The organism is Streptomyces scopuliridis (assembly GCF_042790125.1).
Classification (GTDB): Bacteria; Actinomycetota; Actinomycetes; order Streptomycetales; family Streptomycetaceae; genus Streptomyces; species Streptomyces scopuliridis_A.
The window spans coordinates 1-55,387 of sequence record NZ_JBHTZS010000016.1 but is presented as its reverse complement, the minus strand read 5'-3'; the positions used below and the strand labels follow the sequence as shown (position 1 = coordinate 55,387).

Genomic DNA, 55,387 nt, shown 5'->3' with positions numbered 1-55,387 from the left:
GCGGCTCAGTTCGGTGACCCGCTCGCCGAGCGCGGTCCCCCGGGCGCGATCAGGGCCCGGGTGAGCCCGGCGCGGGCGCCGGCCAGCACGCCCAGCGCGTAACAGCAGACCGCGAGGAAGAGCAGCCCGAGCACGGCGAACGCGTACGCCATGGGCCAGGTGGTGACCGTCCACACCTTGACGACCTTCACCTCCTCGCCCTCCCCCACGGTGGCCAGCAGGACCGGTGTGGCGGCCATGGCGAGCGGCAGCAGCAGACAGAGCGTGACGGCGATGGCGTCGAGCGGCCAGAGCACCAGCGCGAGGAGCGCCGCGTACCCCAGCTCCCGCCAGGTCGGCCGTTCCTGGAAGCGGGTCCGCAGCCAGGGCCAGAGCCCCGGTTCGGCCGGCGGCCGGTGCGGATCGGTGGCGGGCCGCTCATCGATCAGCCGCGTCCTCAGCCGCTCCAGCCGGGCCACCGGCAGCCCGCCGAGCGCCGCCAGGGCGAGGAGCGGCAGCCCTATCAGTACGAGGGAGAGCGCCCCTCCGACGGCGATGACGGCCACCGCCACCACCAGCACGGCGATGCCGGCCGGTACGCCGCTGAGCAGATACGCCGCCGCGCGCCACGGCCACGGCGAGAGCAGGAAGCCGGGCCGGGCCAGGGCCTGCCATACGGTGCGGGAGGGGGAGCGCATGGGAGGACCGTAGAAGGCGGACCGGACAACGGGCCATCCATCCAGACGGAGCGTCCCGGGTAGTGCCTGCCCTACCTCGGGACTATGTCCCGCACTGGTGTGCCGGGCGGCGCGCGACGGTGGACTGATCCCATGACCTACGACACACCTCGCGACGGCCTCGGCGACAGTCTCGGTGACGCACACAGCAACACTCACAGCGGCACGCACGGCGACGCGATTCAACTGCGCTCCGTGCGCAGGATCCACGGATCGGGAGACGGTGCCGTCGCCGCCCTCGACGATGTCTCCCTCTCCTTCCCCCGCGCCACCTTCACCGCCGTGATGGGCCCCTCCGGCTCCGGCAAGTCGACGCTGCTCCAGTGCGCGGCCGGTCTCGACCGGCCCACCTCGGGGTCCGTGTCCATCAGCGGGACCGAGCTGACGGCGCTCACCGAGAGAGGGCTGACCCTGCTGCGCCGCGCGCGTGTCGGCTTTGTCTTCCAGTCCTTCAATCTGCTGCCCGCGCTGACGGCCGAGCAGAATGTGGCGCTGCCACTGCGGCTCGCCGGGCGCAGGCCCTCACGGGCCCGGGTACGGGACGTACTGGACCGGGTCGGTCTGGCCGACCGGGCGAAGCACCGGCCCACCGAGCTGTCGGGCGGCCAGCAGCAGCGGGTCGCGCTCGCCCGCGCCCTGATCACCCGCCCCGAGGTGCTGTTCGCCGACGAGCCGACCGGAGCGCTGGACTCACGGACCGGCCGTGAGGTACTGGCCATGCTGCGCTCCCTGGCCGACCGGGACGGCTCCACCATCGTGATGGTCACCCATGACCCGGTCGCCGCCTCCTACGCCGACCGCGTCGTCTTCCTGGTCGACGGACGGGTCGGCGGCGAACTGCCGGCGCCGTCCGCCGAGCGGATCGCGGCCCGGATGACCGCGCTGGAGGACGTGCCGTGCTGAGCGTCGCCCTGCGTACGCTGCGCAGCCGCTGGACCACCTTCATGGGCAGCTTCCTCGCGCTCTCCCTGGGGGTCGGGCTGATCGCGACCATGGGGCTCGCCCTGGCCGCGAGTGTGGACGCGCCCGAGCGCCGCCCCGAGCGGTTCGCCGGTGCGCGGGCCGTGGTGAAGGGCGCGGACACGCTGCGCGTACCGACCCGGATCGGGGACCGGGTCGCGAAGCTGGACAGCCCCCGTCCCGTACCTCCGTCCCTGGCACGGGAGTTGGCCGCGCTGGGCCGTACGGTCGCGGACCGTACGTTCGCGGTACGGGCCGAGGGCGGCCCGGCCGGGCTGGTGGGGCACCCCTGGTCCACGGCCGCCTTCGCGCCGTACCGCCTCGACACCGGCCGGGCGCCGAGGGCGGCGGACGAGGCCGTGGCCACCGGCGACTGGACCGCGCCGGGCCGGCGGGTGCGTACCGATCGGGGGACGGTGACGATCGTCGGTACGGTCCGGGATCTCGGCTTCGAGCGGGCGCTCTTCTACACCGACGACCGCGCTGCCCAACTCTCCCCGCGGGTGCATCAGTTGGTGGTGGACGCCGATCCCGGGGCGGTACGGGAGAAGGTGGCGGGCTCGGCGGACGCGGCGGGCGTACGGGTGCTCACGGGGGCCGGCAGGAAGGACGCGGACGCCGATCCGGAGCGTGACAGCGAGGCGCTGGTCGCGGTGAACGCGATGCTCGGTACGGCGGCCGGGGTCACGGGTTTCGTCTCGGTCTTCGTGGTCGCGTCGACGTTCGCCTTCGCGGTCGCGCAGCGGCGCCGGGAGTTCGGGCTGCTGCGCACGGCGGGTGCCACCCCGGGCCAGATCCGGCGCATGGTCCTCGCGGAGGCGATGGTGGTGGGGGTGGTGGCCTCGGCGGCGGGCTGCGCGCTGGGCGCGCGCGGTGCGCCGCTGCTGGCGGCGTGGCTGGTGGACGGCGGGCTCGCACCGGACTGGTTCGCCATCGGTCCGCATACCTGGCCGTACCAACTGGCCTTCTGGACAGGACTGTTCGTGGCGCTCGCGGGTGCGGTGGCCGCGTCCCGGCGGGCGGGGAGGACGGGGCCCGTGGAGGCGCTGCGTGACGCGGCCGTGGACACCGGGACGATGACCCGCGGCCGGTGGTTCCTCGGCGCGGGGCTGCTGCTGGCGGGGATCGGGCTGCCGGTCCACGCGCTGCTGACCGAGCCGGGCGGGCTGCTGGGCCGTAAGTCGTACACGAGCGGGCCGATGCCGCTGATCGTCGCCTGCGCGCTGCTGGCGCCGGTGCTGGTGCCTCCGCTCGCCCGGCTGCTGGCCTGGCCGCCCGCCCGACTGCCGGGCGCGACCGGCCTGTTGGTACGGGAGAACGCGGCGGCCGGGGTACGGCGCACCGCGGCGGTCGCCGCGCCGGTGCTGGTGACGGTCGCGCTGACGGGCTCCCTGCTCGGGGCCACGGCGACGATCGACGAGGCGAAGGCGCACGAGATCCGGCAGCGGACCACGGCGGATTTCGTGATCTCCGGGCCGGGCGGGGAAGGCGCGGGCGTTGGGAACGGAAACGGACCGGGCGCGGGCCGGCCGGGCTTCGACGCCGCGACGGTGGAGCGGATACGGCGGGTCCCCGGCGCCGTGGTCTCCCCCACCGCCGCGAGCGCGGTCCACGTACTGGAGGACGGGGTCGCGCTCATCCGGTCCGACGCGCGCGCGGCCGATCCGGCGGCGCTCGCCGCGACGGCCCGACTGCCGCTCGCGGCGGGCCGGGTGACCGATCTGGACGACCGCTCGATCATCGTCACCGAGGAGTGGGAGCGGCATACGGTCGGCGAGTCCGTGGACATCTGGCGGGCGGACGGTACGCGCGTCCCGCTGCGGATCGCCGCCGTCATGCGCATCGGCACGGGCGGCAACGGGGTGTACGTGACGCCGCGCAACGCCCCGGGCGCGCCCGTCGACCGGATCGAGGTGAAGCTCGCGGCGGGCGCGGACGCGGGCGCCGTGGCGGCCGGTCTGCGCGCGGCGGCCGGACGCTCGGGCGGGCAGGTGTTCACCAAGGACGCGTGGCTGGCGGCCAGTTACCCCGAGGCCGACGGCAGGACGCGGACGGGGTTCCTGCTGGTCCTGGGCATCGCGCTGCTCTACACCGGGATCTCCCTGGCGAACACCCTGGTCATGGCGGGGTCGGACCGGGTGCGGGAGCTGGCCGCGCTCCGCCTCGCGGGCGCCACCGCGCTCCAGGTGCTACGGCTCGTCGCGGCGGAGGCGCTGCTGGTCGTGGCGGTCGGGGCGGTGCTCGGCACGCTGGTCGCGGGGATCGGTCTGGGCGGGCTGTGGGGCGCGCTGGGCGTCCTCCACGCGGGCTCCGCGCTCGTACTGCCATGGACCGCGCTCGGAGCGGCGGCGGGCGCGTGCGCGCTGCTCGCCGTCGTCTCGGCGGTGATCCCGGCCGCGCTCTCCCTGCGCCGGCGGCCGGTGGAGTTCGCGGGCGCGCGTGAGTGACTTTCGCGGGCGCGCGTGAGTGACACTCGTCGGCGCGCGTGAGTGACACGAACCCCGGGGAGCGCGGACCGCACGGCGGCGGACCGGGAAGAGCCGCGCTCCCCGAGGTCCCTACTGCGGAGACCTACCTCAGAACTGAACGTCGGAGCAGGCGTAGAACGCGTTCCCCGTGTCAGCGATGGTCCAGACGGCCAGGATCAGGTGCCGGCCCGACTTCGACGGCAGCGTGCCCGAGTGCGAGAGCGTCGCGGGCGGCTGCTGGTTGTTGTACGGCACCGTGAGGAACGGCTGGGAGTCGAGGGCCGCACGGGTGAGCGGCGCGTTCGAGTTCCATCCGTTCTTGGTGATGTAGTACTTGAAGTCGGTCGTGGCGTGCCGGGCGGTGAACTGCCAGCGGAAGTTGTAGCTCTGGCCGCCCGATACCTTCGTGGTGGGCCAGGCACCGCCGCGCGGGTCGTCGAGCTGCGCGAACTGGCCGAGACCGCCGGAGCAGATCTTGCCGTCGGCGGGGCCGGCGGCCGGGAAGCCCTTGGGCCCCTCGACGCTCTGCGGCTCCCACTGGATGTTGCCGCAGTTGGTCACCGTGCCGTTGGCACAGAGCTTCTGGCGGCTGATGGGTGAGTCGGTGTAGCCGTGGCTGCTGGCGCTGCCGGTGGCGAGCAGGGAGACGCCCGCGACCGCGAGGCCGACCACGGCCGCGCCAATCTTCTTTCGCATGCTTCGCTCCAGAGAACGTGGGGAGTTCGGTGAGCCGTGCTGCGCGCGTGCAGGATGAGCACTCTGCGGTCTAGACCAAGTCCTAGAGTATGGACAGAACTTGACCGTGTCCATAACAAGTACGAGCCAGGTCCAGACCAATTACAGCCAGCCGGTCACCATTTCTCCACGGATCCCTGGCGGCCCGTGTAGAACGCGACGGTGAGGTCCTTGACCAACGCCTTGCGCTCGTAGTCGTCCAGCTCCACCAGTCCCCGCGAGGTCAGCCGGTTCACGGTGTCGTGCACCGCGTCGACCACCGAGGTCAGCACGGTGTCCCGGTGCTTGGCGTCGATCGCCGCGATCCGGCTGCGCTGCATCGCCGCCGCGATCTCCGGCGCGTACTCGATCCGGGTCGGCTGCGCCGAGAAGACATCGACGCCGACCGGCCGGCACTCCGCCGACAGCATCCTGGTCAGAGCGTCGCCGACGGCCTCGGCGTCGCGCAGCGTGGGCGCCTCGTCGTGGAACGCGTCGGCCGGCAGCTGCGAGAGGACCCGCGCCATCGCCGCCTCCACCTGCTCCCGCAGATACTCCTCGTGGTCCGGGACGCCGAGCGCCGCGCGTACGGTGTCCCGCACCCGCCAGACCACCAGCACGACCACCCGCAGCGCGGTCCCGTTCGAGTCCACCGCCGGCATCGGCTCGCTGCGCCAGTGCCGCAGCCGTACGTCCACCCGGCGGCGCAGCAGCAGCGGGCTCACCCACAGCAGTCCCGTACGGCGCACGCTGCCCCGGTAGTCACCGAAGAGCGTCAGCACCCACGCCTGGCCCACCCGGCCCCGGCCGAGCCCGCCGAAGGCGAAGAGCATGACCGTCACCCCCACCATGAGCGCGGCCCACTGGACGAGTCCGATGCCGTGGTACGGGCGCCAGGGCAGCCCGACCACCTTGGACACCTGGTCCGGTACGGCACCGGTCGACCACACCACCGCCGCGCAGGCGATGAACGCCACCCACCCGACGAGGGCGGCGGCCCAGCCCGGCAGGACCGGCCCCGGCCGCTCGGCGAGCTTGGGGTCCGCGGGCGGCGCGCCGCGCGCCGGCGCGACGGGCATGGGCGCGGGCCCCGGCACCCGGCGGACCCGGGGCTGCTCCCCCGTCCCCCAACGGCGCCCGACGACCGTGGGTCTGACGGGGTGTCCGGCGCCGCGACCGGTGGCGTGTCCGGCGGTTTCGAGCGCGTCGGCCTCGTCGCGGAAGAGCAGATGGACGGGGATCTCCTGGGTGCTCTCGCCCACGATGAGCGGGCTCCACCGGGGGGTCCCGGCGGCACCGGCCGGGCGGCCCGCCGCACCGCCCAAGGTCCGTACGAACGGAGCGGCCCCCGCGGCGGGAGCCTGCGCGCCGAAAGCCGCGAGGACCGGGCGGCCGGCGGGTGTGTCCTCTCCACCGGGCCCAGCGGCGGGGCCGGTCGCGACGGGCGCGCTCAGAGGGTCGGCGTGAGGGGAATCAGCCTGCGAGGGACCATCCTTGCCGAAGAACACCGGCTCCGGACAGCGGGCGTGACCGCCTCCGCCGTCGCCTCCATCGCGGCCGCCCCCCTCATCGGGAGCCGGGGATGAGGGCGGAGGCTCCGGTACGAGTTCCGCCGTGTCCTCAAGCGTCGGCTCGACCGTCGTCGGCTCGGGCACCGGCTCGGGCACGTGCTGGGACATCCGCTCGGACTCGGACTCGGATCCGGGCCCAGGATCAGGTTGAGGCGCGGGCCGGGGCTCGGCCTCGGGTGCGTGTTCCACCGGCGGCGGTGTGCGCCGCAGCGTGAACACGCCCCTCAGCTCGTCCTCGTCGTCATTCGGCCGCCAGGTCGTCGTCATCCTTGCCTCCGTCATGCGAAGAGTCGCCGCCAGGTTTCCGGACCGGGGTAGCCGTTGGCCGCGCCGCCGCGCCAGCCCTGGGCGCGCTGGAACGCCTCGACGTTGCGCCGGTCGGCCTCGGTCCAGAGCCGGCCGGGACCCGAGGTGTAGTGCTTGCCGAAGCCCTTTCTCACCAGCTGCCTGCCGAGCCGCTCGACATGGACGCTGGACTGGCCCGGCCGGAAGAACCGGACGCCCGGGAACGCCGCCGCCTTCCCCGTACCGCTCCCGTTCCCGCCGCCGACGGAACCGCCACCGACGGAACCGCCACCGCCGACGGAACCGCCGGGGCGCCCGCCCGCGCCCACGGCCGGGATGTTCTTCCCCAGGCCCTTCACCAGCAGCCGCCAGGTCCCGGGCCCCGGCCGGCCGTCCGCCTCCGCGCCCCGCCAGCCCTGCGCGAGCTGGAACGCCCGGGTGGCCCGCCGGTCCGCCTCGCCCCACCGGGGTCCCGGGCCCTCGTTGTAGAAGCGCTTGCCACCCCGCTGGATCAGCAGCCGCCCGAGCCGGGTGACATACGCGTTGCGCGCGCCGGGCCCGAAGGAGCGCGCCCCCGGGTACACCGCCGACGTCCCGGCCCCGTTGCCCGTGGCCGAGTTCGGCCCCTTGCCTTCCGATACCTCGGTCAGTCCCTTGTAGCGGTAGGGCACATAGAGGTCGGCGTTGCTCCAGTACCCCACCGGCGTGGACTCCGTACGCGTATGGGGCTTGGTCTGCTCGTAGGCCACGTAGTAGGAGTGCGTGTAGTCGGTCCAGCCGCCGAAGAGCGTGACGTGCGACCCCTTGTTGGGGTCGGCCGGATTGTGGAAGAGCAGCATGTCCCCGGGCTCCAGCTCGTCCCGCGAGATCCGCACACCGAAGTCCGCCAGGCTGCCGGTCCATTCGTTGCCGGAGAGGTTCCAGGCCATCGACACATAGCCGGAGCAGTCCTGGCGGTACCCGTCCGACCAGTACTTCTCCATGCTGTACGGAACCTGCGCCTGCACCCACCGCTTGGCGCGGTTGATGATGTCGGCCCGGGTCGTCGCGCGCAGCTCGCCCGGCGGCTTGCTCGACCCGGGGCCGGGCAGTGGCCGCCCGTGCAGGGGGCCGCTGCCGCCTTGCGGGCTGCCGGGATTCGGATCGACGGAGGTTGCGGCCGCCGTACCGGACGGCGCGGCGGCCCATGCCGTGCCGGCGTCCGCGCCCGTCGCACCCGTGGCGCCCAGCGCGACACCCGCGGCGGTCACCATCACCAGCGCGCGCCGGGCTCCGTGCGCGGCCGGATGACCACCGGCCCGCACCGGCAGCCCTCTGGCCAGATCGCGCCGGTGCTCGGCGCATCCCGCACAAGGGCAGTCGGGAGCGGGCTGGTACTCCTCGAAGACCGGGACGGTCATGCGATCCCCTCCACACTCATCAAGATCTTTGGGCGCGGCCGCACGGACGACAGCGCGTCAACTGTCCGAAACCGTACGAACAAATCGCATTTTGACGGATCAAAGGGAAGAAAAGACAATCCGACAGGCCGCAACGCCCATCAAATGGTCGGGACCACCCAAGCCGATCGGGTAGAGTTGGCCAGGTCAGCAGGCGCCGCTAGCTCAGTTGGTTAGAGCAGCTGACTCTTAATCAGCGGGTCCGGGGTTCGAGTCCCTGGCGGCGCACGCACAGTCGAGGCCCCTTCACTTCAGGTGAGGGGGCCTCGCTCGTTTCCTCACTGTCATTCCAGGCGCGCGGGCCATGGCGCGCGTTCCTCATGGCGACGCCCGACCGATCCGGTCAACTCCACAGGGTCTTCACGTCGGGCACCACCGGACCGCCAACTGCCCCGGGCGCCGCACGAGCCCGTGAAGTGCCGTCGAAGTGCCGTCTGAGCTGGGAAGTTTCCCGAAACAATACGGCGACACCCCGCGTCACGCCGCTCACGATACGATTCCTCCGGGGCGGACGCCCCAGGGTTCTTCACATGATCAGACCGAGCTTGTGAACGCCAATGGGTCATGCGGTCCGAACAGTTGGCCGCGGTACGAGGGGATGTCCCAGCGGCGGGTCCGGCGGGGGCGGGGGCCCCGTCCGCACCGGTTGGCCGTGACCGGCGTCATGCAACCGGACGGCCACCGTTTCCTCTCTATGGGGAGGGTGACCGCAATTCACGCGTCCGGGGCGATGGTCGAGGGGGACCGTTCCGGATGAATCGATCGACCGAGCACGCGACAGGCGTGCGTGCGGGGGGATGGCTCATGACGTCGACGCCAGGTGGCGACCAGCGGAACGACGACGTTTCCCGGACCACCCAGCTCCGGATTCCCGCGCATCTCAGAAGGGGCGGGAGCCGGCAACGGCCGAAGAAGGACGTCCTGCCGAAGTACGACTACGAGCACTACAGCCGGCTCGCCGGGCCCCTCACCCGGCCCGACCCGGCCAAGCCGTACCGGGTCCAGTACCGTTCGCTGCTCTCGCAGGAGCCGCACCGTATCCGCGCCGCCCTGCTCCTCGGCGCGGCGCCGCTGCTCTCGCTCGGTCTCTTCGTCTGGCTGATGCAGCCGCAGCACTGGACGGAGCGCGACCCGAACCTCAAGAACGACCTGCTGCTCGTCCTCGACATCGTGATGCTCGTCTCGATCGGACTGATCGAGCTGTTCCGTACGATGAATGTCCTCTCGAACGCGCACGCGACGCTGGTGGCGCGCGACCCGATCCCCGTCATACCCGAGGCCAACACCCGCGTCGCCTTTCTCACCTCCTTCGTACCGGGCAAGGAGCCCCTGGAGATGGTGACGAAGACGCTGGAGGCCGCCGTGCGGATCCGGCACCGCGGGACGATGCACGTATGGCTGCTGGACGAGGGCGACGACCCCGCCGTCAAGGAGGTCTGTGCCCGCCTCGGCGTGTATCACTTCTCCCGCAAGGGCGTGGCGAAGTGGAACCAGGCCAAGGGCGCGCACCGCGCGAAGACCAAGCACGGCAACTACAACGCCTGGCTGGACGCGCACGGCGACGACTACGAGTTCTTCGCCTCCGTCGACACCGACCATGTGCCGATGCCCAACTACCTGGAGCGGATGCTCGGTTACTTCCGTGACCCGGATGTCGGCTTCGTCATCGGCCCGCAGGTCTACGGCAACTACGACACGTTCGTCACCAAGGCCGCCGAGTCGCAGCAGTTCCTCTTCCACGCGCTGATCCAGCGCGCGGGCAACCGCTACGGCGCCCCCATGTTCGTCGGGACGAGCAACGCCGTCCGGATCAGGGCGCTCAAGCAGATCGGCGGTCTGTACGACTCGATCACCGAGGACATGGCGACGGGCTTCGAGATGCACCGCGCCCGGAATCCGCGCACCGGCAAGAAGTGGCGCTCGGTCTACACCCCGGACGTACTGGCCGTGGGCGAGGGCCCGTCCGCCTGGACCGACTTCTTCACCCAGCAGCTGCGCTGGTCGCGGGGTACGTACGAGACGATCCTCAAGCAGTACTGGCGCGGGTACGGCACACTGCCGCCCGGCAAGCTCTTCAACTACACGATGATGATCATCTTCTACCCGATGTCGGCGCTCAACTGGATCCTGGCCGCGCTGAGTTGCGCGCTGTTCCTGGGCATGGGCGCCTCGGGTGTGCAGATCGACCCGGCGATCTGGATGATGCTGTACGGCAACGCCTCGGCCCTCCAGATCGGTCTCTACATCTGGAACCGGCGGCACAATGTCTCGCCGCACGAGCCCGAGGGTTCCGGCGGGCTGGCCGGTATGGCGATGTCCGCGATGTCCGCGCCGCTGTACGCCCGTTCCCTGATGGACGCGGTCCTGCGGCGCAAGAGCAGCTTCGTGGTGACGCCCAAGGGCGACTCGTCCAGCCCGGACACGCTCTTCGGCACGTTCCGGATCCATCTCTTCTTCATCCTGATCTTCGGCGGATCGCTGGTCTCCTCCTTCTTCTTCGGGCACGACCATCCGGCGATGATCACGTGGGCGACGCTGGCCATGCTGATCACGGCGGCGCCGATCTTCGCGTGGCGCTGGGGGATGCGCGAGGAGAAGAAGAAGCGGCGGGGACAGCGCGGGGCGCACCGCGGGGGCGGTGGCGGTCACGCGCGGCCGGGCGGCGGACCGGCGGGCGGCGAGGCGCCACCGACCGTACGACAGCCCGCGGTTCCCGGCCAGGCGCTTCCGCGGCAGCCGGCGGCCACCGACCAGACCGTACGTATTTCCCTTGGGGGACATAAGAAATGAGCGCGATTCCCGTCCGGCACAACCACCGCAAGAACCGCGCCCGTCGCATAGCGATAGGCGCCGCGGTGATCGTCGCGGTGGCAGGCTTCAACGGACCCGCGCTCTACCGGTTCAGCTCCGAGCAGTACCACGAGTACAAGATCAACCGCCCTGAGTACAAGGCGGAGAACGGCTACTGGGAATTCCTCGACGTACCGGCCGACTTCGAGATCAATTCGATCCACGCCTCCTTGCTGCACACCGGCAAGGTGCTGCTGATAGCCGGCTCCGGGAACAACCAGAAGAACTTCGACGCGGGCAAGTTCGAGTCGGTGCTCTGGGACCCGGAGACCAACAAGTACAAGAAGATCCCCACACCCAAGGACATGTTCTGCTCCGGGCACACCCAACTGCCCGACGGGAACCTGCTGGTGGCGGGCGGCACGAAGCGGTACGAGAAGCTCAAGGGCGATGTCACCAAGGCCGGCGGCCTGATGATCGTCCACAACGAGGACCCGGACAAGCCGATCACGCTGCCCGCCGGCACGGTCTTCACCGGCAAGGGGAACGGCAGGACGTTCGTCTCCAAGGACCCCGTCCTGGTCGAGAAGGCGACGAAGATCTTCGACAAGGAGACGGGTGCGTTCCTGCGGACCGAGCCGGGTCTGGGCCGTATCTACGTCGAGGCGCGCGAGTCCGGCAAGAAGTACGAGACCGGCACCGAGGACAACTACCGGGTGCACGGCATGAAGGGCTCCGACGCCCGCAATGTCTACGGCATCGCGCAGAAGCTCGCGCTCGACAAGAAGGACTTCCAGGGCATCAGGGAGGCGTTCGAGTTCGATCCGGTCGCGGAGAAGTACATCAAGGTCGACCCGATGAACGAGGCCCGCTGGTACCCGACGCTGACCACGCTCAAGGACGGCAAGGTCCTGGCGATGTCGGGGCTGGACGAGATCGGCCAGATCGTTCCGGGCAAGGACGAGATCTACGACCCGAAGACCAGGAGCTGGGAGTACACCGGGATCATCAGGAAGTTCCCCACCTACCCGGCGGTCTTCCTGATGGACAACGGCAAGCTGTTCTACAGCGGCTCCAACGCGGGTTACGGCCCGGCCGACGTCGGCCGCGACCCGGGGATCTGGGATCTGGAGACGAACACGTTCGACAAGATCCCGGGGCTGAGCGACCCGGACCAGATGGAGACCTCGGCGACGGTCATGCTGCCGCCCGCGCAGGACCAGAAGTTCATGGTCATCGGCGGCGGCGGGGTCGGGGAGTCCGAAAAGTCCAGTGACAAGTCCCGGCTGGTCGACCTGAAGGACCCCGACCCCCGCTTCAGGGACGGCCCGACGCTGGAGCAGGGCACCCGCTACCCGAGCGCCTCGCTGCTGCCCGACGACAGCGTGCTGGTCACCGGCGGCTCGGAGGACTACCGGGGGCGCGGCGGCTCGGACATCCTCCAGGCCCGGATGTACGACCCGAAGTCGTCCACGTACAAGCGGGTGGCCGACCCGGCGGTGGGCCGCAACTACCACTCGGGCTCGGTGCTGCTGCCCGACGGCCGCGTCATGATCTTCGGCTCGGACTCGCTCTTCGCCGACAAGGCCAACACCAAGCCGGGCGTCTTCGAGCAGCGGATCGAGATCTACACCCCGCCGTACCTCTTCCGCGACTCACGCCCGACGCTGTCGGACGGCCCCAAGAGCGTCGAGCGCGGCGGCACGGCGGCGTTCAGGACGAAGGACCCGGCATCGCTCAAGACGGCGAAACTGATGCGCCCGAGCGCGGTCACGCATGTCACCGACGTCGAACAGCGGTCGGTGGCACTGGACATGAAGAAGACGGCGGACGGCATCGAGGTCACGATCCCGAAGAACAGCGCGCTGGTCCCGCCGGGCTGGTACATGCTCTTCGTCACGGACGAGAAGGGAACGCCGTCGGAGGGCGTGTGGGTGGAGGTCCCGTAGGGGCGGGGGGCGAGCACCGGCCCGTCCCGGCTACTCCCCGGCGTCGCGCGCCAAGTCCAGGGCGTAGTCCGGGTACCAGTCCCCCGCCTTCGGGCCGCCCTTGCAGTCGCCGTCCGACTCTCCCGGGCGCTTGATCCAGAGGTATGCCTTGACCAGGGGGTCGCCGGTCTTCGTGGTCGGTTGTTCGCCCAGCGCCCGGCCCGGCGGGTTGCACCAGTTCTCGCTCGGGTCGCCCTTGGTGTACGGGCCGTTGCCGTTGCGGCTGGTGTCGATCACGAAGGGCTTGTCACCGACCTTCGCGGAGAGCCGCTTGCCGAAGTCCTTGCTCGCCGCCGTCGGGTAGAAGTTGGACACATTGACCGAGAAGCCGTCCGCCTCGGCGATGCCCGCCCGCTGGAGCGGTTCGAAGAGCGCGTCGGGGGTCTGCCAGCCGGCGTTGCCCGCGTCCAGATAGACCGAGGTCGCCGGCTGCTGCTTGAGCCGCTGGATGGCGCCCTTGAGCAGGTCGTACCGCTCCTCGTGGAACTGGCCGGGGGTACAGCCGTCCACCAGGTGCAGTACGGCGTCCGGCTCCAGGATCACGGTCGCCCGGCGGTCGCCGATGCCCTTCGCGACCTGGTCGACCCACGCGCGGTACGCGTCGCCGTCCGAGGCGCCGCCCTTGGAGAACTGGCCGCAGTCGCGGTGCGGGATGTTGTAGAGGACGAGCAGCGCGTCGCGGTCGGCCTTCGTCGCCGCTTCCGTGAAGCCCTTGGTCTGTGCCTCGGGGGCGTCGGGGCCGATCCACTCGGCGACGGGCTGTTCGGCGATCTTCCGGATCAGCGCGGCGTTCCCGGCGTCACCCGCGCTGTCGTACGCGGCGACCTGACGCGCCGCCCTGCCGTCGGGGTTGACCCAGTACGGTGCGTCCGCCTTGGGCCGCTGGCCGATCGGCGCCGGCTTCGTACCGCCGTCCCCGCCGTCGCCGTCACCGTCGGACGAACAGCCCGCCAGCAGCAGTACCGCCCCCGCCGCCGCCACACCGGCCCGTACGCGTCCGGCCCCCGCGCCGCGGCCGCGACCGGAATAACTGCCGTACATTCACTCCCCCTTGGTGCACCGTCACTGTGTCCGGGGTCCGGGACGGCGCTCCCCCGGCCGCCCCGGCCGAGCCGGCCCGGTCGTCACCAATCCTGGCATACCGGCCCCGGGCCGGGCGGTTTGCCCATCAGCTGTCGCGCGGCTCGGTCACACCCGTGAGATACGCCGAGACCACCACATTCGCCGTGTAGGCGCCTGCCTCGCGGTCGAAGTCGCCGCCACAGGTGATCAGTCGCAGCTCGGCGCGGGACTTCCTGTGCGGTCCATAGACCTTGTGCGCGTCGAAGCGGTCCTTGCCGAAGACCCGCACCTCGTCGATGGTGAACTCGGCGACCTTCCCGTCGGCCCTGGTCACCCGGATCTTCGCACCGGGCCGGGCGGCGCTCAGCCCGTGGAACACGGCCGGTTTCGTCTCGGTGTCGGCATGGCCGACGAAGAGCGCGGCGCCCTCCGCGCCCGGCTGGACCCCGCCGCCGTACCAGCCGACCGCGCGCGGTGTCGCGTAAGGCGGCGGGTCGACCGCCCCGGTGTCATCGAGTCCGCGCGCCACGACCGGCGCGTCGATCCCCATCGTCGGCACCTCCACCCGCCGCGGCTCCGCGGGCTCCAGTGGGGTACGGGCCGGCGGCAGTGCCACCCTCAGCGGGCGGCCGACCGCCGCCACATCGCCGGTGGTGAGAGCGGACCAGCCGCCCGGCCCTTCGCCGATGTCGCGGCCCCAGAGCCAGAGCCCCAGCAGCAGGACGGCCCAGGCCACTCCGGCCAGCGCTCTGCCGATGCCCGGGGGCGCGCTCCGGCCGGCCATGTCAGTCCGAGTCCCGCTCGGAGCGGCGCGACCGCCGGGCGCTCCTGAGGGCCACGGCGACCGCGGCGACGCCCGCCAGGACCAGGCCGATCACCGCGTGCGGCGTGCCGGGCCCGGTCGACTCCGCGTCCGCCCGCGTGTCCGTACGTACGTCACGCGCGTCATGTACGCCGCCCATGTCACCCACGTCATGTACGTCCCCCACTCCCGCGGCCAGGGGCGCCGCGCCACCGCCGCCCGCCCGGACCGGTGCGACGGGACTCGCGTGGTGCTCGGGCCGGCCGGGCCTGGCGTGGGCGACGACATCGAGGCTGCCCGCGCCCGCGTGACCACGGCCGTCACAGCGCACATCGATCCCGTATCTGCCCTCCTTGACGGAGGATCCGACAACGGACGATCCGGTCAGCGCACCGCCGGTGCCGCCCTTCAGCTCCGCCTCGGCGGCGAAGACCCGCGACACGGCGGCGCCCGAACCACTCCCGCAGCCCTCCGCCCTGATCTCGATCTCACCGCCCGGGGCGACGGCGTACGGAGAGACCGTGACCCGTACGGAGTCAACGGAGTCGTGGGCCCGCGCGGCGGCGGCACCGGTCGCGGGCGCGGCCACCAGTACGGCGACCGCCCCCGCGACGCGGAGAGCGAGCAACCCTGAACGCATCGTGAACCTCCTGGTACACGACAGACTCACGCGCGTCGCGGGATTTCGCATCCGCAGCGCGCGGTCACTCGCTCATACGCCGTACGGACCCACTCAGACGCGGTCGATCAGATCGGCGATCGAGTCGACGATCTTCGACGGACGGAACGGATAGCGGTCCACATCGCCGGGGGTCGTCACGCCGGTCAGCACCAGGAACGTCTCCATCCCGGCCTCCAGACCGGCCAGCACATCGGTGTCCATCCGGTCACCGATCATCGCGCTGGTCTCGGAGTGCGCGCCGATGGCGTTGAGCCCGGTCCGCATCATCAGGGGGTTGGGCTTGCCCGCGAAGTAGGGGGCCTTGCCGGTGGCCTTGGTGATCAGCGCGGCGACGGCGCCGGTCGCGGGCAGCGGGCCCTCGGTCGAGGGGCCGGTCTCGTCGGGGTTGGTGCAGATGAACCGCGCTCCGCCGTTGATCAGCCGGATCGCCCGGGTCAGCGCTTCGAAGCTGTACGTACGGGTCTCGCCGAGCACCACATAGTCCGGCTCGTGGTCGGTGAGGATATAGCCGATGTCGTGCAGGGCCGTCGTCATCCCCGCCTCGCCGATGACATACGCCGTACCGCCGGGCCGCTGGTCCTCCAGGAACTTGGCGGTGGCGAGCGCCGAGGTCCAGATGTTGTCCACGGGTACATCGAGGCCCATCCGGGCCAGCCGGGCCTGGAGATCGCGCGGGGTGTAGATGGAGTTGTTGGTGAGGACGAGGAACGGCCTGCCCGACTCCCGCAGTCGCTTGATGAATTCGGCGGCGCCGGGGATCGGGACCCCCTCATGGATGAGGACACCGTCCATGTCGGTGAGCCAGGACTCGATCGGCTTGCGCTCTGCCACTGGACTGTTCTCCGCTCTGCGGTGGCCAATAATGCACGGTCCGACACGCCCAGCCTAACCAGGGCGTGCGAGGGACAGCACAGGGTCCCGGCACGGAATCCCGTCCACCGCGCGAGCAACACGAGCAAGCCGGGCCCGGCCGGTCAGGGGCGCCCGGTCCGCAGCCGCCGTACACCGACGACCAGCACGACTCCGGCGGTGAGCAGGGCGACGGCGGCGGCGATACGGCCGACGAGGTCACCGCCCAGGTCGCCACCGGTTCCGGTGCCGGCGAGTTCGGGGTCGGGGTCGGGGCCGGGGGGTTCGTAGGGGCCGGGGGTGGCGGCGGGCGGGGGGTAGGGGGGCGGGGACGTGGGGGGCACTCCCACGCCGGAGTCCGGGGCCGAGTCCGATTCCGGGGCCTGGGTCGGGTGCGCGTTCGGGTCCCGGGGCCGGGTGGGGTCCGCGCCCGTCACCTTGTCCTTGTCCCCCTTGTCCCCCTTGTTCTCCCTGCTCTCCCTGTTCTCCTTCTCCTTGTTCTCCTTGTCTTTGTTCGCCCGGCCCCCGCTCACGGCGAAGTCGTAGGCGTTGGACTCCCCCACCCAGTCACCGTCACCACCCCGGCGCTGCACGGTCGCGGCGCTCATCACGACCCTGTTCGGGCGCGTGTCCGGCGCGAAGGCGAGCCGCGCGCTGACGGTCACGGTCCGGCCCCTGGGGACGACGAAGCCCGGGAACCCGTCGTCGAGGACGCCGACGATCTCGTCCTCGTCGGTCTTCTCCAGCGACAGCGTGCGCCACCGGTCTCCGTCGCCGGACGTCGCGGGCCTGATCTGGAGCGTGACCTGGGAGACGGCGAGTGTCCGGTCCCGGTCGGCGAGGACGATCACGGGATGGATGTGCCGGCAGTCCGCGTCCGTGGTGTTGGTCAGATCGAGATACCAGGCTCCGGGGCCGCCGCCCGGCCGGAAACCGGCGGGCCCGCCATGGATACGCGCCTCGATCGGGAAGTCACGATCGGAGACATCGCCACAACTCGGCTCACGCGCATCGGCCGAGGCCGCCTGGACAGCCGTCACCACAGCCGTCACCTGCGCCGCCCGCGCTTCCGCCGTGAGCGCGGGCAGCAGAGGCACGGCTGTCGGCGCGATCGCGGTGGCGGCGGTGACGCCGAAGGCGAGGGCGCGGCGGAGCGGAACGGCTCGGGCGAGGCGGTTGGATCGCATGGATCGCAAGGAAGTCGAGAGTCGCATGGGTCGCACGGCCTTTGCTGATCGCGTGACGGTCGGGGCAGCCGCCTGGCCGGCCGGTCGGCCACGAGGCCCGCATCCCTGACGCTGTCATGTGCCGGAGGCCCGGCCCGAGCGCTGTACCCCCAAATGACTGACTCATCGGACAAACAGACTCGATCGGCCCAGCTCCGCACTCAACCCGACTCCGCACTCAACCCAGCTCCGCACCGCGGCGATGCCGGAACACCGGCGCCAGGACCAGTTGCGCGGCGCCCTCCGCGACCGGGTGTGCTCCTCCCTCGGCCGCCGCTACGGGGATGCCCGCGCCCCGGGCGCGTTCGGCGACGACGGCGGCCACTCCCCGTACGAAACGCTCCTCATGCGCGGCGATCGTCCGGCCGCCGAGCAGCACGCGGTCGATATCGAGCAATCCCACCAGGTTCGCCGCCCCGGCGCCGAGCACCCGTGCGGCCTCCGCCAGATCGCCGCGCGCGACCGCCGCCAGACAGAGCGCCTCGATACAGCCGCGGTTTCCGCACTCGCACAGGGGCCCGTCGAGCTGGATGACCTGGTGGCCGAACTCGCCCGCGCCGGTGCGCGCGCCCCGGTGGAGCGTGCCGCCGAGGACGAGCCCGGCCCCCAGGCCCGTACCGAGATGGAGATACACGAACGAGTCGCCCGGCCCGCGCAGCGCGAGTCCGAGGGCGGCGGCGTTGGTGTCCTTGTCGAGGACGACGGGGAGTTGGAGACGGGCGGCGAGGGCGTCGCGCAGCGGGAAACCGTCCCACTGCGGAAAGCCGGTGACGCGCCGGGGTACGCCGGTGGCGTGGTCGAGCGGCCCTGGCATCGCGACCCCGACACCGAGCAGTTTCCCGACGCCACGTCCCGCATGTTGTACGGAATCCACGCGCTCGCACCCGACGCCCCCGGCGCGCCCCTCCTCGACCGGCGCCGCCTCGACCCGGCCCGCCTCGACCCGCCCCGCCTCCGCCCGTACCGCGTCCACCTGTACCGCCGCCGTCTCGATCACCCGCTCCGCCCCCGCCCCGAGGTCGAGCGGCACCCGCCGTACGGCCACCGGCGTACCGGCCAGGTCGACCAGGACCGCCGTCAGTTCGTCGCGGTCGAGGTGCAGGCCCACGGCGTGCGCGGCCGAGGGGACGAGTCGCAGTACGGTCCGGGGCTTGCCGCCCGTGGAGGCGCGGCGCCCGGCCTCCGCCGCCATGCCCTCCGTGCGCAGCCTGGCCGTGATCTTGCTGACCGCCTGGGGGGTGAGGCCGGTGCGCTCGGCGAGTTCCAGCCGGCTGATCCCGCCCTCGCCCGCCGTACGCAGCAGGTCGAGCACCAGCGCCGCGTTGTGTCCGCGCAGCACCGGGAGATTGGCTCCCGCGTTCCCTCTGTTCACATCCGTCACGTCTGCCATTGTCTCTCCTGCTTGCACTTTGGAAACACCGTTGCTTAAGTGGACGCATGACTGGTACCGGCACCCCTCTGCGCGTCGGACTCGTGGGCTACGGCCTCGCGGGCTCCGTCTTCCACGCCCCGCTGATCGCCGCCACCGACGGGCTCGCCCTCGATACGGTCGTCACCTCCAGCCCGGAGCGCAGGGAGCAGGCGCGCGCCGAGTTCCCCGGCGTACGGTTCGCGGCCTCGCCGGACGAGCTGTGGCAGCGGGCGGACAGCCTCGACCTCATCGTCATCGCCTCCCCCAACAAGACCCATGTCCCGATCGCGACGGCCGCGCTCAAGGCCGGTCTGCCGGTCGTCGTGGACAAGCCGGTCGCGGGCAGCGCGGCCGAGGCGCGCGAACTGGCCACGCTCGCCGAGGAGCGCGGGCTGCTGCTCTCCGTCTTCCAGAACCGCCGCTGGGACAACGACTTCCTCACGCTCAGCCGTCTCGTCGCGGCCGGCGAGCTGGGTGACGTACAGCGCTTCGAGTCCCGTTTCGAGCGGTGGCGCCCGCAGCTCAAGGGCGGCTGGCGCGAGTCGGGCGCGGCGGAGGAGATCGGAGGTCTGCTGTACGACCTGGGGAGTCATGTCGTCGACCAGGCGCTGGTGCTGTTCGGCCCGGCGGTACGGGTGTACGCGGAGACGGACGTACGCCGTCCCGGCGCCGAGGCCGACGACGACACCTTCATCGCGCTCACGCACGCGAACGGCGTGCGCTCCCACCTCTACGCCAGCGCCACCACCGCCCAACTGGGTCCGCGCTTCCGTGTACTGGGCTCGGCGGCCGGTTATGTGAAGCACGGACTCGACCCCCAGGAGGCGGATCTGCGCGCGGGCAGACGGCCGGGCAGGGGCCCCGCCTGGGGCGTGGAGCCCGAGTCGCTGTGGGGCCGGATCGGGGCCGGGGAGTCGCCGCTGACGGGCGGCGGCCATCCCGTGGAGACCGAGCCGGGCGACTATCCGGCGTACTACGCGGGGATCGCCACCGCGCTGCGCGAGGGCACCGCCCCGCCGGTGACGGCGCACGAGGCGGCGGCGGCGCTCGACGTACTGGAAGCGGCGCGGCGCTCGGCCCGCGAAGGCACCGCGGTCACGCTGGAGTTCCGGTCATGACCACTGACGCTTCCGCCGGACCCACCGCGCCCGCCACCTCCACCGCCTCCACCACTCCCACCATGGCCGAACTCGAAGCGCAGGAAGCCCGGCTGATCCTGCGTCACTTCACCTACGACGACGCGTGGGCGCTGGGCGGTCTGCTGGTCGAGCTGGCGCGGGAGCAGAACGCGCCGGTGGCGATCGACATCCGCCGGGGCGCGCAGCAGCTGTTCCACTGCGCCCTGCCAGGATCGACGGCGGACAACGACGCGTGGATCGACCGCAAGCGCCGGGTCGTGGAGCGGTACGGCGCCAGCTCGCTCCTCGTGGGCACGCGCTTCCGCGCCAAGGGCACCACCTTCGAGGACTCCTCCCGCCTCGACCCGGACCTGTACGCGGCGCACGGCGGCTCGTTCCCGATCGCGGTGGAGGGCGCGGGCGTCATCGGTACGGTGACGGTCTCGGGCCTGCCGCAGGTGGAGGACCACGCCATGGTGGTGCGGGCGCTGGAGCGGCTGCGCGGCTGAGGAGCCAGGGGCGGGTACGGAACGGGCGGACCGTTCCGTACCCCGGCGGCCTTGTGACCCTGGCGGCCTCCTGAGCCGGGCCGACTCGCGGCACTGGCGGCCTCCGGAGCCCGGCCGCCCCGTGACCTGGCCACCTCCCGCCCCCGGCCGCCCGCCCCCGGCCGCCCGCGCCTCGCGTCACGCGTCACGTGTCACGCGTCCTTGAACTCCTGGCGCTGCCGCCCCAGTCCCTCGATCTCCAGCTCCACCACATCACCCGCGCGCAGATACGGCTTGGGCTCCGGCTTGCCCAGCGCCACCCCGGCCGGCGTCCCGGTGTTGATGACATCGCCCGGGTACAGCGTCATGAACTGGCTGACGTACCGCACGACTTCGCCCACCCCGAAGATCTGCTCGGCGGTCGTCCCGTCCTGCTTCAGCTCACCGTTGACGCGGAGCCTGAGCGCCAGGGCCTGCGGGTCGGGCACCTCGTCCGCGGTCACCAGCCAGGGCCCCAGCGGGTTGAACGTCTCGCAGTTCTTGCCCTTGTCCCAGGTGCCGCCGCGCTCGATCTGGAACTCGCGCTCGGAGACATCGTGCGAGACGGCGTACCCGGCGACATGCGCCAGCCCGTCCGCCGCGGAGTCCAGATAGCGCGCGGTACGGCCGATGACGACCGCGAGTTCGACCTCCCAGTCGGTCTTGACGCTCCCCCGGGGCACGAGGACGGTGTCGTCGGGGCCCACCACGGTGTCCGGCGCCTTGAAGAAGATGATCGGCTCGGCCGGAATCTCGGCTCCGGTCTCCGCCGCGTGGTCGTGGTAGTTCAGCCCGATGCACACGATCTTGCCGATCCGGGCGAGCGGTGGTCCGATACGCGGCCCGGCTCCGTCGAGTACGGGCAGTTCGCCGGACGCGGCGGCCGACCGGATCCGGTCGAGTGCGGCGTCATCGGCGAGCAGCGCGCCGTCGATGTCCGTGACCAGCCCGGACAGATCCCTGAGGGTCGTCCCGTCCTGGTCGAGCAGCGCGGGGCGCTCGGCCCCGGCCGTACCGACACGCAGCAGCTTCATGTCTGTCTCCTCTGCTCGAACATGACCCGGCCGATGGGTGCGGTCACCGGAGGGGATCGGCTGATCCTCCAAGACATCCGATCACTCTGCAAGACCCTGTTCAGACCCTGGACCGCCATGGCAGGTGGCAGTGGCCTCAGATGACGGTCGCCAGTGCGCGCGACGGATACATGTCCCGGTAGAGGAAGTAGCGTTCGGCCGCCGTCCACGTCGTACTCGTCACCACGTACAGCGCGGCGGCGAGCGGCACCACGGCGACGGTGAAGAGCGTCGCGAAGGAGAGCAGCGGCATCATCTTCGTCATCGCGCCCATGCCCGGCATCTGCTGCCCGTCGGGCCCCGCCGGCATCGCGGGAGCGTGCGCCATCTGGATCTTCGTCCGGCGGAAGTTGAAGGTGGCGACCCCGGCGACGATCGCGAAGAGGCCCAGATACACCAGCCCCGCGCCGCCCAGCACCCCGCCGTGCGCGAGCGCGTCCGTCCAGCGGTCACCGAGCGGCGCGGCGAAGAGGGAGTGGCCGAGCAGTTCGTTCCGCTCGCCGCCGATCGTCCGGTTGGAGAAGAGGTGGTACATCAGGAAGAACGCGGGCATCTGGAGCAGGCTCGGCAGACAGCCGGAGAGCGGCGAGACCTTCTCCTTGGCGTGCAGTTCCATGAGCGCCTTCTGCATGCGCTCGGGGTTCTTGCCGTGCTTCTTGCGCAGCTCGGCGATCTGCGGGGCGAGTTTGGTACGTGCCTTCTGGCCGCGGGCCGCCGCGCGGGAGAGGGGATGGATCGCCAGCCGTACGCAGGCCGTGAAGAGGATGATCGCCGCGGCGGCGGCGCCCGCGCTGAAGAGGGGCTGGAGAAGATTGGCGAGTTGTCCGACCAGATTGGCGAAAACGGACATGGTGAGCCCTCCGTGGGTCTCGTCGTGCCGGATGAGATCAGCTCGGCATGACGACCCGCGCGGGGGTGGGGAGAGGGTGCGTGCGTACGGCGGGCGCTTGTCGCGCCCGTGCCCGTGACTCCGCTCCGCGTATCCCTTCCCTGCTCTGCGTACCCCTGCTACGCGGCCGTCGGGAGAAGACGGCCGGGTGCTCGGGGCCGGGTGCGGCCCGAGGCGTCGGGGTCCCGTTGGGGCAGGAAGGCGGTACGTTGCTCGCGGTCGCGGATGGCCGTACGTACCCGGTGGCGCGGGTGAGCGGGTACGGAACGCGCGCTGATCAGGGCGCAGACGACGAGGGCGGAGCCCGCGGCGGCGGTGGCGGTGGCGGCGAGCGCGACGGCGGCGGAGAGGCCGCCGGCGTCGAGGAGCAGGACTTCGGCGACGAGGAAGAGCAGCAGCCCGGCGGGGCGCAGCAGCCGCAGCGCGCTGCGGTCCATGGGCCTGCCCCTCTCGTTCCGGGTGTCGGAGTGCTGTCGGAGTGCTTGTCGGAGCGTTGCTACGACGCATTCCTACGACAAACGCCGCTTCAGCCGTTATACACGATCGGTCTCCAGTGGCTGAAGCGGTCGACGGGCCCGGAGCAGGACCCGGCGTACCGGATCCCCCGGGTCCGGTACTTCACCGTACGTGCCCAGTTCCATACCGTGAGTGGCCGGACTCGACGGAATCGCCGTAGCCCGCTCACCACCACAAGTCCCGTGGTCACCGCGAAGGCAATGAAATAGCCCCAGTTGAGGCTTATCACCCCGTACGAGATGGTCGAGACGACCACGCCCATGCCGGTGATCTGGAGCTGGATGTACGGCAGGAGGAAGACGGTCGCGAGCACCGCCGTCAGGGCGCCCAGCCAGGGGCGTCCAAAGCGGTGGGCGAGTATGTCCGTGATCCCCACAAGATCATGGCGGCGTGCATAGCCCCACAACATGGGGCCGACGACATAGCCGACGGCGCAACCGCAGGACATATAGGCGACCACATAGAGGACGGGTGCGCCGTAGTTGTAGCCCCAACCCGCGGCGCCCAGATAGCTGAAACTCGTATAGCTCTCGCCGGCCATCAGGACCCAGATGAAGACGGCGCCGAGACTGCGTCCCCCCACGGACCACTCGGCGATCCCGCCGCCCGTACGCCGCCGGACGGCGAGCAGCCCGAGGCCGACCGTCCCGACCATGAAGACGGCGAAGATCGTGGTGGCGACGGCGGCGTTCACTCCGCTCCCTCCCGGCGCCGCAGCCGCTGATCCCCGCGCCAGGCCAGCGCGACGGCGACGGGCGTCAGCACCGTCGCGCCGAGCAGCCACAGGGACAGGAACGGCAGCCCGAGGACCACGGGCCGCACCCGGTTCACCCAGGGCAGCGCCACCAGGAACAGCACGAAGGGAACCAGCAGCCAGAGCAGATGAGGACGGTGTCGGAGCACGTCAGGACCTTGGACGAGGCACGACCGACCGCCGCCCTCCGCTCCCGCCCCGCACGGCAGTACGGTGTCCGTCATGCGCCCCGACATGCCTGCCGACCACACCACGGAAGCCGAGCGCCTGCTGCGCACCGCTGCCCAGTACCCCGAGGATCACGAGCCCCTGCTCCTCCGTGCCGCGGCCCATCTGGAACTGGCCGGCGACCGCGGTCGCGCGAGCGGCCTCTACGACACCCTCCTCGCGGCCTCCCCCGACCACCCCCACCTGGTGAAGGCGCTCCAGGCCGCCAACCTCTGGGAGTACGGCCACGAGGCGGAGGCCCGCGCGATCATCGAGGGCCTGCGCGCCGCGGCCCCGCTGGACCCGGGCCCCTGGGAGATCGCCGCCGAGACCCTGGAGTCCCACGACGAGCTGGAAGCGGCCCACGACACCTTCACGACCGCGCTCAACACGCTCCTCACCCCCGGCGAAGAGGTCCCGTACCCGGTCCACAACCTGCTGATCGGCCGCCACCGCGTCCGCCGCCTGCTGGCCCTGGACCACGACGACTGGGACGGCCTCGCGGACCGCGTCAACCCCGCCTCGGTCACCCTCGACGAACTCCACGACCCCAAACGCCTCTGGTCCCTGGGCTCCGACAACCCCGCGGAACTCCAGGCCGAGATCACCCGCCTCCGCGCCGAACTCGGCTCGTACCGCACGGCCCTGTCCCGCCCGTTCCCGGTGGCGATGCTGCACTGGCCGGCCGCGGAACTGGCCGAACTCCTCGCCGCGTACCCGACGCTGGCCGGCGAGTACCCCTCCCACGAGACCCACCTGTCCCACCTCGAATCCTCCCTCCGCGACCTCGCCGCCACCGGCACCCCCAACCTGGGCATCGTCACGGCCACGGTCCCGTCGTACGAGGCGTTCGCGGCCTCGGAACAGTCTTCCCCCGCCAACACGGACCTGCTCCCCCAATACGCCACCACCCTCGCAGCCCGAGGCCGAGCCACCCCCTGGCCCCCAGCCCGCAACGCCCCTTGCTGGTGCGGCTCGACAAAGCCCTACAGGGACTGCCACGGGGCAGGCTAGGGACGGGACGCTTATCTGCCGAGCAAGGATTTTCGACCTATTCGTCCAAGTTGGAAACCCTATGCACTACCGTTGCAATACGACCCCATTCAATTTGCCGTCCCTGCCCAGCCTCCTCCCTCACACACGGAAATCATGACCGCAGCCATCCCCTCCTCCCCGGGCGTTTCCGCGCGCATGAGTCGTCAGCCCAGCCGGGATACGGCGCCCGAATTGGCAGTACGTAAGCTGCTCTACGCCTCCGGACATCGCTACCGGTTGAACGTCAGGGTGCCCGACATGCCGCGGCGGACCATCGACGTCGCGTTCACCCGACCGAAGATCGCCGTGTTCATCGACGGATGCTTCTGGCACGGGTGCCCCCAACATGGGACTCACCCGAAGTCAAATGTCAACTGGTGGCGAGAGAAGCTCAGTCGCAACATGGCACGAGACCGAGAGACGACAGAGCATCTCACCGACGCAGGATGGATCGTCCTGCGCTTCTGGGAGCACGAGGCACCTGCTGAAGTCGCAACCAAGATTGCAACCGCCGTCGCCGCCCGGAGGGTTAAGTGACGCGAGCGTTCTGCCGCTGACCGACGCCGACAAGAAAGTTGCCGGTCGAAGCGATTGTCAGACCCTTCGCCTAGTGTCTCCTACTGTCGTCTACGCGGGGAGGCATGGTCATCGTGGCTGGGGAGACTCTGACGTCAGTGGAGATCTGTGCAGGGGCCGGGGGGCAGGCAATAGGTGTCGAACAGGCAGGTTTCGAACATCTCGCCCTCGTCGAGCACAACAGTGAGGCCTGCCGGACGCTTCGTCTGAACCGCCCCTCATGGAAAGTGATCCAGGAGGATGTTAGAGAATTCTTTCCCGATCAGACCTTGGAAAGGGTCGACCTGCTGGCAGGAGGTATCCCTTGCACTCCGTATTCCGTGGCGGGGAGGCAGCTTGGAGCCGATGATGAACGAGATCTCCTCCCCGAGGCAATCAGGTTGACAGCAGCCATGCGCCCAAGAGCTGTGATGTTGGAGAACGTCTCTGCTCTGGCGAGAAGCGCCAAGTTCGCATACACGCGCCAAACCCTCGTAGACCGTTTCGAAGAATTGGGCTACGTCGTACAGATGGAAATCTTGGATGCCCAGCACTTTGGAGTCGCCCAGCGACGTAAGCGCGCCATCGTAATAGCCCTACACGAAAAAGACTTCAGGAACTTCCAATGGCCGCTCAGAGTGTGGGAGCTACCTCCGACAGTGGGCGAAGTACTTGAGGAATCCATGGCATCGAACGGTTGGCTTGGGGCCTCGGAATGGGCACTCCTCGCGGACGGAGTAGCACCGACACTCGTCGGGGGTTCAACAAAGCATGGGGGCGGAGACCTTGGCCCCGACCGAGCCAAGCAAGCTTGGGCCAAACTGGCAGTAAATGGCGACTCCTTGGCCCATGAAGTCCCTGGCCCCACCTTCGCCTTGCGTCACGGTGTTGGACGAGGAGGATGGAAAGGCTACCCTCGGCTCACAGCCCCCCAAGCCGCCATACTCCAAGGTTTTCCGCCCGATTGGAAGTTTTCGGGCGGCAAGACCGCGAGATACAAGCAGATCGGGAACGCCTTCCCGCCGCCTGTGGCCCGCGCCGTCGCTGCTTCGATCGCCACCGCTCTCCGTAGTTCATCGAGTACGGCAGCATGACGGCCTCGTCGCCCACCGAGCCATCAGCCGTACCAGCACCCGTCCCGGGTAAACCGTGCAACCAACTGCCCGCGCATGTCTGTAGTCTGTCCGCCATGACCGCCCGCACCACTGCCAAGTTCAACGTCGTCGATCTCTTCGCTGGCTGCGGCGGCTTCACTCAAGGCTTCCACAGGTACAAGCCCGGCCCTGAGGGCTCGCCCTTCCGCTCCATCGCCGCAGTCGAGTTCGACCGAGCAGCAGCCTCCACGTACGCTGCAAATTTTGGCGAGAATACGAGCAATGAATGCGAAGTATTTCCCGGGGATATTAAAGAATGGGATCCAAGTCCCTACAAGGGGCGCGTGGACGTAATCCTCGGAGGACCCCCCTGCCAAGGGTTCTCCGGTCTCGGAAAAGAAAATCCACTGGACCCTCGAAATAAACTGTGGCGCGAATACGTGAAAGTGGTAGCAGCCCTTGAGCCGAAGATTTTCGTAATTGAGAATGTAGATCGATTCTTCAATTCGCCAGAATATAGGGCACTTCAAGGATCCAACAAACAAGGATTGCTGCGGAAATATACACTCACCGAGAAAACCATCCTGAACGCCGCAGACTTCGGAGTACCTCAGGCAAGAAGGCGGGCGATTGTAATCGCTACACACAATGATCTGCCGCCTTTGGGTAATCCATCCCCGACTCACGAGAGGAAGGATCCGAAGAAAAACCCCGAGCTCTTCGATACATCCAGCCTTCTCCCCTGGCAGAGCGTTGAGAATATTTTCACAGAGAGCGCTACCGAGCCGCTAACGACTTCACTTCCGGAGCGTGAGGTGAAACTCCTTGGAGAGGTGGTCCCAGGCACGTACCGAACAAGCGAACTTCACATTGGACGAAACCCCACCGCCCTCTCCCTAGCCAGATATCAAGCCATCGGGGCCGGCGGAAACAGGAACGATCTCCGCGAGAAAACAGCGATGATTGACGGAAAGGAAGTCCCTTTGTCCACAGTGAGCTGGAATCGCCACACCAGCGGTTCTGGCGATGTCATGGGACGCCTGCGCCTTAATTCACCGTCAGTAACCATCCGAACCGAGTTTTTCAAACCGGAGAAGGGACGCTACCTCCATCCAACAGCCAACCGTCCCATTACTCACTACGAGGCGGCAATGATCCAGGGATTTCCTGACGATTTTCACTGGTGCGGCACCAAGGTGCAGATCGCCCGCCAGATTGGCAACGCAGTTCCGATCGGACTTTCCGAGGCTCTCGCAAAGCACATATATCAGCATCTACTTTCCCACGCATAGAAAATCTGCCTGCCGCCCCGACTTTTCTGGGCGACAGGCAGATCCTTTCCAGCCTACTGCGTGTTTGATCTACTGCCGAACAGGCCACCACCCTGGGTAAGGATACGCTGTTCGACATTCACGAGCCCCAGCAGAGCTGCGGTTAGAGCCTGCGACGTCAGCAGCAGACCGACATCGTCCCTACCAATGACGACGGCCTCTCCCGTTTCTGTTCTCGCTACCAGCGTGCCATTGAGGCTTTGGGCATGAACCACGTGCGCGACAGCTTCCTCACCATAAACGCGTTGCACCAAATGCCGCACATTTTCGTTGGTGGCTTTGGGCCATACATTCTCAGCCCAATAATTGAACTCCTGCTGAAACACAGGGTGTGTTGAGTTCAGGTGTACAACTCCCCTGTGTTCAACTCCGTCCACATCCTTGGTCTCATTCTGGGCATATCGGGCTAGGAACTTCGCCTCTTTGGAATCGAACGGCTCCCATTGAAAGGCAGGATATCCACCCCTCATGAGTGCAGTGCTTCCCGTTGCACTACCAGCGCGTGCAGGCAAGAGGATGCGCTTGGACGTCGAATCAACCTTGCCCCCGCCTGCCGATCCTCCGCCGCTCCCCGCCTTCTCTCTAGAGCGTGCCCCTGACACAGCCGCGCCAGCCGGAACTCCAAGGATCTTCCCTGCTGTGGAACTCATCACCCGGGAGGCCTTGAAGCGGGAATTGAGCCGATCGAGGATTCGCGACAGGTTCTTCCCCATTGAGCCATCCGACCGAGAACCGCTCTGGGCTCGCGCCGACTCCAGGGCATGTTTCAGCGGCTCGGGGAATTTTTCGAAGAAAGTATCGCCCCACTCGTCCCACGGCAACTCTGCACCCCCCTTTGCCATGAGGATGTGCCGCGACGCCTGAGTAAGCACACCCCACTCAGTCGGGCGGCTGTCACTGAATACCGGCGGTCGAAGGATCACCCAAGTGCGGTCCTTGATCTCGTCAGTGATCCCAAACTGCCTGTACCGGCTCTTACTGTGGTCGGCGTGATACGCCTCGCCCTGGTAGTCCACGACGACGATGGGATGCTGCTCGATGTAGTCGCTGGTGCCGCCTACCGGACGGTTGGGCTCGGCAACATAGAACCACTCGGCAATCGTGCCGTGTTCGTCGACGACTACTTCGCCAGACAATGGTGTGGGCGGAATATAGTGTCGCATCCCGTAGACGCGCCGAGGACGCCATACCATGGAGCTGCCATTCGGCAACTGCACGGTCTTATCCTTATTCTCGCGCCGATCGCTGGCGTTGGCCCCCTTGCGGTAGAGGTCAACGACCGTGGTCTCCACGCGCTTTCCCTGGCGCTCGGGAACATCCATCAAACGCCCGTTCAGATAACGAACGAGACCGTCCACACTCTCGCTGCGCGCTGGGTCAGGGTCCCCCGTCCACGTATCGCTGCGTTCCGATGCGCCCAACAGGACCATGATGGTGCCAGTTGTCATCCAATCGGGCTTGACGCGCCCCCAGTGACAGCCATGGTCTTCGTCCTCGTAGGGCGGCACCACGTCTTGGCGACCGAGGTACGACCCGTCCTCCTCGTCGTAGACATCCCACTCGCGAAATGTGTAGCTGTCACCTTCGCGACGAATCCACACCATATAGCCGTCGGGCTCGGCGTCGGTGTAGCTGATCACTACGACGCCATATGGATTCCATGGCAGCACAGAGGACTTGAAGCCCTGGCCGAAGTTTCCGTCTACTCCGATCGGCTTTCCTCCTCCTCCAAAGGAGGAGAGAAAGACCAACAGGTCGTCCGGGGCCATGCCCGACCCGTTGTCCATGATCGTGCGGCGCAGCACGCCGGTGCTCGCTGCCGCTTGCTCTTCGATTCCGAAGTGGATGGTCGAAGCGCCGCTCTCTTCCGAGTTTCGCCACGCTTCGCGGGCCCATTGGTAGCGACCACCGACCTCGTACGCCTGACGGATCAGGTTTCCCACAGCCTCCGGGGGCACGTGGACACGCCTAGCCATGAGTGACTCTCCTTCTTCTCCCTAGAGCCAAGCCCTAGAAAACGTGCAAGAGCGCCTTGCCCTTGCTGAGTTCACTCTAGGCGCAGGCTCCCTCCCCTCACACCGAGTTTCCGCACATCCATCCTTCCCAACTTTTCCCCTGGGCCTGAGTCAGACCTGCGCGTTCCCCTCCGTCTCGTAGCGCGCCTGGGCGCGGTCCAGGGCCTCGTCCGGGTCGCGGCCGTGGGCGCGGAGCCAGTGGAGGAGGTCGGCGATCATGCCGATCGCCGCCTCCTCCGCAACTGCCACGCTCAGGCGTTCGTGCCGCTGCGACATGAGGGTGTCCGGGGATCCATAGAGCGCCAGGAGGGCTTCTGCCTTTGCGACTTGAGGCCCTTCTACATGGTCGGAGCCCGAGCGGAGGCCCGTGGTCAGCTCGCACCAGGTGACCTTGGAGTCTCCACGCAGGATGACGCCCCAGCGGTCCGTGACGGCACTCACGAGTGCCATGCCCCTGCCCGACTCCTCCTCAGTCGTCACGGAGACGAGCGTGGGAAGCGCGCGGGTGTCCGGGTCGCTCACTTCGAGCCGGAGGTGTTGGCCGTTCATGGTTACGGCCAGCGTGGTGGGCGTCCCCGGGCCGACGTGCGTGATGACGTTGGTGACCAACTCAGTCACACACAGCTGTGCGGTGTCGACCAGCCCTGGCAGACCCCACAGGTTCAGATGCGCTCGCATGACGCGCCGTAGCCCAGCCAACTCCTCGGCTTCCGCCAGGAAGGGCAGATCCCATCCCTTCCTGGCGATACCAAATCGACACGCGCTCACATCAACCACCCCTGCCACATCGCTCGTTGGCCACCATGCGCGGCCGTACGTGTTTTTTAGAGTGGCACTTGGAACTCTCAAAATGGAACTCTCAAGAGAGTTCTCTGGGAGCACGACTGTTGCCGCGCGCCCCCGGCGCACGCTGTGTTGCCTGCGGTACGCGGCACCGTGCACGCTCTGGGAAATCAGACAAGAAGGGCCACATGCATGGCAGTCGGACCGACGACACGGAGGCGCCAACTCGGCGCCGATCTCCGCCGTCTACGGGAGAGGAAGGGCCTCACTCTTGAGGAGGCAGGAGCCCTGGTCAACATTTCCAAGGCGACCTTGAGCAGGTACGAGACCAAGGAAGGGACGGTCAAATGGCCTGCGGTCGACGCGCTCTGTCGCGAGTACGGCGCCTCAGAGCAAGAGCGGCTGGCACTGGTTGAGTTGGCGAAGGGGGCCAAGATCCGCGGGTGGTGGCGCTCGCTGGCTGATCCGATCCCCGAGTCCATGAACCTCATGTTGACGCTTGAGGACGAGGTCGTTCGTGAGGATCACTACGCCTGCATGTACGTCCCGGGCCTGCTGCAGACCCGTGCGTACGCGGAAGCGGTGCACCGCGCCTCAGAGATGCGCTGTTCCGAGCAGGAGATCGCCCACATGGTCGAGATCCGCATGAAGCGGCAGGAGTTGCTGACTCGGGACGAACCTCCGCACATCTTGGCCGTGATCGACGAGGCGGTGATCCGACGGACGGTCGGTGGGCGCGATGTCATGCGTGAGCAGTTGCGTCACCTGCTCACGCAAGCACGTGAGCCTCACATCACCTTCCAGATACTGCCGTTCGAGGCGGGCGCCCATGCCGCCGCGGTTGGCAGCTTCGTCATTCTCGGTGGAGCGACGCCCGAGCTTGACGTCGTGTACGTGGACATCATCGGCGGGGGCCTGTTCATGGAGAAGCCACAGGAACTCGCGCGCTATAAATTGGCGTTCGAATACCTGTGCGCGCAGGCGTTGGACGTCGAGGCGTCCGTCGCGCTCCTGGATCGGATCTGCGAGGAGTTGTAATGGATCGCGAATACCTCTGCTGGATCAAGTCGTCGTACAGCGGTGGGAGCGGCACCGAGTGCGTCGAGGTCGCCGGACTGGCCGATGGTTCGGTCATACGTGACTCGAAGGACCCTGATGGGGCCAGGCTCATTTTCCGAGGTGCGGCTTGGGGACGGTTCGTTCTGGGGGTGCGGGAGGGGCAGTTGGGGGGCTAGAGGTACGGGCGGATGATGATGTTCGGGCAGGTGGGGCGGGATTTGGCCAGGTGGAGTTTGGTGCGGATCGCCGCTACCAGTTCTTGGGGGTGGTCGCGGATCAGGGCTGGGGCCGCGCTGGTGACGTCGATGCCGTGGGACTCCAGGAGCAGGCGGCGGCGGAGGGTGGTGCGGTATTCGGTGACGCCCAGGTGGTATTCCTCCGAGTCGACCTCCAGGGCCACCCCCGCGAACGGCCAGTAGGCGTCCGGTCTGGCCAGGAAGGTGCCCGTCGGGGTGAAGAGGGCCGGGTTCCACAGGGCGTCCGGGAGGCCGGCGGCGCGGAGGGTGGTGCGGGCCTGGACTTCGGCGATGGAGCGGATGCCGACGCGGAGCTCGTCCAGGGCCGTGCGCACCGCCGGGTTGCGGAGGGCGTGGGAGGCGTGGAGTTCGGCGCGGAGGTCTTCCGGGTGGCAGCTGCACCGCTGGACCGTCGTCGCGAGGATCGCGCGGATCCGGTCCGGCGAGGGCTGGGGCCTGTCTTCAAAGTAGCGCCGTCCGCCCGAAGGGCGGGCCCGGCGGCGTCCGGTGCGTGCGATCGCAAGGCGGAGGGTCTCCCCAGTACTGGACGTACTGGGGTGATCCCGACAACGCAGCGAGCGTGCGTGCCGGGCGTCGCCGGGCAGGCGGGACTTTGAAGACAGGCCCCAGTAGGCCGCGAAGTCGGAGGCCGCGCGAACCGGGCGTACGCAGGGGATGCCGTCGACCAGCAGGGTCGGTGGCCAGCGGCTGGTGCGGCGCAGGTGTACGTACGATCTGTCGCGCAGGCCGCGGCGCGGGGCGACCAGTACGTCGGCGCGGTCCGTGCCCGCGTCCCGTACCCCGTACAGCGCGAGCGCCGCCTCGCCGGTCAGGACGGCTTTCGTGCCCGAGAGGGGGGTCGTCTCCGTGTCCGCGTAGAGGACGGCGGCGAGCAGCCGTTGGCGCGGGTCAGGGGCGCCGGTCTGTATCAGGACGACGCCGGGCAGCGGGCGCTGCCAGGGGCCGGACGGTGCGCAGCGGGCGTTGGTGGTGCTGGCGGCCAGGCCGGTGGCGCGCAGCTGGCGGGTGGTCGGCAGAGAGCGCTGTGTACGGGACAGCTGGGCAATGGCCGCGTCGGCGGCGGTGGTTCGGGGCATGAGGGTTCCGTGCCCATGCCGGGCCCGAAGTGGACACACCTCGGCGGACTGTGACGATCTCTTGTGTCCTCCGTAGCGTTCACGGCATATGGTCAGGTTTTTACAGCATGTGCGTCCCGGCGTGGGTGTGTCGCAAAAACTCCCCTATCGCCTCGTGCAGCGCCTCCGGCCGGTCCAAGTGGACATCGTGGGCCGGGCGCAGACCGTCCGGGTGTTCCGCCAGGCCGGTCGAGCGCGAGGTGTTCGGCCACCGTCACCACGTCCCGTACGTGCGCCGCGCGCGAGACGTCCGCCGGGCGGCGTTCGCTCGCGCCGTGGCCGCGCGCGTCGTACGCGACCACACGGTGCGCGGGGCGGAGCAGCCGTACGAGCGGGTCCCATTCGGCGGCGTGGCCCGCCAGGCCGTGGAGGAGGAGTACGGGCCGCCCCGCACCGGCTCCTTCGTCACCGCCGTGGTCGAAACACGTCAGCCGTACGCCGTCGCCGCCACGCACCGTTCTCGTCAGCTGCCCCATAGCGCCGACGGTCCCATGGACCGCTCCCCGGGGCACCACCATTTCTCGTTAGGCTCGACGCGTCGATCACATCAACAGCACACAAGGGCGGCGCAGGTGACAGCGACTGCAACAGCGACAGCCTCCGCGACCACGACCGCGCGGATTCCGGCGGCGGCCGTGGCGGCAGGCGGGCTCGTCGGCGGTTACGGGATCGCCCGGTGGACCAAGAAGCGCCCGCTCGGCGGGGTCGCGCTCGCCGCCGCCGGCACCGTGGCCGCGCGGCAGTGGCACCGTACCGGCGGGACCAAGGCAGCGGTCGGGCTGAGCGCCGCGTACGTCGCCGCCTTCGCCGGATCCCATCCCCTCGCCAAGAAGATCGGCGCCTGGCCCGCCGTCCTCACCGTCGCGGGCGGCGTCGCCGTCGCGTCCTGGGCCGTCGGCCGCCGCGCCGGTGGATGACCCGGCCGCCGGCTGAACGGCCCCACCCGTGCCCGGCGCTTCGTCACGCGCCCAGCAGGTGGGACACCGTATAGATCAGCAGCCCCGCCAGCGCACCCACCACCGTGCCGTTGATCCGGATGAACTGGAGGTCGCGGCCGATATGCGCCTCGATCTTCCTGGAGGTGTCGGCGGCGTCCCAGCTCGCGACCGTGTCCGAGATCAGGGAGGTGATCTCGCCACGGTACGTGGAGACGACATACGCCGCCGCGTCCTCGATCCACCCGTCCAGCTTCCCCTGGAGCCGGGTGTCCGTCGCCAGCCGCGAGCCCAGGGAGAGCAGCGAGGCCCGCGCCCGCAGGCGCAGCTCGCTCCGGTCGTCCTCCGCGGCCGACATGACCATGGCGCGTACGGAGGCCCAGGCCGAGGCGATGATGTCCTGCACCTCGGGGCGCGCCAGCAGCTCCGACTTCAGCCGCTCGACCCGGGCGCGGGTGTCCGTGTCCGACTGGAGGTCCGCCGCGAAGTCCCGCAGGAAGCGGTCGATGGCGCCGCGCGCCGGGTGGGCCGGCATGTCGCGCATCTCGGTGATGAAGCGCAGCAGTTCCTTGTAGACGCGGTCACCGATCCTGCGGTCCACGAAGCGCGGCGTCCAGCCCGGCGCCCCGCCCTGGACCGCGTCCATGACCGAGTCCCCGTGCTCCACCAGCCAGTCGTGCGCGCGGGCGCAGATCAGATCGACCGCACGGTGGTGGGCGCCGTCGGCGACGACCGAGTCCAGGGTCTTGCCGAGGCCGGGCGCGATCTCCACCGCGTCCGCGCGCCGGGTGATCGCCTCGCCGACGACCGCCTGGACGTCCGAATCCCGCAGGACGGTCAGCGCGCCGCGCAGCGCCGTGGACAGTTCGGCGGTGACCCGGTCCGCGTGGTCCGGTTCCGCGAGCCAGGTGCCGAGCCGGCGGCCGATACCCAGAGCCCTCAGCCGGTTGCGTACGACCTCGGCCGAGAGGAAGTTCTCCCCGACGAACGCGCCGAGCGAGGTGCCCAGCTGGTCCTTCTTGTTCGGGATGATCGCGGTGTGCGGGATGGGCAGACCGAGGGGGTGCCGGAACAGCGCCGTCACCGCGAACCAGTCGGCCAGCGCGCCCACCATGCCCGCCTCGGCCGCCGCGGCGACGTAGCCGGTCCAGCCGCCCAGGCCGGAGTTCTTCCCCCAGGTGGCGAGCACATAGACCAGGGCCACCAGCAGCAGCAGACCGGTGGCGGTGGTCTTCATCCGGCGGACGCCGCGCAGCTTCTCCTCGTCGGCGGCCGTATAGGCGAAGGCGGGGAGCGCCGAACGCTTTCCGGTCCCGGACGGACGGGGCGCGCCGGGCACGCCCGACCTGCCGGACGGACCGGGCCCACCGGTCCCACCGGTCCCACCGGCCCCACCGGCCCCACCAGCACTACCGGCCCCACCAGCGCCACCGGACCCACCGGGCCCGCCTGCTCCGCCCGCCCCGCCCGCCTCGACGGGGAGCCCCCCGCCACCGCCGGGGAGGCCCCGGTTTCCGCCGGGGAGGCCCCCGCCACCGCCGCCCTCTACCGCTCTCTCCGGATCTGTACGTTCCATCCGCTCCACCCGATCCACCCGTCCGCGTAAACCCGTCCGCCCAGGCCCGTCCACCTGAGCCCGTCCGCGCAAGCGCCAACCTCAACGCACTCTGCTCAACGCTCCATGCTCCCGTTCTCGTGCCCGGCACACCGCCCCGCCCCTCCGGCCACGCACCACCGCGCCTCAGGCCAGCCCCTCAGGCCACGCCCCTCCGGCCCGCGCCGGCCCGCCCCTCCGGCCCGCCCCTCCGGCCCGCCCCTCCGGCCCGCCCCTCCGGCATTGTCCCTGCCTGAGGTACTCCCTGAGGTACTCCCGGGGCGCACGTCGAGTTCCCGCGCGATGTCGGATGATGTGTTCTGTACGGAGTGATGAGGGAGACACGGGGGACTCGGGGGCTATGACCAGACATCGCGGATTTGCCCTGCTCGGGGCACTCGTCGCGGTGGTGGCGCTGGTGTGCGGCGTCATCATCGCCGGGTACGGACTACTGGACAGCGGCTCGCGCGCGAACGCGGGCGGCAGCGGTGACGACGGTTCCGCCGACACCCGTACGCGCGGACGCACCCCCGTGGGGACGGCCGCGCCCGCCGTCGCCGACAACTGGACCGGCACCTGGGCCGCCGCCCCGGTGGGCGCCGAGCCCGGGGCGCCGGTCGGTTATCCCGGGCGTTCCATCCGTAACGTCGTGCACACCAGCATCGGCGGCACCAGCGTCCGGATCACCCTCTCCAACCTCTACAGCCCCGTCCCGCTGCTGATAGGCGGCGCCTCGATCGCGGTCGGCGAGGGCGGGGGCAGCCCCGAGGCGGTCGCCGGGACCATGCGGCGGCTGTCCTTCGGCCACCGGGCGTCCGTGACCATACCGCCGGGCGGACAGATCGTCAGCGACCCCGTGGCGCTGCGGGTGCCGTACGGCGGCGATCTGCTGGTCACGCTGCACACCCCGCGCGCCGGCGGACCCGTGACGTACCACCGGCACGCGCTCCAGACCTCGTATCTCGCCGACGGCGACCGTACGCGGGACCTCGACGCCGCCGCGTACACGCCGTCGCGCAGGGTCTGGCGCTATCTCACCGCCGTCGATGTCCTCAACCGCGAGGCGCGGGGCGCGGTCGTCGCCTTCGGTGACTCGATCACCGACGGGGTCGGCTCCGGCTACGAGGCGAACCGCCGCTGGCCCGACGTGCTCGCCGCGCGCCTGCGCGACCGGCACATCGGCGTGCTCAACGAGGGCATCGGCGGAAACCGCGTCCTGAGTGACGCGTCATCGCAGCGCAACGGCGCGAGCGGGCTCGACCGCTTCCAGCGTGACGTGCTCGACCGGGCCGGTGCCAAGGTCGTCGTCATCGACCTCGGCATCAACGACATCCTGCGGGGCCGCGAGACCGACCCCGCCAGGATCACCGCCGGGCTGCGCGAACTCGCCCAGCGGGCGAAGGCACGCGGGCTGCGCGTGATCGGCTCGACGCTGACCCCGTTCGGCGCGCACCGCGGCTACAACGCCACCACCGAGTCCGTACGCGACCGGGTCAACGAGGAGATCCGCTCGGGCCGGGTCTTCGACGAGGTCGTGGACTTCGACAAGGCGGTACGAGATCCGTACGCGCCCGACCGGATCAGGCCGGTGTACGACTCGGGCGACGGGCTGCACCCGAGCGATGCCGGGTACCGGGTGATGGGTCGTTACCTGAGCCTCCGGCTGCTGGAGGACGTGGCACAGGACCGGGCGCAGGACCGGGCACCGGCCCGGCTGTGAGCGTACGGCCCCGATGGTGACGGGCCTGACGGTGACAGGCCCGACGGTGACGGGCCCGACGGTGACGGCGCCGATGGTGACGGGCCCGACGGTGACGGGCCCGAGTCCAGTCAGCCCGTTCAGTCAGTCCAGTTCCTTGCGTTCCGCCTTCTTCTCCAGCTTCTGGCGCTTGCGCTCCTCCTTGAGCCGGCGCTTCTCCGACTCCCGCACCTTGCGCTCCACACCGACCCCGCCCATCAGCGCGAAGCCCGTGACGATCACTCGCGGCGACCCCGGGCTCGCCACGCCCTCGCCCGCCTCGCCGAAGCCGCCCATCAGCCCGAAGCCCCTGACCTCGACGTCCATGTCCGGCGGTACGGTGACATGCACCCCGCCCATGATCGTGAAGCAGCGGATCACCACATCGCGGTCCTCGAACCGCGCCTCGCGCAGATCGATCTCGCCGCCCGCCTGGAGGACGACGGCCGTGAACTTACGGCCCACCGTCCACGTACCCCTGCGGCCGAAGCCGCCCCAGAACGCGAAGGCGCCCTTCGAGGTGGCGGGCTCCCGGCCGATCCGGCTCTGCCAGTTGCTCACCTCGCCCGCGCCGGCCGAGCCGCTCACCTCGCGCCCGGCGGAGGACGTGTCGGCCGCCAGCGCCACATCCGTCGTGGTCCCCGGCGCGGGGAGGTCCCGTACCAGTGGCGCCAACTCGCCATGGGTGCGCGCCTTGAAGGCCGCCTCCAGGCGCTCGTCGAACTCCTCCATATCGAGCCGGCCCTCGGCCATGGCCTCGCGCAGCCGCTCCGCGACCCGCTCCCGCTCGGCGTCGGAGGCGCGCGTATCGGGGCGCGGGAAGGGCGGCGGATCAGGCCGGTCACTCGTCATGCGAGCAGACTAGTCAACGGTGCGGCTCACGTCATACAGCTGATCGATCGACATACATCTTGGCGATGACCGCCTCGATGTCCGGCTCCCGCACCGACAGGTCCATGAGCGGATATTCCGCCGCGATCCGCGCGACGAGCGGCGCCGCGGACGCGGCGGCGGGGAAGGCCAGCCACTGCCGTGGCCCCTCCACCCGTACCGACCGCGCCCCGGGGACCTCGATCGGCGGAAGCTCGCGCTCCAGGTCGACGACGAGCGTCCGTTCGCTCTCCCCCACCTCGTGCAGCCCGGCCAGCCCGCCGTCGTACAGCAGCCGCCCGTGGTCGATGACCATCACGCGTTTGCAGAGCTGCTCGATATCGGTCAGATCATGGGTGGTCAGCAGGACCGTCGTACCGCGCTCCGCGTTCAGATCCCGCAGGAACTCCCTGACCTTGGCCTTGGAGATCACATCGAGGCCGATCGTCGGCTCGTCCAGATACAGGACCTCCGGGTCGTGCAGCAGCGCCGCCGCGATATCGCCGCGCATCCGCTGGCCGAGCGAGAGCTGCCGTACGGGTACGTCCAGCAGCTCGGCCAGATCGAGGAGTTCGACACAGCGCTCCAGATTCACCCGGAACCGCGCGTCCGGTACCCGGTACATCCGGTGCATCAGCCGGTACGAGTCGATCAGCGGCAGATCCCACCACAGCGTCGTCCGCTGCCCGAAGACCACGCCGATGCGCTGCGCCAGCCTCGTACGCTCCCGGGACGGATCGATGCCCGCGACCCGCAGCCGCCCGCCGCTCGGGGTCAGAATGCCGGTGAGCATCTTGATGGTGGTGGACTTTCCGGCGCCGTTCGGGCCGATGTAGCCGACCATCTCGCCGCGCGGCACGCGGAAACTGATGCCGTCGACCGCCCGCACCTGATGCCTCTCGCGGCGCAGCAGACCGGCCTTGCGGCGTACGTCGAAGACCTTCTCGACGCCGTCCAGCTCGATGAAGCCCGTACCGTCCCCGCCGTCCCTGCCGTCAGTGTCATCCGTACTCATGAACGCTCCGCCCCGACTCTCTCCCCGTATGACCTGCACGACCCGTACGACCAGTACGACCCGTTCGACCCGTACGGCCCGCACCACCTCCGCGCCCGGCCCGCACCTAACTCCCCGTGCTCCGGTACGCGCGCAACCCCGCCCGCCACGCCACCCCCGCCAGCGCGCAGCACACCACCGCCACCAGCGGCGGCAGGAACGCGGCCAGATCGGGCAGCCCCAACGGGTCCTCCCTGCCGAGGACATACAGCGCCGGGATCCAGTTGACGAAGGCCAGCGGCACCACGAACGTCACCCCGCGCACCAGATCCTTCGCGAAGACCGTCGGCGGGTACTGCAACAGCGTCGTCCCGCCGTACGTGAACGAGTTCTGCACCTCGGAGGCGTCCTGCGCCCAGAACTGGAAGGCGGCGCCCGCCACGAACACCGCCGCGAAGATCGCCGCCCCGCTCAGCACCATCATCGGAAGCATCAGCGCCCGCGTGACCGTCCAGTCGATATCGACCGTCAGCAGGGCGTAGCCCAGCACCAGCAGCCCCTGGGCGATCCGGCCGAGCCGGCGCAGCGCGAACCGGTCGGCCGCCACCTGCGCCAGTACGGGCACGGGCCGCAGCAGCAGCGTGTCGAGCGTGCCGTCCCGCACCCGGCGCCCGAGCCGGTCCATGGAGCCGAGCGCGAGGTCGGAGAGGCCGAAGGCCGTGGCGGACGTCCCGTACAGGAAGGCCACCTCGGGCAGCGAGTAGCCGCCCAGCGCGTCCACGTGGGCGAACATCAGCAGGATCGCGACGAAGTCGAAGGCGGTCGCCGCGAAGTTCCCGAACGCCGTCATCACGAAGGACGCGCGGTACGCCATCGTGGACCGCATCCACATCCCCACGATCAGGCCGTAGGCCCGCAGTCCGTCGCGCAGGGCGGCCCGCCGGGACACCCGCGGAATCCACACCTCCGCAGCCGGAACGCCCCCCGCCCGCGCCCCGGCGGACGCCCCGTCGGACGCCTCGCTGACCGCCCCGACGGACGCCTCGCTCATCGCCCCGACCGACGCCTCGCTGACCGCCTCGTCAGCCACCCTGGACCACCACCCTCCGGGTCGCCACGGTCTGGAGCAGCCGCCCCGTCGCCAGCAGGGCCAGCGCCCAGCCCGCCTGGAACGCGTACGCCCCGGCCAGGTCCCAGCCGGTGTGCTTGCCGAGGAAGACATCCGCCGGGACTTGGAGCAGCGACGACCAGGGCAGCGCCCGCGCGACCTCCCCCAGCACCCCCGGGAAGAGATTGAGCGGCAGCAGCAGCCCGGAGAAGAACATCCCCGCCAGCATCGCCATCTGCGCCGCGCCCGCCCCGTCCATCAGCCAGAACGCGGAGAGCGCGACCAGGAAGCGGAGCGCGAAACTGACGACCACCCCGAGCGCCACGGCGAACAGGAACGCCGGCCAGGTCAGCGGATTCCCCGGCAGCGCCAGTTCGAAGGCGAACGAGCCGAGCACCATCGGTACGATCCCGCGCCCCAGCAGATGGAACGCCGCCCGGCCCAGATCCCCGGCCATCCACCACAGCTGGAGATCGGCGGGCCGGTAGAGGTCGACGGCGATGTCACCCGTGCGGATTCGCTCGATCAGCTCGTCCTCGAAGCCGCCGCCCATCATGGCGCAGGTCATCAAGAGCGCCTGGCCGAGCCACACATAGGTGACGGCCTGGGAGAGGTCGTAGCCACCGAGGTGCGGCCGCTCGTCCCAGAGAGCCGTATAGGTGTACGCCATGATGAAGCCGAAGACGGTGTTGGTGAACACCCCCGCGAAGGTGGCCACCCGGTACGTCGCATAGCGGCGGAACCCACCAGCGGCCACTACTGCGTACAGCCGCACGACAGCCCCCTCCCCCACACGATTCCCCCACGCCATCAGCGCGTCGTCGGCCTCCTGGCACCAAAGCGAACGACCCTAGCCCACGGGGACCGCTGTCGCGACCGGTTATCCGGCTGTCGTTACTCCCCCGTTCTGTCCGCGTTTCTTGGGAGTACACAGCTTTCATGCCGGTAGACAGCGTTTCCCAGAGGTACGCAGCGTTTCTTGGGTCCGCACCGCGAATCGCCTGATACGACACCGTTAGGCCGGAAGTGAACCGCCGGCCGCGGCCGAGGAGTCTCCACTGATATGAGTGACGAGCCAAAGAAGCACGGCTGGGAGCAGCGCTGGGCCCCACGGGACCCCTCGGCTCCCCACTCCGCCCCCGGCCGGCCGGGCGGTCGGGCCGGGCGTCCCCGTACCGGCTGGCGCAGAGCCCTCCCGACCCGGCGCACGCTGATCGGCGGACTCCTGATCTTCGTGCTCGTCCTCATGGGCGGCTTCGTCGTGGGCTACAAGCTCGTCCACATCCCGCCCGCCAACGCCGCCGCCACCGCCCAGTCCAATGTGTATCTGTACGCGGACGGCACGCAGCTCGCCCGCGACGGCGAGGTCAACCGGGAGAACGTCAAGCTCTCGCAGGTACCCGAAACCGTGCGGCTGGCCGTACTGGCCGCCGAGGACCGCGGCTTCTTCAACGAGCCCGCCGTCGACCCGCAGGGCATGGTCCGCGCCGCCTGGAACACCCTCACCGGCAAGGGCACCCAGGGCGGTTCCACCATCACCCAGCAGTACGTCAAGAACTACTACCTCGGCCAGGAACAGACGATCGTCCGCAAGGCCAAGGAGTTCTTCATCGCGATCAAGCTCAACCGCGAGGCCACCAAGGGGCAGATTCTGCGGGGCTATCTCAACACCAGCTACTTCGGCCGGAACGCGTACGGAATCCAGTCCGCGGCCCAGGCGTACTACGGCAAGGACGTGGAGGAGCTGAACACGGCGGAGGGCGCCTATCTGGCCTCCCTGCTCAACGCCCCCAGCGAGTTCGACGTCGTCGTCCACCCCGAGAACAAGCCCGCCGCTCTCGCCCGCTGGAGGTACGTCCTCGACGGCATGGTCAAGGAGGAGTGGCTCAGCCCCGCCGAGCGCCGCACGATGAAGTTCCCGATGCCCGGCAAGATCAGGCACGCCAGCATCGGGCTCGCCGGACAGCGCGGCTATATCGTCCAGGCCGTCGAGGAGCATCTCACCGGCAACAAGATCATCGACGAGAAGACGCTGGCCGCCGGCGGCTACCGGATCACCACCACGCTCGACCGCGAGAAGCAGAACGCCTTCACCGCCGCCGTCAAGCGGCAGGTCACCTCCCAGCTCGACGCCGACCGCAAGCCCGACCGCAACGTCCGGGTCGGCGGCGCCTCCATCGAGCCGGGGACCGGCAAGGTCGTCGCCATGTACGGCGGCATCGACTACACCAAGCAGTACGTCAACAACGCGACGCGCCGCGACTACCAGGTCGGCTCCACCTTCAAGCCGTTCGTCTTCGCCGCCGCCGTCGAGCACGGCTCCGAGACCCAGTACGGCGAGCCGATCACCCCGTTCACCGTCTACGACGGCGACAACGAGCACATGGTCGAGGGCCCCGACGGCGACACCGGCTACGCCCCCGCCAACGAGGACGACACCGACTACGGGCCCATCTCCGTACAGACCGCCACCGCCTACTCCGTCAACGCCGTCTACGCGCAGATGGCCCAGGACGTCGGTCCCGGCACGGTCAGGGAGACGGCCGTCGCCCTCGGCCTCCCCGAGAGCACCCCCGACCTGACCGCGACGCCCTCCATCGCTCTCGGCCCGGCCACCGCCTCCGTCCTGGACATGGCGAAGGCGTACGCGACCCTCGCCAACCACGGCAGGCACGGCATGTACACGCTGGTCGACAAGATCACCAAGAACGGCGCGGAGGTCGCGCTGCCGAAGCGGGACGTCACGCAGGTCATCAGCCGCCGGGCCGCCGACACCACCACCTCCATGCTGCGGGGCGTCGTCGACGACGGCACCGGCACCGCCGCCCAGTCCGCGGGCCGCCCCGCCGCCGGCAAGACCGGCACGGCGGAGGAGGACAAGGCGGCCTGGTTCGCGGGCTACACCCCGGACCTGGCCACGGTCGTCGCGGTCATGGGCGCGGACCCGGTGACCGCCGCGCAGAAGCCGCTGTACGGGGCCCTCGGCCAGAGGCGCATCAACGGCGGTGGAGCGCCGGCCGAGATCTGGGGCCGGTTCACGGCCGCCGCTCTCCGCGGCAGCGAAGCGCGGGACTTCGATCTGCGGCTGGACGAGGACTCCGAGGAGGAGTCCTCCGACCGGCAGCAGGCGGGCCCGCCCGGCAAGACGAACGGGTCACACCCGCCCGGCTCCCCGGGCACGGCGGAGGGCCAGGCCCCGGGGCAGTCCCCGGGACAGACGAACGACGGGACGCCGGACCGGCCGGGCGCGGGCGGCGCGAACGGCGGCCCGGCCCACGGCCGGACACCCGAGCAGGGCCGGCCGACAGGACAGACGACCGCTCAGTCCCAGGGCCGGTCGCCGGGACAGTCCGACGGCGGCGCGGCCAGAAGCGGCGGCGCGGGCGGCGGACCGGCCGACGGCGCGAACGGTGAGGACGGGACAGGAGCCACGGGCCGCGATCCGGACGCCCGCGGCTCCCTGACCGACACGCTGGGCCCCTGACAGCGGCGGCCCGGCGCGCGACGCCCGAGACGCCGGATCACTGACCCGGCGTCTCGGTGACCCGGCGTGACCCGGCGTCTCAGTGACCCGACGTCGCCTTCAGCCCCACCACGGCCACCAGCAGCAGACAGACGAAGAAGATCCGGGCGGCGGTCGCCGGCTCCCCCAGCACCACCATGCCGAGCACCGCCGCACCGGCCGCGCCGATACCGACCCACACGCCGTACGCCGTACCGATCGGCAGCGTCTTCGCCGCATGCGACAGCAACAGCATGCTGGCGACGATCCCGGCGCCCGTGAACAGGCTCGGCCACAGCCGGGTGAACCCCTCGGTGTACTTCATCCCGATCGACCAGCCGACCTCAAGCAGACCGGCGACGATCAACAGAACCCAAGCCATGACGGCACCTCCGGCACGAAAAACGCGGACAACAGGTGCGTCGTCTTTCGTTTGACCCGGTACGGCGCGTCTCGTCGGGGGTGCCCCCACGGTAGCAAAGCGCCGGAGCCCGCTGCCACGGACGGCTACGGGCCGACAGCTCGGGGACGGCGGCCCGGCGCGGACGGCTCGGGGCCGACCGCTCGGCGCGGCACGGCTACAGATAGAGCCCGGTGGAATCCTCGGAGCCCTCGAACCGGTCCGCCGCGACGGCGTGCAGATCGCGCTCACGCATCAGTACGTACGCCACCCCGCGCACCTCGACCTCGGCGCGGTCCTCGGGGTCGTACAGCACCCGGTCCCCCGGCGTCACCGTCCGTACGTTCTGCCCCACGGCCACCACCTCGGCCCAGGCCAGCCGCCGGCCGACCTCCGCCGTCGCGGGGATGAGGATGCCGCCGGACGGACGCCTCTCGCCCTCCGGGATGTCCGTCCTGACCAGCACGCGGTCATGGAGCATCCGGATGGGCAGTTTGTCGTGTTGGTCGTGGGTGTTGTCGCTCACGCCCCAGAACCTACCTGCCCGCGCCGCCATCGCACGCCACAGGGGCTGATCACAGCTTGCGGCGCCTCGTCGACACCACCAGCAGCCCCACGAGCCCGACCGCCACCAGCGCCACCGGCACCAGCCGCTCCAGCCGCGGCGCGCCGTCGTCCTTGACGAACGGCGCCCGCGCGCCCGCGAGAGTCCTGTTCACGGCCACGAACGCGCGCCCGGCCGTCTCGTCCACCGTGGAGACCACCCTGGCCTTGGCGTCGCCGACGATCGTCTTCGGGTGCACCCGCACCCCGATCTCGTCGAGCGTCTCGGCGAGCTGCCCGCGCCTGCGGACGATGTCCGCCTCGATCTGCGCCGGGGTCCTGGAATCCGACACCGCGCTGCCTCCGTCGTCGTGTCCGGTAGTCCTTCGCCGACAGTCTGTCAGCTCAGTCGTCACCGCACCCGGCGGCACCCCCGATTACGCTCGGCGGCGTACGGCCCGACGTCCACCCCGTTCCACCGAGGAGAACCATGAGCGAGCGCCTCCAGCCCGGCGACACCGCCCCCGCCTTCACCCTGCCCGACGCCGACGGCAACGACGTTTCGCTCGCCGACCACAAGGGCCGCAAGGTCATCGTCTACTTCTACCCGGCAGCGCTCACCCCGGGCTGCACCAAGCAGGCGTGCGACTTCACGGACAACCTCGATCTGCTGGCCGGCGCGGGCTACGACGTCATCGGCGTGTCCCCCGACAAGCCGGAGAAGCTCGCGAAGTTCCGCGACAAGGAGAACCTCAAGGTCACCCTGGTCGGCGACCCCTCCAAGGAGGTGCTCGAAACGTACGGGGCCTTCGGTGAGAAGAAGATGTACGGCAAGACCGTGACCGGCGTGATCCGCTCGACGATCATCGTCGACGAGGACGGCAAGGTCGAGCGGGCCCTCTACAACGTGCGGGCCACCGGCCATGTGGCGAAGATCATCAAAGACCTCGGTATCTGAGGCCCCGGTATCCGACGGTTCGCTGTGACCGAGGTCCCACTTCGGTGGGACCTCGGTTTGCGACCGCCACGACCGCGCAGAAGGTTCCCTTGGACTGACTCACCCGAGGAAAGGACCACGCCATGGCCGGCCAGGAGCACGAAGAGACGGCCGACCCCGCCGCGGTCAAGCGCCACCCGGCCCTCTTCCGCGCCATCAGACAGCGCAGGAACCCCAAGCTGCGGCGGTCCGACATCACCGTCACCGACGAGGCGGCGGTCAAGCGGGCGGTGAAGGCGGCGTCCCTGGGCAACGCCATGGAGTGGTTCGACTTCGGCATCTACAGCTATCTCGCCGTCACCATCGGGCATGTCTTCTTCCCGTCGGGGAACTCGACGGCCGAGCTGCTGTCCTCGTTCGCCACCTTCGCCGTGGCCTTTCTCGTACGGCCGCTGGGCGGCATGTTCTTCGGCCCGATGGGTGACAGGATCGGCCGCAAGAAGGTGCTCGCGCTGACCATGATCATGATGGCGATCGGCACCTTCGCCATCGGGCTGATCCCCTCGTACGCCTCGATCGGGTTCTGGGCGCCGGTCCTGCTGATCCTCTTCCGGCTGGTCCAGGGCTTCTCCACCGGCGGCGAGTACGGCGGCGCGTCCACGTTCATCGCTGAGTACGCGCCCGACAAGCGCCGGGGATTCTTCGGCAGCTTCCTGGAGTTCGGCACCCTCGCCGGATACATCGGCGCGGCGGGCCTGGTCACCGCGCTCACCGCGGCACTCGGCTCCGACAGCATGCAGGCGTGGGGCTGGCGCGTCCCGTTCCTGATCGCGGGGCCGCTGGGGCTGATCGGCCTGTATCTGCGGCTGCGGCTCGACGAGACGCCCGCGTTCCAGAAGCTGGAGTCGGACAGCGCGCATGCCTCCGAGGCGGCGGACTCGGTGGAGATCACCACGAAGGAAGACCTGTCCAGGATCTTCCGCCAGTACTGGCCCACCTTGATCCTGTGCATCGCGCTGGTCGGCGCGTACAACATCACGGACTACATGCTGCTGTCGTACATGCCGACGTATCTCTCCGACGAGCTGGGCTACAGCGAGACGCACGGGCTGCTCATCCTGCTGGCCGTGATGGCCTTCCTGATGCTGATCATCAACCAGGTCGGCAAGCTCAACGACCGCTTCGGCCGCAAGCCGCTGCTGATGGCGGGCATGCTCGGCTTCTTCTTCCTCTCGCTGCCCGCGTTCCTCCTGATCAAGCAGGGCGGCATCCCGGCGATCACGGCGGGCGTCCTGATGCTGGGCCTGTCCCTGGTCTGCCTCCTGGGCACGATGTCGGCCGCGCTGCCGGCGCTGTTCCCGACGGAGGTCAGGTACGGCTCGCTCTCGGTGGGCTACAACCTCTCCGCATCCCTCTTCGGCGGCACGACCCCGCTGGTGATCACCGGCCTGATCGGCCTGACGGGCAACAACCTGATGCCGGCGTACTACTCGATGGCGGCGGCGCTGGTGGGCGTGATCGCGGTGGCCTGCATGAAGGAAACGGCCCAGCGCCCGCTGGACGGCTCACCCCCGTCGGTCGCGACGGAGGCGGAAGCGGCGCGACTGGTGGCCTCGCAGACCCCGGAGCCCAAGTTCTGACGCTTGCCGCGCGCGTTACTCTCCACGACGGCGTTCGTTACTCAGTGCGATACCGCGAACACGCGGCCGTGGGGAGGGGAACGGGCATGCCGACCGGACATCCCGCACAGACGGGAGCCACCGAGGGCTACGACCGGGACCGTCTGGCCGACGCCGTCGCCGAGGCACGGACATGGGCAGACCTGATACGGCGGCTCGGATTCAAAGAAAGCGGCGGCCGCCGCCGCGCCCTCCAACGGGAAGTCGCCGCCCTCGGGCTCGCGACAGACCACTTCAAGCGGCGAAGCCCGTGGCAGAAGTATTCGGACGAGGCGATAGCAGCCGCTGTCGCGACATCCACGACGCTCCGGGAGGTCGTGGCCAAACTGGGCGCCCCACCCGCCACGGGCACCCTGTCGCACATCGCCCGCCGTATCACGGCGGCGGGCATCGACATCAGCCACTTTCCCGGAATGAACCGCGCCCGGATCGACCTGCCGTTCGCTACGGCCGAACTGGCGGCGGCCGCAGCCTCCGCCGACAGCGTCCGCGGCGTGGCCCGGTTACTCGGCGTGCCTGACGACAGCCGGTCACGCGCGGCACTGGGCCGGATGCTCCGGGAGCGAGAGATCGACACCAGCCACTTCCGCAACGCGCGGCTGACGATCCCCGAAGCCGCCTTGCGTGAGGCGATACCCGGGGCATCCAGCTACGCCGACGTCATGCGCACGCTCGGACTTCCGGTGAACGACACAAACCATCGGCGCGTGCGACGGCAGGCAGCCCGACTCGGCCTCGACACACGTCACTTCAAGCGGCGCGGCTGGGGTTCGGTGCGCACGCGCACACCGAAACCCGTCGCCAGGCAAACCCTCGTGGTGCTCCCCGACGGGTCTCCCCGTACGAACCGGCTCCGGCTGCACCGTGCGCTTCAGGAGATCGGAGTCCCGTACCACTGCGCGACCTGCGGAAACACCGGCGAGTGGCTGAACCGCCCGATCACCCTCCAGATCGATCACATCAGCGGCGACTGGCTCGACAACCGCGCCGAGAACCTGCGCTATCTGTGCCCCAACTGTCATGCCCTGACGGACACGTGGTGCCGCAGCCGCCGGAGGACGCGGCGAATCACCGCGTAACGCTCGGCCACGTGCCGCCACAGCCGTCGGCCCGTTACGATGATTGGCGGCGAGCGGCCGTGTCGTAACAGGCAGCCGAGCGGCGCTTAGAACGCCGTGGGAGCAATCCCGTGTGGGTTCGAGTCCCACCGGCCGCACATGACAGAGGGGCCGCTCACACCTGTGAGCGGCCCCTCTGCGACGTCAGCCCAGGAGTTCCCGTACCACCGGGACCAGTGCGCGGAATGCCTTGCCCCGGTGGCTGATCGCGTTCTTTTCCGCCGGGGAGAGTTCCGCGCAGGTGCGGGTTTCGCCGGAGGGCTGGAGGATCGGGTCGTAGCCGAAGCCGCCCGTGCCGGAGGGGGATTCGCGGAGGGTGCCCAGGAGGCGGCCTTCGACCACGCGTTCCGTGCCGTCCGGGAGGGCCAGGGCCGCGGCGCAGGTGAAGTGGGCTCCGCGGTGGGGTGGGGCGATGTCGGAGAGCTGGGCCAGGAGCAGGTTCAGGTTGGCGGTGTCGTCGCCGTGGGTGCCGGCCCAGCGGGCGGAGAAGATGCCGGGGGCGCCGCCGAGGACGTCGACGCAGAGGCCGGAGTCGTCGGCCACGGCGGGGAGGCCGGTGGCGTCGGCGAGGGCGTGGGCCTTGAGGAGCGCGTTCTCGGCGAAGGTGACGCCGGTTTCCTTGACGTCGGGGATGTCGGGGTAGGCGTCCGCGCCGACGAGGTCGTGGGGCAGACCGGCGTCGGCGAGGATGGCCTGGAGTTCGGTGAGTTTCCCGGCGTTTCGGGTGGCGAGGATCAGGCGGGTCATGCCCCCAGTATCGGACCGGGGTGCCGGACCGGGCCGGGAGGGGCCGGTCAGGGGGTGCAGATCTTGCCGATCTCGGACGCTGCGTCGGTGATGGGCGTGAGGTCGGGGGCGTTGTCGCCGTTCTTGACGGACGTACGGACGTTGTCGACGCCCTTGCCCAGGTCGTCGACGGCCTTGCTGAGGTCCGCGTTGTCGGTCTGGTCCCCGAGCTTGTCGAGCTTGTTGTCGATGTCGTTGAGCGTCTCGTCGATCTGGAGCGGGTTGTCCCCGGCGTTGGAGACGGCCTGCTGGAGGTCGTTGACGCTGCCCGCGATCGCGTCGGCGGTCTGGACGCAGTCCAGCGCCTTGTCGAGGGCGCCGCAGCCCGCGGTGAGGGGCAGGGCGAGTGCGGCGGTGGCGGCGAGTGCCAGGGTGATGCGGCGTCGGCGTATCGGCGCGGCGGACATGGCGCGGTTCCTTCCCGGGGTGTGGACGGGCGCACGGTTCGGTCCGTGCGCCCGTGCGGGTGGAGACGCCCCGTCGGGTCTTCTTGGTTGCCTCTTTACCCGGCCGGACCGAGGGCCGGGGGTCGCCGAGGGTCAGAGGGTCTGGTCGAGCGCCGTGCGCTGGAGCGCGGCGAGGTCGGCGCAGCCGCCGGTGGCGAGGTCGAGGAGCGCGTTCAGCTCCTTGCGGTCGAAGGGCTCGGCCTCGGCGGTGCCCTGGACCTCGACGAAGCGGCCGTCGCCGGTGCAGACGACGTTCATGTCGGTCTCGGCGCGGACGTCCTCCTCGTAACAGAGGTCGAGAAGGGGGGTGCCGTCGACGATGCCGACGCTGACGGCGGCGACGGTGCCGGTCAGCGGGCGGCGGCCGGCCTTGACGATCTTCTTGCCCTGGGCCCAGGCGACGGCGTCGGCGAGGGCGACATAGGCGCCGGTGATGGCGGCGGTGCGGGTGCCGCCGTCGGCCTGGAGGACGTCGCAGTCGAGGACGATGGTGTTCTCGCCGAGCGCCTTGTAGTCGATGACGGCGCGCAGGGACCGGCCGATGAGGCGGCTGATCTCGTGGGTACGGCCGCCGATCTTGCCGCGGACGGATTCGCGGTCGCCGCGGGTGTTGGTGGAGCGCGGCAGCATCGAGTACTCGGCGGTGACCCAGCCTTCGCCGCTGCCCTTGCGCCAGCGCGGGACGCCTTCGGTGACGGAGGCGGTGCAGAAGACCTTGGTGTCACCGAAGGAGATGAGGACGGAGCCCTCGGCGTGCTTGCTCCATCCCCGTTCGATGGTGACGGGACGGAGCTGTTCGGGGGTGCGGCCGTCGATACGAGACATGGACCTGAGCCTATAGGGGCCTGCGCGAAGGGCCTGTTCCGGTGGTCCGGATCAGGCCCTCGGGTGGTGCTGCGTGGCTGCCGTGACTGTCGTGACTGTCAGTGGGTTACATCATGTCTTCGATCTCACCGGCGATGGGGTCGGCGTCGGTGCCGATGACGACCTGGATCGCGGTGCCCATCTTCACGACGCCGTGGGCGCCGGCGGCCTTCAGGGCGGTCTCGTCGACGAGGTCGGGGTCGACGACCTCGGTGCGCAGGCGGGTGATGCAGCCCTCGACCTCTTCGATGTTGTCGAGTCCGCCGAGCCCGGCGACGATCTTCTCAGCCTTGGTGGCCATGTCTTTCTCCCTGACTGTCGAACTGTTTCGTCACGGTAACGCACGGTTGGACCATCTTCACGGGCGCGCCTGGACCACGTACCCAATGATGACGATCAACGGCGCCCTGCCCGCGACCGGCCCCCGGGAGCCTATCGCAACTGGTCTACACCAGTCGGGAACGACGGGAGAGCGCCGAATGAGCTCCGACAGCACGGCAGCGCCGCGGCGGAGGCCGGCGAGGTCGCGGAAGAGCTGGTGGAACGGGCTGTTCCAGGGGCTGCAGAAGGTCGGCCGCAGCCTCCAGCTCCCGGTCGCCGTACTGCCCGCGGCGGGGCTGCTGGTCAGCCTCGGGAATCTCTTCGCCGCGTATCTCCACGGTCCGTTCTGGGACAAGACGGCGAAGGTGCTCACCCTCGGCGGCGGCGCGATCCTGGACGGCGCGTTCGGGCTGCCGCTGCTCTTCTGCATCGGGGTCGCGATCGGCTTCGCCAAGAAGGCGGACGGCTCGACCGCGCTCGCCGCGGTCGCCGGCTTCCTCGTCTACCACGGCGTGCTGGCCGCCTTCCCGGTCGGCGGTTCGGTGACGAAGGCGACGCCCGACGGCGTCCCGCAGAACCCCGGCGTGCTCGGCGGCATTCTGATCGGGCTGCTCACGGCCGTCGTCTGGCAGCGGTTCCACCGTACGAGGCTGGTCGACTGGCTCGGCTTCTTCAACGGCCGCCGGCTCGTACCGATCCTGATGGCCTTCATCTGCACCCTCCTCGGCGTGGCCTTCGGGCTGCTGTGGCAGCCGGTCGGGGACGCGCTGACCGCGTTCGCCAAGCAGCTGATCGATCTGGGCGCCTGGGGCGCGGGCATCTTCGGGGTCGCCAACCGGCTGCTCATCCCCATCGGCATGCACCAGTTCCTGAACACCTTCTTCTGGTTCCAGGCCGGTGAGTACACCAAGCCGGACGGCACCGTCGTGATGGGCGATCTGACCCGGTTCTTCGCCGGGGACCCCTCGGCCGGCCAGTTCATGTCCGGGTTCTTCCCGATCATGATGTTCGGCCTGCCGGCCGCCGCGCTCGCCATCGCGCACAGCGCCCGCCCCGAGCACCGCAAGAGGGTGACGGGCCTGATGGCCTCCGTCGCGCTGACCTCGTTCGTCACCGGCGTGACCGAGCCGCTGGAGTTCTCCTTCATGTTCGCCGCGCCCCTGCTGTACGGTGCGCACGCGCTGCTGACCGGCGCCTCGATGGCGATCACCTGGGCGCTGGGGGTGCACGCGGGGTTCAGCTTCTCGGCCGGTCTGATCGACTACGTGGTCAACTGGCACCTGGACACCAAGCCCTGGCTGATCATTCCGATCGGCCTCTGCTTCGCGGTCGTGTATTACGTGGTGTTCCGCGTCGCGATCAAGGCGTTCGACTTCCCGACCCCGGGGAATGAGCCCGAGGAGCTGGAAGAGGCCGGCGAGAAGCAGAACATCCAGCCGTAGGCGCAGGTCAGACGACCGAGCCCGGATTATGACCCAGGTCACAGTCGTCACCGGACATCGCCGTCGTGGGTTCCTTATGCGATTCACACCGTGCTACAACTGGTCTACACCACTGATGGTGTAGACCACGCGGCCGCATGCCGTGTTCCCCCTGGAGGAAGTTGATGTCCACGGCCAGCGCCGCCGCTTCGGCGGACAAGAAGCCCTCGGCGGGCAAGAGCAAGGGCAGCGGCGCGATGGCCGTGATGCAGCGTATCGGCCGCAGCCTGATGCTCCCCGTCGCCGTCCTGCCCGCCGGCGCCCTGCTGGTGCGCCTCGGCAACACCGACATGCTCGGCCGTGAGTCGTTCCCGGCGTTTCTCACCAAGATCGCCTCGTTCATGGCCGCGGGCGGCAACGCCATCCTGGACAACATGCCGCTGCTGTTCGCCGTCGGCATCGCGATCGGCTTCGCCAAGAAGGCGGACGGCTCCACCGCGCTGGCCGCCGTCACCGGCTACCTCGTCTTCAAGAACGTGCTGGCCACCTTCACCGACTCGAATCTGCCCAAGGTCGCGACGGTGGTCGACGGCAAGATAGTCATGAACAGCGCGCCCGTCGACGCGAAGGTCCTCGGCGGTGTCGTCATGGGCATCGTGGTCGCGCTGCTCTACCAGAGGTTCTACCGGACGAAGCTGCCGGACTGGGCGGGCTTCTTCGGCGGCCGTCGCCTCGTACCGATCCTCTCCGCCTTCGCCGGCCTGGTCATCGGCATCGTCTTCGGCTACATCTGGCCGGTCCTGGGCGCGGGTCTGCACAACTTCGGTGAGTGGCTGGTCGGTTCCGGCGCCGTGGGCGCGGGCATCTTCGGGGTCGCCAACCGCGCGCTGATCCCCGTGGGCATGCACCACCTGCTGAACTCGTTCCCGTGGTTCCAGGCCGGTACGTTCGAGGGCAAGAGCGGCGACATCAACCGCTTCCTGGCGGGCGACCCGACGGCCGGACAGTTCATGACCGGCTTCTTCCCGATCATGATGTTCGCCCTCCCGGCGGCCTGTCTGGCGATCGTCCACTGCGCCCGCCCCGAGCGCCGCAAGGTCGTCGGCGGCATGATGCTGTCGCTCGCGCTCACCGCGTTCGTCACGGGCGTGACGGAGCCGATCGAGTTCACCTTCATGTTCATCGCCCCGGCGCTGTACGCGGTGCACGCGGTGCTCACCGGTGTCTCCATGGCGCTGACCTGGGCCCTCGGCATGAAGGACGGCTTCGGTTTCTCGGCCGGCGCGGTGGACTTCGCCCTCAACCTGGGCATCGCGACCAATCCATGGGGGCTGGCGCTGGTCGGCCTCTGTTTCGCGGCGCTCTACTACGCGATCTTCCGCTTCGCGATCACCAAGTTCAATATCCCGACGCCGGGACGTGAGAGCGACGAGGAACTCGCCGAGTTGCAGAAGGCGGAGGCGAAGTAGCCTCTCCGCACGCTCCGTGGGTCCGGCCGTCGTCAGGTACGGCCGGGCCCACGGCTGTGCGCGGCGGCCTCGGCTGCCGGCCGGTCAGATCTCGTACACCGTCCCGGGAACGGCCAGCTCCGCCGGGCCCGCGTACACATCGCGCGCGTCGGCCAGGTTCCGCTCGGCGTCCGTCCAGGGCGGGATATGCGTGAGCACGAGCCTGCGCGCCCGCGCCCGCGCGGCATGGGCGCCGGCCTCACGGCCGTTCAGATGCAGCCCGACGACATCCTCCTTGCCGTGCGTGAAGGCCGCCTCGCAGAGGAACAGATCCGTATCCTCCGCCAGCTCCACCAGCGGCTCGCAGATACCGGTGTCCCCCGAGTACGTGAGCGACCGGCCGCCGTGCTCGACGCGGATGGCGAAGGTGTCGACGGGGTGCGCGACCTTCTCCGTCCGTACCGAGAAGGGGCCGATGTCGAAGGAGCCCGGCTTGAGCGTGTGGAAGTCGAAGACCTCGCTCATGGCCTTGTCGGAGGGGGTGTCCGCGTACGCCGTGGTGAGACGCTGCTCGGTGCCCTCGGGGCCGTAGACGGGGATGGCGTCGCAGCGACCGCCGTCGAACCGGTAGTAACGGGCGACGAAGTAGCCGCACATGTCGATGCAGTGATCGGCGTGGAGATGGCTGAGGAAAATGGCGTCGAGGTCGTAGAGACCAACGTGGCGCTGCAGCTCGCCGAGGGCGCCGTTGCCCATGTCGAGGAGCAGCCGGAAGCCGTCGGCCTCTACGAGGTAGCTGGAGCAGGCCGATCCCGCAGAGGGGAAGGAGCCCGAACAGCCGACGACGGTGAGCTTCATGGAGCGGGAACCTCCGTGGCGTGGAAGGGGGGCGACGGGGGTCGTGCGGTTCGTTGAGCGTAAGGCGCGAAAGGGTGGGTCGCTCCTCCACAGTGGGCCGTTGTGGGGGAACTCACCTGGCCTGTCACCGGTTCGGCTGGGGGTTCGCCGCCCGGCGGTGCGCCGTCCGGCGGGGGGGCGGTGCGCGGGGTGGGGTGCGCCGCCCAGCCGGGGGGCGTTGCGCGGGGTGCGGTGCGCCGTCCGGCGGGGGGTCGTGGGTCCGGGCCGCCGCTGGCGCCGGGGCGGTGCGCCTCCCGGCGGGGGGCCGTGGTGCGGGTGCGCCTCCCGGCGGGGGGCCGTGGTGCGGGTGCGCCGTTGTGGTGCCGGGGGCCGGGGCGGTGCGCCATCCGGCGGGGGGTCGTGGTGTGGGTGCGCCGCCGGGGGCCGGGGCCTCCGGAGGTGCGTGTCCGGACTGCTTTCCTCACCGCGCTTCGCGCGAGCTGCGACGCTTTACGTCCGGACACGCACCTCCTCCGACCCCGGCCCCCTCCCCCC

Annotated in this window: 49 protein-coding genes, 2 tRNA genes, 3 pseudogenes and 1 riboswitch (1 of these 55 cut by a window edge); of the genes and pseudogenes, 22 read left to right on the top strand and 32 right to left on the bottom strand. The window is 69.8% G+C overall.

Annotated elements, in window-relative coordinates; translation table 11 throughout:
* Nucleotides 1-644, bottom strand: a pseudogene (locus ACFRKB_RS23860) (sensor histidine kinase); it reaches 618 nt to the left of the window's first position.
* Nucleotides 645-809: 165 nt separating this feature from the next.
* Here ACFRKB_RS23860 and ACFRKB_RS23855 point away from each other — a divergent pair.
* Both ACFRKB_RS23855 and ACFRKB_RS23850 read left to right on the top strand, forming a co-directional pair.
* Nucleotides 810-1,619: an ABC transporter ATP-binding protein gene (locus ACFRKB_RS23855; RefSeq protein WP_383108406.1), complete on the top strand. Its 810-nt coding sequence runs from the start codon at nt 810-812 to the stop codon at nt 1,617-1,619.
* On the top strand, nt 1,613-4,123 hold the full coding sequence (locus tag ACFRKB_RS23850; RefSeq protein ID WP_383108405.1) for an FtsX-like permease family protein: 2,511 nt from the start codon (nt 1,613-1,615) through the stop codon (nt 4,121-4,123). Before ACFRKB_RS23855 ends, ACFRKB_RS23850 begins: the two co-directional genes overlap by 7 nt.
* Before the next feature lie 129 nt (nt 4,124-4,252).
* Here the strand turns inward: ACFRKB_RS23850 and ACFRKB_RS23845 are convergent, their stop codons facing one another.
* The 3 genes from ACFRKB_RS23845 to ACFRKB_RS23835 form a co-directional block, all read right to left on the bottom strand.
* Nucleotides 4,253-4,840 (bottom strand): lytic polysaccharide monooxygenase auxiliary activity family 9 protein, encoded by a 588-nt coding sequence (locus ACFRKB_RS23845; RefSeq protein ID WP_382881951.1) that lies wholly within the window; start codon nt 4,838-4,840, stop codon nt 4,253-4,255.
* 155 nt (nt 4,841-4,995) lie between these two features.
* Nucleotides 4,996-6,696 (bottom strand): SPFH domain-containing protein, encoded by a 1,701-nt coding sequence (locus ACFRKB_RS23840; RefSeq protein WP_383108404.1) that lies wholly within the window; start codon nt 6,694-6,696, stop codon nt 4,996-4,998.
* Between the two features lie 11 nt (nt 6,697-6,707).
* Nucleotides 6,708-8,114 carry a peptidoglycan-binding protein gene (locus tag ACFRKB_RS23835; RefSeq protein WP_383108402.1) on the bottom strand — a complete coding sequence of 469 codons (1,407 nt, stop codon included), beginning with the start codon at nt 8,112-8,114 and terminating at the stop codon, nt 6,708-6,710.
* Nucleotides 8,115-8,307: 193 nt separating this feature from the next.
* Between ACFRKB_RS23835 and ACFRKB_RS23830 the strand changes: the two genes are divergently transcribed.
* The 3 genes from ACFRKB_RS23830 to glxA all read left to right on the top strand — a co-directional run bounded on the left by ACFRKB_RS23830 (nt 8,308) and on the right by glxA (nt 12,892).
* Nucleotides 8,308-8,381: transfer RNA gene (locus tag ACFRKB_RS23830), tRNA-Lys, on the top strand.
* Between the two features lie 576 nt (nt 8,382-8,957).
* A complete protein-coding gene (locus tag ACFRKB_RS23825; RefSeq protein WP_383108401.1) occupies nt 8,958-10,943 on the top strand; it encodes a glycosyltransferase family 2 protein in 1,986 nt (661 codons plus the stop codon).
* Nucleotides 10,940-12,892, top strand: a complete 1,953-nt coding sequence (glxA, locus tag ACFRKB_RS23820) for a radical copper oxidase GlxA (protein WP_383108400.1) — start codon at nt 10,940-10,942, stop codon at nt 12,890-12,892. The genes ACFRKB_RS23825 and glxA overlap by 4 nt, the downstream gene beginning before the upstream one ends.
* 30 nt (nt 12,893-12,922) lie before the next feature.
* On the opposite strand, the gene ACFRKB_RS23815 is transcribed toward glxA, so the two are convergent.
* The 6 genes from ACFRKB_RS23815 to ACFRKB_RS23790 all read right to left on the bottom strand — a co-directional run bounded on the left by ACFRKB_RS23815 (nt 12,923) and on the right by ACFRKB_RS23790 (nt 18,942).
* Entirely contained in the window at nt 12,923-13,972 is a 1,050-nt protein-coding gene (locus ACFRKB_RS23815) for a glycoside hydrolase family 6 protein (RefSeq protein ID WP_383108398.1), read from the bottom strand.
* Between the two features lie 127 nt (nt 13,973-14,099).
* Nucleotides 14,100-14,777, bottom strand: coding sequence for a class F sortase (locus ACFRKB_RS23810; protein ID WP_383108397.1), 678 nt, complete (start codon nt 14,775-14,777; stop codon nt 14,100-14,102).
* Nucleotide 14,778: 1 nt separating this feature from the next.
* Entirely contained in the window at nt 14,779-15,435 is a 657-nt protein-coding gene (locus ACFRKB_RS23805; RefSeq protein ID WP_383108396.1) for a hypothetical protein, read from the bottom strand.
* Between the two features lie 93 nt (nt 15,436-15,528).
* On the bottom strand, nt 15,529-16,308 hold the full coding sequence (locus ACFRKB_RS23800) for an HAD-IIA family hydrolase (RefSeq protein ID WP_383108394.1): 780 nt from the start codon (nt 16,306-16,308) through the stop codon (nt 15,529-15,531).
* Nucleotides 16,309-16,451: 143 nt separating this feature from the next.
* Nucleotides 16,452-17,513, bottom strand: a complete 1,062-nt coding sequence (locus ACFRKB_RS23795) for a hypothetical protein (RefSeq protein ID WP_383108393.1) — start codon at nt 17,511-17,513, stop codon at nt 16,452-16,454.
* A 217-nt stretch (nt 17,514-17,730) separates the two neighbouring features.
* Entirely contained in the window at nt 17,731-18,942 is a 1,212-nt protein-coding gene (locus tag ACFRKB_RS23790) for an ROK family transcriptional regulator (protein ID WP_383108392.1), read from the bottom strand.
* Between the two features lie 47 nt (nt 18,943-18,989).
* Here ACFRKB_RS23790 and ACFRKB_RS23785 point away from each other — a divergent pair, with 47 nt between their 5' ends.
* Both ACFRKB_RS23785 and ACFRKB_RS23780 read left to right on the top strand, forming a co-directional pair.
* Entirely contained in the window at nt 18,990-20,081 is a 1,092-nt protein-coding gene (locus ACFRKB_RS23785; RefSeq protein WP_383108391.1) for a Gfo/Idh/MocA family oxidoreductase, read from the top strand.
* The gene (locus ACFRKB_RS23780) at nt 20,078-20,590 is read left to right on the top strand and encodes a heme-degrading domain-containing protein (RefSeq protein ID WP_383108389.1); all 513 of its coding nucleotides are present in this window, start codon (nt 20,078-20,080) and stop codon (nt 20,588-20,590) included. The genes ACFRKB_RS23785 and ACFRKB_RS23780 overlap by 4 nt, the downstream gene beginning before the upstream one ends.
* Before the next feature lie 191 nt (nt 20,591-20,781).
* Here ACFRKB_RS23780 and ACFRKB_RS23775 read toward each other — a convergent pair whose 3' ends face one another.
* The 5 genes and pseudogenes from ACFRKB_RS23775 to ACFRKB_RS23755 all read right to left on the bottom strand — a co-directional run bounded on the left by ACFRKB_RS23775 (nt 20,782) and on the right by ACFRKB_RS23755 (nt 23,989).
* Entirely contained in the window at nt 20,782-21,642 is an 861-nt protein-coding gene (locus ACFRKB_RS23775; protein ID WP_383108388.1) for a fumarylacetoacetate hydrolase family protein, read from the bottom strand.
* A gap of 136 nt (nt 21,643-21,778) precedes the next feature.
* A complete protein-coding gene (locus ACFRKB_RS23770) occupies nt 21,779-22,531 on the bottom strand; it encodes a YidC/Oxa1 family membrane protein insertase (protein WP_383108387.1) in 753 nt (250 codons plus the stop codon).
* A gap of 158 nt (nt 22,532-22,689) precedes the next feature.
* Nucleotides 22,690-23,007 carry a DUF6412 domain-containing protein gene (locus ACFRKB_RS23765; RefSeq protein ID WP_383108386.1) on the bottom strand — a complete coding sequence of 106 codons (318 nt, stop codon included), beginning with the start codon at nt 23,005-23,007 and terminating at the stop codon, nt 22,690-22,692.
* A gap of 233 nt (nt 23,008-23,240) precedes the next feature.
* Nucleotides 23,241-23,780, bottom strand: a pseudogene (locus ACFRKB_RS23760) (sodium:solute symporter family protein); the annotation flags it as partial.
* Nucleotides 23,777-23,989, bottom strand: a complete 213-nt coding sequence (locus ACFRKB_RS23755) for a DUF3311 domain-containing protein (protein ID WP_365972501.1) — start codon at nt 23,987-23,989, stop codon at nt 23,777-23,779. The gene ACFRKB_RS23755 and the pseudogene ACFRKB_RS23760, both read right to left, overlap by 4 nt.
* A gap of 73 nt (nt 23,990-24,062) precedes the next feature.
* On the opposite strand from ACFRKB_RS23755, the gene ACFRKB_RS23750 reads away from it, so the two are divergent.
* The 4 genes from ACFRKB_RS23750 to ACFRKB_RS23735 all read left to right on the top strand — a co-directional run bounded on the left by ACFRKB_RS23750 (nt 24,063) and on the right by ACFRKB_RS23735 (nt 28,023).
* Nucleotides 24,063-25,061, top strand: a complete 999-nt coding sequence (locus ACFRKB_RS23750) for an SEC-C metal-binding domain-containing protein (RefSeq protein WP_383108384.1) — start codon at nt 24,063-24,065, stop codon at nt 25,059-25,061.
* Nucleotides 25,062-25,196: 135 nt separating this feature from the next.
* Nucleotides 25,197-25,619, top strand: coding sequence for a very short patch repair endonuclease (locus ACFRKB_RS23745; protein ID WP_383108383.1), 423 nt, complete (start codon nt 25,197-25,199; stop codon nt 25,617-25,619).
* 104 nt (nt 25,620-25,723) lie between these two features.
* Entirely contained in the window at nt 25,724-26,731 is a 1,008-nt protein-coding gene (locus ACFRKB_RS23740; protein WP_383108382.1) for a DNA cytosine methyltransferase, read from the top strand.
* Nucleotides 26,732-26,826: 95 nt separating this feature from the next.
* Nucleotides 26,827-28,023: a DNA cytosine methyltransferase gene (locus ACFRKB_RS23735; RefSeq protein ID WP_383108380.1), complete on the top strand. Its 1,197-nt coding sequence runs from the start codon at nt 26,827-26,829 to the stop codon at nt 28,021-28,023.
* A 53-nt stretch (nt 28,024-28,076) separates the two neighbouring features.
* Here ACFRKB_RS23735 and ACFRKB_RS23730 read toward each other — a convergent pair whose 3' ends face one another.
* Together ACFRKB_RS23730 and ACFRKB_RS23725 are read right to left on the bottom strand one after the other, a co-directional pair.
* Nucleotides 28,077-30,005, bottom strand: a complete 1,929-nt coding sequence (locus ACFRKB_RS23730) for an ATP-binding protein (RefSeq protein ID WP_383108379.1) — start codon at nt 30,003-30,005, stop codon at nt 28,077-28,079.
* A 183-nt stretch (nt 30,006-30,188) separates the two neighbouring features.
* Nucleotides 30,189-30,824 carry an ATP-binding protein gene (locus ACFRKB_RS23725; RefSeq protein ID WP_383108521.1) on the bottom strand — a complete coding sequence of 212 codons (636 nt, stop codon included), beginning with the start codon at nt 30,822-30,824 and terminating at the stop codon, nt 30,189-30,191.
* 228 nt (nt 30,825-31,052) lie between these two features.
* Here ACFRKB_RS23725 and ACFRKB_RS23720 point away from each other — a divergent pair, with 228 nt between their 5' ends.
* Nucleotides 31,053-31,898 (top strand): helix-turn-helix domain-containing protein, encoded by an 846-nt coding sequence (locus tag ACFRKB_RS23720; RefSeq protein WP_383108378.1) that lies wholly within the window; start codon nt 31,053-31,055, stop codon nt 31,896-31,898.
* Complete coding sequence (locus ACFRKB_RS23715; RefSeq protein WP_383108377.1) at nt 31,898-32,095, top strand: DUF397 domain-containing protein; 198 nt, start codon at nt 31,898-31,900, stop codon at nt 32,093-32,095. Before ACFRKB_RS23720 ends, ACFRKB_RS23715 begins: the two co-directional genes overlap by 1 nt.
* On the opposite strand, the gene ACFRKB_RS23710 is transcribed toward ACFRKB_RS23715, so the two are convergent.
* The gene (locus tag ACFRKB_RS23710; protein WP_383108375.1) at nt 32,092-33,252 is read right to left on the bottom strand and encodes a hypothetical protein; all 1,161 of its coding nucleotides are present in this window, start codon (nt 33,250-33,252) and stop codon (nt 32,092-32,094) included. The genes ACFRKB_RS23715 and ACFRKB_RS23710 overlap by 4 nt on opposite strands.
* Before the next feature lie 92 nt (nt 33,253-33,344).
* Nucleotides 33,345-33,767, bottom strand: coding sequence for an alpha/beta fold hydrolase (locus ACFRKB_RS23705; protein ID WP_383108374.1), 423 nt, complete (start codon nt 33,765-33,767; stop codon nt 33,345-33,347).
* A 96-nt stretch (nt 33,768-33,863) separates the two neighbouring features.
* Here ACFRKB_RS23705 and ACFRKB_RS23700 point away from each other — a divergent pair, with 96 nt between their 5' ends.
* Complete coding sequence (locus tag ACFRKB_RS23700; protein WP_383108373.1) at nt 33,864-34,208, top strand: hypothetical protein; 345 nt, start codon at nt 33,864-33,866, stop codon at nt 34,206-34,208.
* 43 nt (nt 34,209-34,251) lie between these two features.
* Here ACFRKB_RS23700 and ACFRKB_RS23695 read toward each other — a convergent pair whose 3' ends face one another.
* Nucleotides 34,252-35,802 (bottom strand): DUF445 domain-containing protein, encoded by a 1,551-nt coding sequence (locus tag ACFRKB_RS23695; RefSeq protein ID WP_383108372.1) that lies wholly within the window; start codon nt 35,800-35,802, stop codon nt 34,252-34,254.
* Between the two features lie 379 nt (nt 35,803-36,181).
* Here ACFRKB_RS23695 and ACFRKB_RS23690 point away from each other — a divergent pair, with 379 nt between their 5' ends.
* Nucleotides 36,182-37,540: an SGNH/GDSL hydrolase family protein gene (locus ACFRKB_RS23690; RefSeq protein ID WP_383108370.1), complete on the top strand. Its 1,359-nt coding sequence runs from the start codon at nt 36,182-36,184 to the stop codon at nt 37,538-37,540.
* Between the two features lie 123 nt (nt 37,541-37,663).
* On the opposite strand, the gene ACFRKB_RS23685 is transcribed toward ACFRKB_RS23690, so the two are convergent.
* The 4 genes from ACFRKB_RS23685 to ACFRKB_RS23670 all read right to left on the bottom strand — a co-directional run bounded on the left by ACFRKB_RS23685 (nt 37,664) and on the right by ACFRKB_RS23670 (nt 41,305).
* Nucleotides 37,664-38,410 carry a DUF1707 domain-containing protein gene (locus ACFRKB_RS23685; RefSeq protein WP_383108369.1) on the bottom strand — a complete coding sequence of 249 codons (747 nt, stop codon included), beginning with the start codon at nt 38,408-38,410 and terminating at the stop codon, nt 37,664-37,666.
* A gap of 31 nt (nt 38,411-38,441) precedes the next feature.
* Nucleotides 38,442-39,443, bottom strand: coding sequence for an ABC transporter ATP-binding protein (locus ACFRKB_RS23680; protein WP_383108368.1), 1,002 nt, complete (start codon nt 39,441-39,443; stop codon nt 38,442-38,444).
* Between the two features lie 106 nt (nt 39,444-39,549).
* Entirely contained in the window at nt 39,550-40,473 is a 924-nt protein-coding gene (locus ACFRKB_RS23675; protein ID WP_383108520.1) for an ABC transporter permease, read from the bottom strand.
* 31 nt (nt 40,474-40,504) lie between these two features.
* Nucleotides 40,505-41,305, bottom strand: coding sequence for an ABC transporter permease (locus tag ACFRKB_RS23670; RefSeq protein WP_383108366.1), 801 nt, complete (start codon nt 41,303-41,305; stop codon nt 40,505-40,507).
* A 288-nt stretch (nt 41,306-41,593) separates the two neighbouring features.
* On the opposite strand from ACFRKB_RS23670, the gene ACFRKB_RS23665 reads away from it, so the two are divergent.
* Entirely contained in the window at nt 41,594-44,014 is a 2,421-nt protein-coding gene (locus ACFRKB_RS23665) for a transglycosylase domain-containing protein (protein ID WP_383108365.1), read from the top strand.
* A 79-nt stretch (nt 44,015-44,093) separates the two neighbouring features.
* On the opposite strand, the gene ACFRKB_RS23660 is transcribed toward ACFRKB_RS23665, so the two are convergent.
* The 3 genes from ACFRKB_RS23660 to ACFRKB_RS23650 form a co-directional block, all read right to left on the bottom strand.
* On the bottom strand, nt 44,094-44,414 hold the full coding sequence (locus tag ACFRKB_RS23660) for a DMT family transporter (protein ID WP_030355070.1): 321 nt from the start codon (nt 44,412-44,414) through the stop codon (nt 44,094-44,096).
* Between the two features lie 34 nt (nt 44,415-44,448).
* Nucleotides 44,449-44,515, bottom strand: a riboswitch (guanidine-III (ykkC-III) riboswitch).
* Nucleotides 44,516-44,610: 95 nt separating this feature from the next.
* On the bottom strand, nt 44,611-44,988 hold the full coding sequence (locus tag ACFRKB_RS23655; protein ID WP_383108364.1) for a GroES family chaperonin: 378 nt from the start codon (nt 44,986-44,988) through the stop codon (nt 44,611-44,613).
* A gap of 19 nt (nt 44,989-45,007) precedes the next feature.
* A complete protein-coding gene (locus tag ACFRKB_RS23650) occupies nt 45,008-45,328 on the bottom strand; it encodes a DUF3618 domain-containing protein (RefSeq protein ID WP_383108363.1) in 321 nt (106 codons plus the stop codon).
* A gap of 137 nt (nt 45,329-45,465) precedes the next feature.
* Here ACFRKB_RS23650 and bcp point away from each other — a divergent pair, with 137 nt between their 5' ends.
* From bcp to ACFRKB_RS23630, 4 genes are all read left to right on the top strand, one after another.
* Nucleotides 45,466-45,933 carry a thioredoxin-dependent thiol peroxidase gene (gene bcp, locus ACFRKB_RS23645; RefSeq protein ID WP_383108362.1) on the top strand — a complete coding sequence of 156 codons (468 nt, stop codon included), beginning with the start codon at nt 45,466-45,468 and terminating at the stop codon, nt 45,931-45,933.
* Nucleotides 45,934-46,055: 122 nt separating this feature from the next.
* Nucleotides 46,056-47,552: a glycine betaine/L-proline transporter ProP gene (gene proP / locus ACFRKB_RS23640; RefSeq protein WP_383108360.1), complete on the top strand. Its 1,497-nt coding sequence runs from the start codon at nt 46,056-46,058 to the stop codon at nt 47,550-47,552.
* 86 nt (nt 47,553-47,638) lie between these two features.
* Nucleotides 47,639-48,670 carry an HNH endonuclease signature motif containing protein gene (locus tag ACFRKB_RS23635; RefSeq protein WP_383108359.1) on the top strand — a complete coding sequence of 344 codons (1,032 nt, stop codon included), beginning with the start codon at nt 47,639-47,641 and terminating at the stop codon, nt 48,668-48,670.
* A gap of 53 nt (nt 48,671-48,723) precedes the next feature.
* Nucleotides 48,724-48,807 (top strand) — tRNA-Leu (locus tag ACFRKB_RS23630).
* 46 nt (nt 48,808-48,853) lie between these two features.
* On the opposite strand, the gene rdgB is transcribed toward ACFRKB_RS23630, so the two are convergent.
* The 4 genes and pseudogenes from rdgB to ACFRKB_RS23610 form a co-directional block, all read right to left on the bottom strand.
* Nucleotides 48,854-49,456, bottom strand: coding sequence for an RdgB/HAM1 family non-canonical purine NTP pyrophosphatase (rdgB, locus tag ACFRKB_RS23625; protein WP_365972473.1), 603 nt, complete (start codon nt 49,454-49,456; stop codon nt 48,854-48,856).
* A gap of 47 nt (nt 49,457-49,503) precedes the next feature.
* Nucleotides 49,504-49,902, bottom strand: a complete 399-nt coding sequence (locus ACFRKB_RS23620) for a hypothetical protein (protein WP_383108358.1) — start codon at nt 49,900-49,902, stop codon at nt 49,504-49,506.
* A 132-nt stretch (nt 49,903-50,034) separates the two neighbouring features.
* Nucleotides 50,035-50,766 carry a ribonuclease PH gene (gene rph / locus ACFRKB_RS23615; RefSeq protein WP_030355077.1) on the bottom strand — a complete coding sequence of 244 codons (732 nt, stop codon included), beginning with the start codon at nt 50,764-50,766 and terminating at the stop codon, nt 50,035-50,037.
* 106 nt (nt 50,767-50,872) lie between these two features.
* Nucleotides 50,873-51,115: pseudogene (locus tag ACFRKB_RS23610) on the bottom strand (glucose PTS transporter subunit EIIB); the annotation flags it as partial.
* A 169-nt stretch (nt 51,116-51,284) separates the two neighbouring features.
* Here ACFRKB_RS23610 and ACFRKB_RS23605 point away from each other — a divergent pair.
* The gene (locus ACFRKB_RS23605) at nt 51,285-52,568 is read left to right on the top strand and encodes a PTS transporter subunit EIIC (RefSeq protein ID WP_383108356.1); all 1,284 of its coding nucleotides are present in this window, start codon (nt 51,285-51,287) and stop codon (nt 52,566-52,568) included.
* A 164-nt stretch (nt 52,569-52,732) separates the two neighbouring features.
* Entirely contained in the window at nt 52,733-54,016 is a 1,284-nt protein-coding gene (locus ACFRKB_RS23600) for a PTS transporter subunit EIIC (protein WP_383108355.1), read from the top strand.
* An 84-nt stretch (nt 54,017-54,100) separates the two neighbouring features.
* On the opposite strand, the gene ACFRKB_RS23595 is transcribed toward ACFRKB_RS23600, so the two are convergent.
* Complete coding sequence (locus tag ACFRKB_RS23595) at nt 54,101-54,853, bottom strand: MBL fold metallo-hydrolase (protein WP_383108354.1); 753 nt, start codon at nt 54,851-54,853, stop codon at nt 54,101-54,103.
* Nucleotides 54,854-55,387 lie beyond the last annotated feature (534 nt).

What these genes read in the sequence shown, in the direction of transcription:
- ACFRKB_RS23600 (WP_383108355.1), top strand. Translation starts at nt 52,733, where the DNA reads ATGTCCACGGCCAGCGCCGCCGCTTCGGCGGACAAGAAGCCCTCGGCG.
- ACFRKB_RS23635 (WP_383108359.1), top strand. Translation starts at nt 47,639, where the DNA reads ATGCCGACCGGACATCCCGCACAGACGGGAGCCACCGAGGGCTACGAC.
- ACFRKB_RS23810 (WP_383108397.1), bottom strand. Translation starts at nt 14,777, where the DNA reads ATGGCCGGCCGGAGCGCGCCCCCGGGCATCGGCAGAGCGCTGGCCGGA.
- ACFRKB_RS23710 (WP_383108375.1), bottom strand. Translation starts at nt 33,252, where the DNA reads ATGCCCCGAACCACCGCCGCCGACGCGGCCATTGCCCAGCTGTCCCGT.
- rph (WP_030355077.1), bottom strand. Translation starts at nt 50,766, where the DNA reads ATGTCTCGTATCGACGGCCGCACCCCCGAACAGCTCCGTCCCGTCACC.
- ACFRKB_RS23620 (WP_383108358.1), bottom strand. Translation starts at nt 49,902, where the DNA reads ATGTCCGCCGCGCCGATACGCCGACGCCGCATCACCCTGGCACTCGCC.
- ACFRKB_RS23835 (WP_383108402.1), bottom strand. Translation starts at nt 8,114, where the DNA reads ATGACCGTCCCGGTCTTCGAGGAGTACCAGCCCGCTCCCGACTGCCCT.
- ACFRKB_RS23595 (WP_383108354.1), bottom strand. Translation starts at nt 54,853, where the DNA reads ATGAAGCTCACCGTCGTCGGCTGTTCGGGCTCCTTCCCCTCTGCGGGA.
- ACFRKB_RS23685 (WP_383108369.1), bottom strand. Translation starts at nt 38,410, where the DNA reads ATGACGAGTGACCGGCCTGATCCGCCGCCCTTCCCGCGCCCCGATACG.
- ACFRKB_RS23745 (WP_383108383.1), top strand. Translation starts at nt 25,197, where the DNA reads ATGACCGCAGCCATCCCCTCCTCCCCGGGCGTTTCCGCGCGCATGAGT.
- ACFRKB_RS23750 (WP_383108384.1), top strand. Translation starts at nt 24,063, where the DNA reads ATGCGCCCCGACATGCCTGCCGACCACACCACGGAAGCCGAGCGCCTG.
- ACFRKB_RS23790 (WP_383108392.1), bottom strand. Translation starts at nt 18,942, where the DNA reads ATGGCAGACGTGACGGATGTGAACAGAGGGAACGCGGGAGCCAATCTC.
- ACFRKB_RS23695 (WP_383108372.1), bottom strand. Translation starts at nt 35,802, where the DNA reads ATGGAACGTACAGATCCGGAGAGAGCGGTAGAGGGCGGCGGTGGCGGG.
- ACFRKB_RS23660 (WP_030355070.1), bottom strand. Translation starts at nt 44,414, where the DNA reads ATGGCTTGGGTTCTGTTGATCGTCGCCGGTCTGCTTGAGGTCGGCTGG.
- ACFRKB_RS23770 (WP_383108387.1), bottom strand. Translation starts at nt 22,531, where the DNA reads ATGTCCGTTTTCGCCAATCTGGTCGGACAACTCGCCAATCTTCTCCAG.
- ACFRKB_RS23705 (WP_383108374.1), bottom strand. Translation starts at nt 33,767, where the DNA reads ATGGGGCAGCTGACGAGAACGGTGCGTGGCGGCGACGGCGTACGGCTG.
- proP (WP_383108360.1), top strand. Translation starts at nt 46,056, where the DNA reads ATGGCCGGCCAGGAGCACGAAGAGACGGCCGACCCCGCCGCGGTCAAG.
- ACFRKB_RS23735 (WP_383108380.1), top strand. Translation starts at nt 26,827, where the DNA reads ATGACCGCCCGCACCACTGCCAAGTTCAACGTCGTCGATCTCTTCGCT.
- ACFRKB_RS23605 (WP_383108356.1), top strand. Translation starts at nt 51,285, where the DNA reads ATGAGCTCCGACAGCACGGCAGCGCCGCGGCGGAGGCCGGCGAGGTCG.
- ACFRKB_RS23845 (WP_382881951.1), bottom strand. Translation starts at nt 4,840, where the DNA reads ATGCGAAAGAAGATTGGCGCGGCCGTGGTCGGCCTCGCGGTCGCGGGC.
- ACFRKB_RS23785 (WP_383108391.1), top strand. Translation starts at nt 18,990, where the DNA reads ATGACTGGTACCGGCACCCCTCTGCGCGTCGGACTCGTGGGCTACGGC.
- ACFRKB_RS23855 (WP_383108406.1), top strand. Translation starts at nt 810, where the DNA reads ATGACCTACGACACACCTCGCGACGGCCTCGGCGACAGTCTCGGTGAC.
- ACFRKB_RS23780 (WP_383108389.1), top strand. Translation starts at nt 20,078, where the DNA reads ATGACCACTGACGCTTCCGCCGGACCCACCGCGCCCGCCACCTCCACC.
- ACFRKB_RS23840 (WP_383108404.1), bottom strand. Translation starts at nt 6,696, where the DNA reads ATGACGACGACCTGGCGGCCGAATGACGACGAGGACGAGCTGAGGGGC.
- ACFRKB_RS23775 (WP_383108388.1), bottom strand. Translation starts at nt 21,642, where the DNA reads ATGAAGCTGCTGCGTGTCGGTACGGCCGGGGCCGAGCGCCCCGCGCTG.
- rdgB (WP_365972473.1), bottom strand. Translation starts at nt 49,456, where the DNA reads ATGACCCGCCTGATCCTCGCCACCCGAAACGCCGGGAAACTCACCGAA.
- glxA (WP_383108400.1), top strand. Translation starts at nt 10,940, where the DNA reads ATGAGCGCGATTCCCGTCCGGCACAACCACCGCAAGAACCGCGCCCGT.
- ACFRKB_RS23665 (WP_383108365.1), top strand. Translation starts at nt 41,594, where the DNA reads ATGAGTGACGAGCCAAAGAAGCACGGCTGGGAGCAGCGCTGGGCCCCA.
- ACFRKB_RS23740 (WP_383108382.1), top strand. Translation starts at nt 25,724, where the DNA reads ATGGTCATCGTGGCTGGGGAGACTCTGACGTCAGTGGAGATCTGTGCA.
- ACFRKB_RS23765 (WP_383108386.1), bottom strand. Translation starts at nt 23,007, where the DNA reads ATGGACCGCAGCGCGCTGCGGCTGCTGCGCCCCGCCGGGCTGCTGCTC.
- ACFRKB_RS23805 (WP_383108396.1), bottom strand. Translation starts at nt 15,435, where the DNA reads ATGCGTTCAGGGTTGCTCGCTCTCCGCGTCGCGGGGGCGGTCGCCGTA.
- ACFRKB_RS23655 (WP_383108364.1), bottom strand. Translation starts at nt 44,988, where the DNA reads ATGGCGGCGCGGGCAGGTAGGTTCTGGGGCGTGAGCGACAACACCCAC.
- ACFRKB_RS23795 (WP_383108393.1), bottom strand. Translation starts at nt 17,513, where the DNA reads ATGCGATCCAACCGCCTCGCCCGAGCCGTTCCGCTCCGCCGCGCCCTC.
- ACFRKB_RS23720 (WP_383108378.1), top strand. Translation starts at nt 31,053, where the DNA reads ATGGCAGTCGGACCGACGACACGGAGGCGCCAACTCGGCGCCGATCTC.
- ACFRKB_RS23675 (WP_383108520.1), bottom strand. Translation starts at nt 40,473, where the DNA reads ATGAGCGAGGCGTCCGTCGGGGCGGTCAGCGAGGCGTCCGACGGGGCG.
- ACFRKB_RS23690 (WP_383108370.1), top strand. Translation starts at nt 36,182, where the DNA reads ATGACCAGACATCGCGGATTTGCCCTGCTCGGGGCACTCGTCGCGGTG.
- ACFRKB_RS23825 (WP_383108401.1), top strand. Translation starts at nt 8,958, where the DNA reads ATGACGTCGACGCCAGGTGGCGACCAGCGGAACGACGACGTTTCCCGG.
- bcp (WP_383108362.1), top strand. Translation starts at nt 45,466, where the DNA reads ATGAGCGAGCGCCTCCAGCCCGGCGACACCGCCCCCGCCTTCACCCTG.
- ACFRKB_RS23680 (WP_383108368.1), bottom strand. Translation starts at nt 39,443, where the DNA reads ATGAGTACGGATGACACTGACGGCAGGGACGGCGGGGACGGTACGGGC.
- ACFRKB_RS23715 (WP_383108377.1), top strand. Translation starts at nt 31,898, where the DNA reads ATGGATCGCGAATACCTCTGCTGGATCAAGTCGTCGTACAGCGGTGGG.
- ACFRKB_RS23815 (WP_383108398.1), bottom strand. Translation starts at nt 13,972, where the DNA reads ATGTACGGCAGTTATTCCGGTCGCGGCCGCGGCGCGGGGGCCGGACGC.